Origin of the sequence: Gordonia sp. ALPHA1B1 (genome assembly GCF_005502615.1) — a bacterium.
Taxonomy (GTDB): domain Bacteria; phylum Actinomycetota; class Actinomycetes; order Mycobacteriales; family Mycobacteriaceae; genus Gordonia; species Gordonia hongkongensis.
The window spans coordinates 56,663-102,564 of record NZ_SCOC01000017.1 but is presented as its reverse complement, the minus strand read 5'-3'; the positions used below and the strand labels follow the sequence as shown (position 1 = coordinate 102,564).

The 45,902-nt window shown below is 68.6% G+C and carries 41 protein-coding genes and 1 pseudogene (1 of these 42 cut by a window edge); 24 read left to right on the top strand and 18 right to left on the bottom strand.

Annotation, left to right across the window (positions count from 1 at the left end; translation table 11 throughout):
* Positions 1–12: 12 nt before the first annotated feature.
* The gene (locus FFS52_RS13530; RefSeq protein WP_137809997.1) at positions 13–765 is read right to left on the bottom strand and encodes a maleate cis-trans isomerase; all 753 of its coding nucleotides are present in this window, start codon (positions 763–765) and stop codon (positions 13–15) included.
* Between the two features lie 54 nt (positions 766–819).
* Between FFS52_RS13530 and FFS52_RS13525 the strand changes: the two genes are divergently transcribed.
* From FFS52_RS13525 to FFS52_RS13510, 4 genes are all read left to right on the top strand, one after another.
* Positions 820–2,226: an amidase gene (locus tag FFS52_RS13525; RefSeq protein WP_137809996.1), complete on the top strand. Its 1,407-nt coding sequence runs from the start codon at positions 820–822 to the stop codon at positions 2,224–2,226.
* Entirely contained in the window at positions 2,223–2,759 is a 537-nt protein-coding gene (locus tag FFS52_RS13520; RefSeq protein WP_068969857.1) for a DUF3830 family protein, read from the top strand. The genes FFS52_RS13525 and FFS52_RS13520 overlap by 4 nt, the downstream gene beginning before the upstream one ends.
* 10 nt (positions 2,760–2,769) lie before the next feature.
* Entirely contained in the window at positions 2,770–3,558 is a 789-nt protein-coding gene (locus FFS52_RS13515) for a GntR family transcriptional regulator (RefSeq protein ID WP_065629553.1), read from the top strand.
* 75 nt (positions 3,559–3,633) lie between these two features.
* Entirely contained in the window at positions 3,634–5,019 is a 1,386-nt protein-coding gene (locus FFS52_RS13510) for an MFS transporter (protein WP_137809995.1), read from the top strand.
* On the opposite strand, the gene FFS52_RS13505 is transcribed toward FFS52_RS13510, so the two are convergent.
* From FFS52_RS13505 to FFS52_RS13455, 11 genes are all read right to left on the bottom strand, one after another.
* Entirely contained in the window at positions 4,988–6,223 is a 1,236-nt protein-coding gene (locus FFS52_RS13505) for a M20 family metallopeptidase (RefSeq protein WP_137809994.1), read from the bottom strand. The two genes, FFS52_RS13510 and FFS52_RS13505, sit on opposite strands and share 32 nt — an antisense overlap.
* A complete protein-coding gene (locus tag FFS52_RS13500; RefSeq protein ID WP_137809993.1) occupies positions 6,220–7,458 on the bottom strand; it encodes a PLP-dependent aminotransferase family protein in 1,239 nt (412 codons plus the stop codon). The genes FFS52_RS13505 and FFS52_RS13500 overlap by 4 nt, the downstream gene beginning before the upstream one ends.
* Before the next feature lie 148 nt (positions 7,459–7,606).
* Entirely contained in the window at positions 7,607–8,800 is a 1,194-nt protein-coding gene (locus FFS52_RS13495; RefSeq protein ID WP_137809992.1) for a M24 family metallopeptidase, read from the bottom strand.
* A gap of 48 nt (positions 8,801–8,848) precedes the next feature.
* Positions 8,849–10,357, bottom strand: coding sequence for an NAD-dependent succinate-semialdehyde dehydrogenase (locus FFS52_RS13490; RefSeq protein ID WP_137809991.1), 1,509 nt, complete (start codon positions 10,355–10,357; stop codon positions 8,849–8,851).
* A complete protein-coding gene (locus FFS52_RS13485) occupies positions 10,354–13,338 on the bottom strand; it encodes an FAD-binding and (Fe-S)-binding domain-containing protein (RefSeq protein WP_137809990.1) in 2,985 nt (994 codons plus the stop codon). The genes FFS52_RS13490 and FFS52_RS13485 overlap by 4 nt, the downstream gene beginning before the upstream one ends.
* A 20-nt stretch (positions 13,339–13,358) precedes the next feature.
* Positions 13,359–14,681: an aminotransferase class III-fold pyridoxal phosphate-dependent enzyme gene (locus FFS52_RS13480; protein ID WP_137809989.1), complete on the bottom strand. Its 1,323-nt coding sequence runs from the start codon at positions 14,679–14,681 to the stop codon at positions 13,359–13,361.
* A 45-nt stretch (positions 14,682–14,726) separates the two neighbouring features.
* Complete coding sequence (locus FFS52_RS13475) at positions 14,727–15,173, bottom strand: helix-turn-helix domain-containing protein (RefSeq protein WP_137809988.1); 447 nt, start codon at positions 15,171–15,173, stop codon at positions 14,727–14,729.
* Positions 15,170–15,775 (bottom strand): DJ-1/PfpI family protein, encoded by a 606-nt coding sequence (locus tag FFS52_RS13470; protein ID WP_137809987.1) that lies wholly within the window; start codon positions 15,773–15,775, stop codon positions 15,170–15,172. The genes FFS52_RS13475 and FFS52_RS13470 overlap by 4 nt, the downstream gene beginning before the upstream one ends.
* Before the next feature lie 74 nt (positions 15,776–15,849).
* Complete coding sequence (locus FFS52_RS13465; RefSeq protein WP_065629561.1) at positions 15,850–17,211, bottom strand: MFS transporter; 1,362 nt, start codon at positions 17,209–17,211, stop codon at positions 15,850–15,852.
* A 204-nt stretch (positions 17,212–17,415) separates the two neighbouring features.
* Entirely contained in the window at positions 17,416–18,405 is a 990-nt protein-coding gene (locus FFS52_RS13460) for a 3-hydroxybutyryl-CoA dehydrogenase (RefSeq protein WP_137809986.1), read from the bottom strand.
* On the bottom strand, positions 18,402–19,511 hold the full coding sequence (locus FFS52_RS13455) for an NAD/NADP-dependent octopine/nopaline dehydrogenase family protein (RefSeq protein ID WP_137809985.1): 1,110 nt from the start codon (positions 19,509–19,511) through the stop codon (positions 18,402–18,404). Before FFS52_RS13455 ends, FFS52_RS13460 begins: the two co-directional genes overlap by 4 nt.
* Before the next feature lie 134 nt (positions 19,512–19,645).
* Here FFS52_RS13455 and FFS52_RS13450 point away from each other — a divergent pair, with 134 nt between their 5' ends.
* From FFS52_RS13450 to FFS52_RS13425, 6 genes are read left to right on the top strand one after another with little or no spacing between them, the layout of a single operon-like run.
* On the top strand, positions 19,646–20,632 hold the full coding sequence (locus FFS52_RS13450; RefSeq protein ID WP_137809984.1) for an Lrp/AsnC family transcriptional regulator: 987 nt from the start codon (positions 19,646–19,648) through the stop codon (positions 20,630–20,632).
* Positions 20,629–21,306, top strand: coding sequence for a YoaK family protein (locus FFS52_RS13445; protein WP_137809983.1), 678 nt, complete (start codon positions 20,629–20,631; stop codon positions 21,304–21,306). Before FFS52_RS13450 ends, FFS52_RS13445 begins: the two co-directional genes overlap by 4 nt.
* Positions 21,303–22,304, top strand: a complete 1,002-nt coding sequence (locus FFS52_RS13440; RefSeq protein ID WP_137809982.1) for a D-2-hydroxyacid dehydrogenase — start codon at positions 21,303–21,305, stop codon at positions 22,302–22,304. The genes FFS52_RS13445 and FFS52_RS13440 overlap by 4 nt, the downstream gene beginning before the upstream one ends.
* 37 nt (positions 22,305–22,341) lie before the next feature.
* Positions 22,342–23,253: a hypothetical protein gene (locus tag FFS52_RS13435; RefSeq protein WP_137809981.1), complete on the top strand. Its 912-nt coding sequence runs from the start codon at positions 22,342–22,344 to the stop codon at positions 23,251–23,253.
* 38 nt (positions 23,254–23,291) lie between these two features.
* Positions 23,292–23,870 (top strand): orotate phosphoribosyltransferase, encoded by a 579-nt coding sequence (locus FFS52_RS13430; protein WP_137809980.1) that lies wholly within the window; start codon positions 23,292–23,294, stop codon positions 23,868–23,870.
* Entirely contained in the window at positions 23,863–24,564 is a 702-nt protein-coding gene (locus FFS52_RS13425; RefSeq protein ID WP_137809979.1) for an RNA methyltransferase, read from the top strand. Before FFS52_RS13430 ends, FFS52_RS13425 begins: the two co-directional genes overlap by 8 nt.
* Positions 24,565–24,607: 43 nt before the next feature.
* Here the strand turns inward: FFS52_RS13425 and FFS52_RS13420 are convergent, their stop codons facing one another.
* Entirely contained in the window at positions 24,608–25,342 is a 735-nt protein-coding gene (locus tag FFS52_RS13420) for a VTT domain-containing protein (RefSeq protein ID WP_137809978.1), read from the bottom strand.
* A gap of 227 nt (positions 25,343–25,569) precedes the next feature.
* Between FFS52_RS13420 and fbaA the strand changes: the two genes are divergently transcribed.
* Positions 25,570–26,607, top strand: a complete 1,038-nt coding sequence (fbaA, locus tag FFS52_RS13415; protein ID WP_137809977.1) for a class II fructose-bisphosphate aldolase — start codon at positions 25,570–25,572, stop codon at positions 26,605–26,607.
* A 90-nt stretch (positions 26,608–26,697) separates the two neighbouring features.
* Here the strand turns inward: fbaA and FFS52_RS13410 are convergent, their stop codons facing one another.
* Complete coding sequence (locus FFS52_RS13410) at positions 26,698–26,988, bottom strand: hypothetical protein (RefSeq protein ID WP_238994940.1); 291 nt, start codon at positions 26,986–26,988, stop codon at positions 26,698–26,700.
* Complete coding sequence (locus FFS52_RS13405) at positions 26,985–28,775, bottom strand: hypothetical protein (RefSeq protein WP_137809976.1); 1,791 nt, start codon at positions 28,773–28,775, stop codon at positions 26,985–26,987. The genes FFS52_RS13410 and FFS52_RS13405 overlap by 4 nt, the downstream gene beginning before the upstream one ends.
* Before the next feature lie 379 nt (positions 28,776–29,154).
* On the opposite strand from FFS52_RS13405, the gene FFS52_RS13400 reads away from it, so the two are divergent.
* The 5 genes and pseudogenes from FFS52_RS13400 (at position 29,155) to FFS52_RS13380 (ending at position 34,079) form a co-directional block, all read left to right on the top strand.
* Positions 29,155–29,607 carry a DUF3151 domain-containing protein gene (locus FFS52_RS13400; RefSeq protein ID WP_065629570.1) on the top strand — a complete coding sequence of 151 codons (453 nt, stop codon included), beginning with the start codon at positions 29,155–29,157 and terminating at the stop codon, positions 29,605–29,607.
* Between the two features lie 42 nt (positions 29,608–29,649).
* Positions 29,650–30,774: an FUSC family protein gene (locus FFS52_RS13395; protein ID WP_137809975.1), complete on the top strand. Its 1,125-nt coding sequence runs from the start codon at positions 29,650–29,652 to the stop codon at positions 30,772–30,774.
* 48 nt (positions 30,775–30,822) lie between these two features.
* Complete coding sequence (locus tag FFS52_RS13390; RefSeq protein WP_137809974.1) at positions 30,823–31,737, top strand: cation diffusion facilitator family transporter; 915 nt, start codon at positions 30,823–30,825, stop codon at positions 31,735–31,737.
* A gap of 49 nt (positions 31,738–31,786) precedes the next feature.
* Positions 31,787–32,611 (top strand): polysaccharide deacetylase family protein, encoded by an 825-nt coding sequence (locus FFS52_RS13385; RefSeq protein ID WP_137809973.1) that lies wholly within the window; start codon positions 31,787–31,789, stop codon positions 32,609–32,611.
* Between the two features lie 115 nt (positions 32,612–32,726).
* Positions 32,727–34,079: pseudogene (locus FFS52_RS13380) on the top strand (MFS transporter).
* Positions 34,080–34,087: 8 nt separating this feature from the next.
* On the opposite strand, the gene FFS52_RS13375 reads toward FFS52_RS13380, so the two are convergent.
* Positions 34,088–34,744 carry a hypothetical protein gene (locus FFS52_RS13375; protein ID WP_137809972.1) on the bottom strand — a complete coding sequence of 219 codons (657 nt, stop codon included), beginning with the start codon at positions 34,742–34,744 and terminating at the stop codon, positions 34,088–34,090.
* Between the two features lie 81 nt (positions 34,745–34,825).
* On the opposite strand from FFS52_RS13375, the gene FFS52_RS13370 reads away from it, so the two are divergent.
* Both FFS52_RS13370 and FFS52_RS13365 read left to right on the top strand, forming a co-directional pair.
* Positions 34,826–36,112 (top strand): adenylosuccinate synthase, encoded by a 1,287-nt coding sequence (locus FFS52_RS13370; RefSeq protein ID WP_065629574.1) that lies wholly within the window; start codon positions 34,826–34,828, stop codon positions 36,110–36,112.
* Between the two features lie 329 nt (positions 36,113–36,441).
* Positions 36,442–37,995 carry an adenylate/guanylate cyclase domain-containing protein gene (locus tag FFS52_RS13365; protein WP_137809971.1) on the top strand — a complete coding sequence of 518 codons (1,554 nt, stop codon included), beginning with the start codon at positions 36,442–36,444 and terminating at the stop codon, positions 37,993–37,995.
* Positions 37,996–38,004: 9 nt separating this feature from the next.
* On the opposite strand, the gene FFS52_RS13360 is transcribed toward FFS52_RS13365, so the two are convergent.
* Both FFS52_RS13360 and FFS52_RS13355 read right to left on the bottom strand, forming a co-directional pair.
* The gene (locus FFS52_RS13360) at positions 38,005–38,403 is read right to left on the bottom strand and encodes a hypothetical protein (protein WP_068971291.1); all 399 of its coding nucleotides are present in this window, start codon (positions 38,401–38,403) and stop codon (positions 38,005–38,007) included.
* A gap of 191 nt (positions 38,404–38,594) precedes the next feature.
* On the bottom strand, positions 38,595–40,187 hold the full coding sequence (locus FFS52_RS13355) for a Na+/H+ antiporter (protein ID WP_137809970.1): 1,593 nt from the start codon (positions 40,185–40,187) through the stop codon (positions 38,595–38,597).
* Between the two features lie 43 nt (positions 40,188–40,230).
* Between FFS52_RS13355 and FFS52_RS13350 the strand changes: the two genes are divergently transcribed.
* The 6 genes from FFS52_RS13350 to FFS52_RS13325 form a co-directional block, all read left to right on the top strand.
* Positions 40,231–40,587, top strand: a complete 357-nt coding sequence (locus FFS52_RS13350) for a UBP-type zinc finger domain-containing protein (protein WP_137809969.1) — start codon at positions 40,231–40,233, stop codon at positions 40,585–40,587.
* A gap of 79 nt (positions 40,588–40,666) precedes the next feature.
* On the top strand, positions 40,667–42,358 hold the full coding sequence (gene purT, locus FFS52_RS13345; protein WP_137809968.1) for a formate-dependent phosphoribosylglycinamide formyltransferase: 1,692 nt from the start codon (positions 40,667–40,669) through the stop codon (positions 42,356–42,358).
* 15 nt (positions 42,359–42,373) lie between these two features.
* On the top strand, positions 42,374–42,853 hold the full coding sequence (locus tag FFS52_RS13340) for a DUF456 domain-containing protein (RefSeq protein ID WP_137809967.1): 480 nt from the start codon (positions 42,374–42,376) through the stop codon (positions 42,851–42,853).
* Between the two features lie 142 nt (positions 42,854–42,995).
* Positions 42,996–44,108: a ferredoxin reductase gene (locus tag FFS52_RS13335; protein ID WP_137809966.1), complete on the top strand. Its 1,113-nt coding sequence runs from the start codon at positions 42,996–42,998 to the stop codon at positions 44,106–44,108.
* Between the two features lie 8 nt (positions 44,109–44,116).
* Positions 44,117–45,400 carry a fatty acid desaturase gene (locus FFS52_RS13330; RefSeq protein ID WP_137809965.1) on the top strand — a complete coding sequence of 428 codons (1,284 nt, stop codon included), beginning with the start codon at positions 44,117–44,119 and terminating at the stop codon, positions 45,398–45,400.
* A gap of 108 nt (positions 45,401–45,508) precedes the next feature.
* A protein-coding gene (locus FFS52_RS13325; RefSeq protein WP_137809964.1) for an LLM class flavin-dependent oxidoreductase crosses the window boundary here: on the top strand, positions 45,509–45,902 show its 5' end (the start). The gene runs 488 nt beyond the window's last position; the window shows 394 of its 882 coding nt (coding positions 1–394); it begins with the start codon at positions 45,509–45,511; its stop codon lies beyond the right edge, outside the window.

The window sequence follows — 45,902 nt, the reverse complement described above, 5'->3', positions numbered from 1 at the left end:
TGGGGACACCCCTCAACCAGGGGGTGGGCCGGGCGGAGAGGTGAACAAGCTCCCGAGCCGGGGAACGTCGACCGTGAGCCCGGTGAGTCGGAGTCCCTCCCACGCGGTGACCTGGTTGGCCGTCAGCACGGGTTTGCCGAGCTTGGCCTCGAGGTCGGTGATCCACATCGCGGTGTGTAACGCGGTGTCGGGTACCACGACCGCCTGAGCCGAATCGCAGTCGGCAGCCGCGATCATCTCGAACAAGCCGTCGCCGTCGAATGTCCCTGCCTCGGCCGCCGTCTCGATGTCGTTGGCGCACAAGGCCACGACCTCGATGCCGGCGTCGGCGAGGAACCCGATGAACCGAGACGCAAGGGGCTCCGGGTAGGTCGCGGCTATCGCCACCCGCGACAGACCGAGAGACCGGCACGCCTCGGCGAACGCCAGCGATGTCGACGATGCCGGACGGCCGGACTTTCCGGCCACATCGGCGGCCTGGCGTCGGGCACCGTCGAAACCGTAGACGAAGCTGCCCGAGGTGCACGCCCACATCAGCGCCGATGGGTGGTGGGCCTGCGCTCGCCGCACGCCGTCGAAGAGGCGGTCCTGCTCGCCGACCGCAGCCATGGCCTCGACGGTGTGGTCGTCGGAGTCCACCTCGGTGATCACGACCGGCAATCGGACCTCGGAGTGGGGCTCGGCAGCGCCGATCGCGGCCTCGATCAGTTCGAAATCGTCCTCGGCTGCGTGGCCGGGGTAGAGCATTGCGACGGTGGTTGTCACGCCCACACCTCCAAGGTAGATTGTCAACAATCTACCAATCTTCCGAGGGGGCGCATGACGGACGCCACGCGGTGGCTCAGCGCCACGGAACTGGCCGAGGCCTACCGTACCGGCGAGCTGACGCCGGATTCGGTGGCGGCGGAACTGCTCGACGCCATTGACGACGTCGACCCGTCCATCAATGCGTTCTGCCTCATCGACCGCGAACGCACGTGCGCCGAGGCCCGGGAGTCCACTGAGCGATTCGCCGCCGGGACACCCCGTGGCCCGCTCGACGGCGTTCCGGTCTCGATCAAGGACCTGTTGCTGACCGCCGGATGGCCGACGTTGCGCGGCTCGCTGATGATCGAGCCCGATCAGATGGTGTGGGACATCGACGCTCCCGCGGTGGCACGTCTGCGTGAGGCTGGTGCGGTCCTGCTCGGAAAGGTCACCACACCGGAATTCGGATGGAAAGGCGTCACCGACAGTCCGCGCACGGGCGTCACCCGCAATCCGTGGGACACCTCGCGTACGTCGGGCGGGTCGAGCGGAGGCAGTGCCGCGGCGCTCGCGGCCGGCTTGGGTCCGCTGTCGGTCGGCACCGATGGTGGCGGTTCCATCCGGATACCGGCCGCCTACTGCGGCGTCGTCGGGTTCAAGCCGACACTCGGCCGGGTGCCCATGTATCCGCCGAGCCCGTTCGCGCCGGTGGCCCACGTCGGTCCGATGACGCGGACGGTGTCGGATTGCGCTGCGCTGCTGGATGTCCTGAGCGGGTTCGATCCCCGTGACTGGTCCGCACTGCCGTCGCCGACAACCAGTGCGGTCACCGCGGTCGCCGACGTTCGCGACCTCGCCGATCTGCGTGTCGGCTACAGCGCCGATCTCGGCTTCGGCACCAACGACCCAGGCGTACAAGCCAACACCGACCGGGTGGCGTCGGTACTGGAACAGCTCGGGGCGACCGTGGAGAAGGTCGATCTCGGATGGGAGGACCCGGCCTGGGCCTACCACGTCATCTGGTTCGCGGGTGCCGACGTCGTTGTCCGCGGGCTCGGACCGCACGCGGCCGAACACGTGGACCCGCTGCTGATCGACGCGGTGGAACGGCATTCCGGTTTCACTGCAACCGATTTCGTCAGCGCAACCGCGCTACGGATGGAGATGGGTACCCAGATGAGCCTGCTCCATGAGGAATTCGACGTCCTGCTGACGCCGTCGATGCCGACGGTGGCGTTCGAGGCCGGTCGTATCGTCCCGGACGGGGTGGGGTCGCCCGACTGGACATCCTGGACTCCCTACAGCTACCCGTTCAATCTCACCGGTCAGCCGGCGATCACCGTGCCGAGTGGATTCGCCGATGGTCTGCCGACCGGCGCACAGTTCGTCGGCGCCCGGCATCACGACGCGACGGTGTTGCGCGTCGCGGCAGCGTACGAGGCGGCCGCCGGCTTCACGATGTTGGGAGACCGCGCGTGACCGACGAACAGCGAACCGGCCCCGCGGCCCGACATGACCGGTTCATCACCGTGACATTGGAGAAGCGCGGGGTCACGGCGGTCGCCCGGATGCTCGATGCCGAGGCGCCTCGCACCGCAGCTGCGGTCTGGGACGCATTGCCGCTGGGCGGTCAGGTGTTTCACGGAAAGTTCGCCCGCAACGAGATCTACACCCTACTGCCGGCCTTCTCCGCGGCCGAACCGGGCATGGAGAACACCACCATCACGCCCATCCCGGGCGACCTGTGTTACTTCACCTTCGACGGGGTGCTCGAGAACCCGGCGTATGGCTACGAGCTCGGCTCGGCCCCCGCCGAGCACCGGCTCCTCATCGACCTCGCAGTGTTCTACGGCCGCAACAATCTGCTGGTCAACGGTGACGTCGGATGGGTGCCGGGCAATGTGTTCGCCACGATCATCGAGGGTCTGGACGACTTCGCCGCAGCCTGCAATGACGTCTGGATGGGCGGCGCGCGCGGGGAAACACTGACTTACGCGCGCCATTCACGGTAAGAAAGAGGGAATGACGGTGACCATGAAGGTGGGGGCGAAGACGCCGGGTCCACAGGACCCGGGGACGAATCGAACCGTCGTCGACCAGGCGATACAGGATAAATCGCCACGTCGGCGGGTGCTGTCGCCGCTGGTTCAGGAATCGACACCGGCGATCATCGCGCGTAAGTTGCACGATGCGATCGCAAACGGGGACTTCGCGCCCGGCTCGCAGTTGACGGAGTCGGGGCTGGCGGCCGATCTGGGCGTCAGTCGTGGTCCGCTGCGCGAGGCCATGCAGCGCCTGACCGCGGAAGGACTGCTGGTCAGCCACCGTAACCGCGGCTTGTTCGTCGTCTCGATGGAAGAGGACGACATCCGGGACATGTACGTCGCGCGCACTGCGGTGGAACGCGCTGCTGTGCAACAGGTGATCGCGCACCGCGAGCAGGAGGCGGTGGAGGCACTGGGCGGCGCGGTCGACGCGATGCGCGTGTTCGTCGACGAGCCGAACGGCGCGGGGATGGCCGAGGCCGACATGGCCTTCCACCAGACCTTGGTGGAATATGCCGGAAGTCAACGACTTTCGCGGTTGCACGAGACGATCCTCGTGGAGACGCGAATGTGTCTGCGAGCCATGCGAGGGACGTACTCCTCGGGAAAGGACCGGATCGACGAACACCAGGCGTTGGTGGACGCCATTGCCGCGGGAGACGCCGCGGCGGCCGATGCTCTGATGATCGAGCACATGGCCGACGGGTTGCGTCGCCTGCTCGGGGACGGCGAGGACGCCGCGAACCTGCAGGTGGCGAGGGGCTGATCGCCCGCGGCCCCGGGTCCACCGATCGCAGCTACAAGATCGACCCTCAGCGGCCCCACGACTCAGGAAGCGCAGATGAGCGACACGACGACAGCAGACAGTTACGAGCAGCTGGCACCAGACCCGAACTCACCAGAGGGCAAGAGACTTCTCCGCAAGGCCATCGGCGCCTCGGCGATCGGCAACGCGACCGAGTGGTATGACTACGGCGTCTACGCCGCGGCCTCGGTCTACCTGACGCAGGCGTTTTTCCCGGGGGAGTTCGGAACCGTCGGCACCATGCTGGGTTTCGCGATCTCCTTCGTCTTGCGGCCCCTCGGCGGTATGGTCTGGGGACCGATCGGCGACCGCATCGGCCGCAAATCGGTTCTGGCGATGACGATCCTGCTCATCTCCGGCGCGACCGCACTGATCGGTCTGCTGCCCACGCATGCGTCGATCGGGTTCTGGGCACCCGTCCTGCTCATCCTGCTCCGTGTCATCCAGGGTTTCTCGACCGGCGGCGAATACGGCGGTGCCGCAACGTTCATGGCCGAGTACGCGCCCGACAACAAGCGCGGAAAGTACGGCTCGTTCCTCGAATTCGGCACCCTGGCCGGTTTCTGCGGCGGGACACTCTTCGTCCTCCTGCTGCAATTGGCGTTGACCGACAGCCAGATGGATCAGTGGGGTTGGCGCATCCCGTTCCTGCTCGCGCTGCCGATGGGCCTGATCGGGCTGTACCTGCGGTCGCAGATGGAAGACACACCGGTCTTCCAGGAACTCGAGCAGGACAACGAGATCAAGGGGTCCGCCTGGACCCGCTTCAAGGATCTGCTGATCAACTACCGGCGCCCGATCATCACCATGTTCGGCCTGGTGATCGCGCTCAACGTGGCCAACTACACCCTGCTGGCCTACCAACCGACCTACCTGCAGAACACCATCGATCTGTCCGAGACCTCGGCCAGCGTCGTCAACCTCATCGGCCAACTCGTGATGATGCTGCTGATCCCGTTCTTCGGGTGGTGGTCGGACTCGACCGGCCGCAAACCCATGTGGTGGGGTTCGCTGATCGGCCTGTTCGTCCTCGCGCTGCCGCTCTACTGGCTGATGGGGCAGGGATTCGCCTGGGCCATCGTGGCATTCGTCATCCTGGGAGTGCTGTACATCCCTCAGCTGGCGACCATCTCGGCCACCTTCCCGGCAATGTTCCCGACCCAGGTCCGATACGCCGGGTTCGCGATCTCCTACAACGTCGCGACCGCGGCATTCGGCGGAACCGCGCCGCTCGTCAACGATGCGGTTGTCGAGAAGACCGAGTGGAGTCTCTTCCCCGCGGTATACATGATGGGCGCCTGCGCCATCGGCATGGTTGCCCTTTGCTTCCTGAAGGAGACCGCCGGTGCCTCGCTGCGCGGTACCGAGATCCCCAGTCTCGAGAACGATTTCACGGCGCTGCAGAAGCAGAAGGCGAACTAGGGCCCAGCAGCCGCATCGCGGCGAGGGCGTAGGCTCTCGCCGCGATGACCAGGTCGGCGATGGCCACCGACTCGTCCGGTTGGTGGGCGTCGGTGTTGATGTTGCCCGGACCGAGGACGATCGACGGGACGCCGAGGTCGCGGCTGACGAAGCCGCCGTCGCAGGCGGCAGTCCAGCCGCCGACCGAGGTGTCCGCCCCGGCATCGGTGACCGCACCGACCGCTGTGGTGACGAGCGGGTGCGTGGCTTCCGTCTCGAAACCGGGCATCTCCATGGTCACCCGGACGTCGACGCTGATGCCGTCGGTGTCGATTCCTCTGTCGCTGATCGCTCTTCGCAGATCGTCGGCGATCCGATGTGGGTCCTCATCGGGCATCAGGCGCCGGTCGATGCCGAGCGAACAACCCGGTGCCACCACCGAGATGCCCTGTCCGCCTGAGATGGTGCCGACATTCCAGGTGCCGTGACCGAGCAGGTCGTCGGCCGTCTCGGCCAGCCGTTCACCGTCGGCGCGGATGATGTCGACGACGGCGGCCGCGGCGTCGATGGCGCTGCGACCATCGGTGGGACGCCCGGAATGAGCCGCGCGACCGGTCACCTCGATCTCGATGTACGACGCACCGCGGCAACCCCGAACCACCTGCATGTCGGTGGGTTCGGCGACCACGCAGCCGCGGAACTCGAGGTCGGCGGGGCGGCCCACGAAGTCCCGCACCCCGGTCCCGTGTTCCTCCTCGTCGACGGTGCACACCAGGCGGACCGGTCCGGAGAGTTCGACCCCGACCTCGGCGGCCCGGCGTAGCGCGGTCATCGCCGCGACGACGGCGGCGAGTCCGCCTTTCATGTCGGTGGCACCGCGGCCGTAGATGCGGCCGTCGCGGATGCGGACCGTGTACGGGTCCGCTGACCAGCCGGGACCGGCCGGGACCACGTCCGAATGTCCGAGGAACATCAGTCCCGGTCCGGTGCCGGCAGGCACGGTGGCGACGAGATTGGGCCGCCCCGGTGCCACTTCGTGGGTCACGACGTCGAAACCGAGCGCGCGGCAGGCACTCTTGAGCACTTCGACCGCGGCTTCCTCGGTACCGCCCGGGTTCTCGCTGGGCGCCTCGACCAGTGCCGAGGTGAGCGAGATGATCGCGGCCTCGTCGATGAAGCCGAGCACCGCGGTCTCGGCGGCGGTCAGGTCTGGTTCACGACTCACCCGGCCATCTTCTCAAGACTGGCCGTGAGACGTCGGACACCCTCGTCGATCCGTTCCGGGGTGCTCGACGCGAAGCAGAGACGCATCGAGTTGCGGAAGCGTCCACCGGGCGACAGCGCGGGGCCGGGAATGAACGCCACCCCGTCCGCGAGCGCGACCTCGAAGAGTTCTCGCGTGTCGATCTCGGCGAACTCGTCGCGCAACGTGACCCACAGGAAGAAGCCGCCCTCGGGGTCCGTGGTCACCACCCGATCGCCGAGATGACGTCTGATGGCGTCGAGCATGGCCTCTTTGCGCTCGCGGTACAGCAGGCGAATCCCGGCGAGATGGTCCTCGAGTCCGCCGCGGGCGATGTACTCGGCGACAATGTGCTGGTTGGGCACGTTGGTGCAGGTGTCCATCGCCTGCTTGCCGTTGATCAGCAGCTGGCGTAGGGAGGGATCGGCGTCGACCCAGCCGACACGCCAGCCCGGCGCGAGGATCTTGGAGAACGTACGGACTGAGAAGATCAGCGGGTCGCCGGGGCTGAGCGTCTGGAAGGTCGGGATGTCGGTGCCGGCGAACCGCAACAGCCCGTACGGGTCGTCGTCGATGATGACCGACCCCCAGGTGTGCGCCAGCCGCAGCAGTTCGCGGCGGCGCTCCTCGGACATGGTGACGCCGGAGGGATTCTGGAATGTCGGGATCGTGTAGATCGCCTTCGGCGTCTGACGGGTGCGTGCGACGAGTGCCTCGAGCTGATCGACCTGCATGCCGTCGTCGTCGACGGGAACCTCGAGCAACTGCGCGCCGTAGGACAGTGCGGTCGCACTGCCATTGGTGTACGTGGGGGACTCGACGATGACCAGATCCCCGGGATCGACGAACAGCTTGCAGGCGAGGTCGAGTCCCTGCATCCCGCCGGTGGTGATGACCAACCGGTCGAGGGACGACGGGTCGGGGGTCGTGGCGAGATAGTCGACGAGCAGTTGCAGCAGCCGGGGTTCGCCTTCCGTGGCCCCGTAGGTGAACGAGGTGTGATCGAGGATCTCACCGGCGATCTGACGGAACTCGTCGGCCGGCACGGCCTCGTCCGCGGGGGAGCCCATCGCGAACCGCACGATGTCGTGGGACTGCGCGGCGAACAGCGAGGTCGACGAGTCGATCATCGAACCGACGAGGTCCTTGGCGCGGCCCGCCAACGGCAGTGTCGGTGCCGAATGTCGGTTCTGGTAGGCGGTTTCGGTTGTGGTCACTTTCTTCACCTCGTCTCGGCAGCCCTTCGTGGCTCGTCGCTTGCGCTCCTCGCACCTCAGGGATCAGGTGGTGTGGTCGTCGTGCTGGTTTCGGACCTCAGGGATCAGATTGTGTGGTCGTCGTGCTGGTGTCGATCAGGTTGTGTGGCTACTTCTGGATCAGTTCGCGCGGGAAGTCGGTGAAGCACTCGACGCCGGTCGGGCTGACCCGGACCGACTCGGACAGCTCGAAACCGTAGTTGTCCATCCACATTCCGCAGACGATGTGGAAGGTCATGTTGGTCTCCAGTACCGACTCGTCCTCGCTGCGGATGCTGATCGTGCGCTCGCCCCAGTCGGGCGGGTAGCCGATGCCGATCGAATAGCCCAGGCGCGAGGGCTTCTCGAGTCCGTACTTCGCTAGTGTCCAGTTCCACGTCGAGGCGAGTTCGCGCGTGGCCACGCCCGGCTTGATGGCCTCCAGCACGTTGTTCAGGCCCTCGGCGGTTGCCTTGGCGACGTAGTCGAGGTCCTTGCTCGGGGTGCCGAGGGACACCGTCCGGGCAAGCGGACAGTGATATCGGTTGTGTGCCCCGGTCAATTCGATGACGACCGCCTCGTCCTCGACGAAAGTGCCCTGGTGCCACGTGAGGTGCGGGGTGTCGGCTGCCGCGCCGGTGGGCATCATCGGGACGATCGCCGGGTAGTCGCCGCCGTACTCCGGGGTGCCGGTGATCTGCGCCTGCGAGATGGCCGCGGCCGCATCGCATTGCCGCACCCCGATGTCGATGGTGTCGATCGCGGCGCGCATCGCCTTCGAGCACACCATGCCGGCCTGGCGCATCAGTTGCACCTCGGCGTCGGACTTGACCGAGCGCACCCAGTTGACGAGCTCGAAGCTGTCGACGAGCTTCCACTCCGGGATCGCGTTGAACAGCGCGCGATACGCCTTCGGCGAGAAGAAGTGCGAGTCCATCTCCAGGCCCACGGACCCGGTGTTCGACGCCGGGGCGATGAGGTGGCGCTGACGCAGCGACCACGCGACCCAGTCGAACGGATGGAGGTGCGGGCGGTGCACATAACTCTCCGGGTAACCGACGATCTGATCGGCGGGCAACCACGTCGTGCGATGTGCGCCATGCGCATCCATCTCGCGAGCGTAGAAGACCATCTCTCCGTCGATCGGCACGAACAGCATCTGCGGGGTGTAGAACGACCAGGCGTTGTAACCGATCAGATAGAAGATGTTGGCCGGATCGGTGACGATGATCGCCGACAGACCCTGACGGTCCATGAGCTCACGGACACGTCTCAGGCGCTGCTCGTACTCGCTGTCACTGAACAGCTGAGCACCCAGGTACATGGTCTCCTCGCTCCTGTCTGAACGCTGATGTGTTCCGGAAAACCGCTGTCAGCGACGATGAATCGGCGTCGCCGTGTACTTCATGTCGAGGAACTCCTCGATGCCCACGCGTCCACCCTCGCGGCCGAGCCCGGATTCCTTGACACCCCCGAAGGGAGCCGCCGGATTGGACACGGCGCCGGTGTTGACCCCGACCATACCGGTTTCCAGCGCGGCCGACAGCCTGGCGCAGCGGTCGACATCCTGACTGAAGAGGTAACCGACCAGGCCCCAGGGAGTGTCGTTGGCCAGCGCGAGCACTTCGTCGTCGGCGGCAGGATCGTCTGGCCTGTCAGCATTCCCGAACGGGATGATCGCGGCGACGGGCCCGAATATCTCGGTGCGCATGAGGTCTGCGTCGAGCCCGACGCCGGACAACACAGTCGGCGGGTAGAAGAATCCTGGGCCGCTGGTCTTCTCGCCGCCGCAGATCACCGTCGCGCCTTTGGCCACGGCGTCGGAGACGAGCGCCGAGACCTTCTCGACGGCCTTGCGTTCGACGAGGGGCCCGACCTGGACGCCCTCGGCCGCACCGTCACCGACGCGCAAACTGGACATTCTCGCGGCGAAGGCGTCGGTGAACTCGTCGATCACGCTGCGGTGCACGAAGACTCGATTAGCGGCCGTGCAGGCCTGACCGATGTTGCGCATCTTGGCGAACATCAGGCCGTCGACGGCCCGCGGGATGTCCGCGTCGGCGCAGACGATGAACGGCGCGTTGCCGCCCAGCTCCATCGACGTCCGCATGACCGCGCCCGCCGCCTGACGCAGGAGTAGTTTCCCGACCTCGGTCGACCCGGTGAAGCTGACCTTGCGGGCGAGTCCGCTCTCCATCCACTCGGTGACGACGGTCGACGGGTCGCTGGTCGTGACGATGTTCAGCACCCCCGCGGGCAGACCGGCCTCGACGAGGATGTCGGCCAGCAGCAGGGAGGTGAGCGGGGTGAGTTCGGCGGGCTTGAAGACCATGGTGCAACCGGCCGCGACGGCCGGCCCGATCTTGCGGGTCGCCATGGCCAGCGGGAAGTTCCACGGCGTGATGAGGATGCACGGGCCGACGGGCTGCCTGGTCACCACGACCCGGTGCGATCCGTCGCCGGTGGTGGTGGAGTCGCCACCGATGCGCACGGCTTCCTCGGCGAACCAGCGGAAGAACTCGGCGCCGTAGGCGACCTCGCCCTTGGCCTCAGCGAGGGGCTTGCCCATCTCCGCGGTCATCACCGCGGCGATCTCGTCCGCGCGCGTCATGATGAGTTGATGTGCGTGATAGAGGATCTCACTGCGGAACCGCGGTGAGGTCGTGGCCCACTCGGCCTGGTGCGCGGCCGCGGTCTCGAGCGCGCGCCGAGCGTCGACGGCGTCGGCGTCGGCCACCTGGGCGAGTACCTCTTCCGTGGCCGGGTTCACGACGTCGAAGCGCTTGCCCGACGCGGCCGGAGCCCACTCGCCGTCGACGAACAGGTCGGTGTGGACGCGGGACACTGCTTCGGGAGCGGTCTGGGGCGCGATGGTCGTCATGGTTGTACTCCTGGAGTATCGGTATCGGGTGATGCCCTGAGCAGTTCGGCGAGATGGATTCCGCGTACGCGCGCGGGGGCGAGGGCGTCGTCGACGGCGGCGAGGTGTTCGACGGCCATCGCGCAGCTGAACCCGTCGGTGACGACGGCCCGCTGCGGCGCGTTCCGCAGCGCCGGTGCGAGTCCGTTCTCGGCGACGGCCATGCTCACCTCGTAGTGACCCTTCTCGAAACCGAAGTTGCCTGCCACGCCGCAACAACCGTCCGCGGTGTGCACGGTGACCCCCAGGGCGTCCAGGGCGGTGATGCCGACCCGGGCGCCGAACACCGCGTACTCGTGGCAATGGGTCTGCAACGTCACCTCGTCGGGCAGTGGTGGTGGTCGCCAGCCGGCATCGAGCAGAGTGGGCACATGGGCGGCGAAACTTCGCACGCGTGCAGCCACGCGACGGGCGGCGTCGGTCGGCACGAGTTCGGGCAGGTCCTTCGCGAGCGCCGCGGCGCAACTGGGTTCGACAACGACGATCGGCCGGTCCGTACCGTCGTCGAGGTCGGCGACGGTACGGCGCAGCACCTTTCGGGCGCGGTCAAGCTGTCCCGTCGAGATCCACGTGAGACCGCAGCAGTTGTCGGCCGCACAGCCGACGGAAGCTGATGCACGGTCGACGGGATCCGACGCACGGTCGACGGGGTCGGCGGCTCGGAGGATCTCGGCGACCGCGGTGGCCACCTGCGGCCGGAAGGCGCGGGTGAAGGAGTCGACGAACAGCACGACCGTGGACGACGCGTCGACCGGGGAGAGTGGCCGGAGATGGGTGCGTCGCGCACGTCGTGTCGCAAAGGCGGGCATCGTGCGCCGGGGGTCGAGTCCGCCGGCGCGCGCGGCGAGACCGCTCAGCCTGGATCGCAGTGCTCGGTTGAGCACCGGTGCCGCGAGCCCCGCCGCCGACAGCCACGCGGGCATCCAGCCGAGGGAGTAGTGCGACAGCGGGCGGAGCCGGCGTCGATAGTGGTGGTCGAGGAACTCCGACTTGTAGGTGGCCATGTCGACGCCGGTCGGGCAATCGGTGGAACACGCCTTGCACGACAGGCACAGTTCGAGCGCCTCGGCGACATCGGTGGACCGCCATCCCTCGTCGACGCTCGGCGCGGTGCGGACCATGTCTTGCAGCACACGGGCGCGCCCGCGGGTGGAGTCCTTCTCGTCGCGGGTGGCCTTGTAGCTCGGACACATCACCCCGCCCGAGTCCGCCCGGCACCGTCCGACGCCGATGCATCCCTGTACCGCGTGGACGAACGGGTCGACGAGCGGGAGTTCGTGCCCCAGATCGAAGGCGGTGGGCCAGTGGCGACGCGGCACGTCGGCGAGGGCGAGGTCGGCGGTGATCGGGGGCGGATCGACGATGCTGCCCGGGTTGAGGGTTCCGTGCGGGTCCCAGATCGCCTTGAAGCGGGTGAAGGCCGACATCATCGCCGGGCTGTACATGAGCGGCAGCAGCGCCGACCGGGCTCGCCCGTCGCCGTGCTCACCGGACAGTGAACCGCCGTGTCGCACCACGAGTTCGGCGGCCTCGGTGCAGAAGCGTGCCATCACCTCGCGGCCCTCGGGAGAGCGCAGGTCGAACGTGATGCGGACGTGCATGCACCCGGCGCCGAAGTGCCCGTACATGACCCCGGTGAGGCCGTGCCGGTCGAGCAGGTCGGCGAAGTCGTCGAGGTAGTCGGCGAGGCGCTCGGGTGCGACGGCCGCGTCCTCCCATCCGGGCCACGACTCGTAGCCCGCGCCGATGCTCTCGTCGTCGGGGTCGGCCAGTCGGGACGACAGACCCGCACCGTCCTCGCGGACCCGCCACAGCGCCCGGCGGCGGACGGGGTCGTCGACCACCGTGGCGTCGGTCATCCGTCCCTGCGCGCGCAGGTGGTCGAGCAACCGCTTGGCGGTCGCCGGCACATCCGACTCGGATTGCGCGGCAGCGCTGTCCTCGTCGACGTCGATGAACAACCACGCGGATCCGTCGGGCAGGCCGGCGACGGCGTCGTGGCCACGCCGCGCCGCCATCGTGGCGACGATCTTGCGGTCGATGCCCTCGATGGCCGACGGTGCGAACGGAAGGATCGCCGGTACGTCCCGGGCGGCGTCGGCGGGGGAGTGGTAGCCGACGCACAGCAGGAGCTGAGACGTCGGGACCGGTACCAGCGTGACGCGTGCTGACACGACGATCGCGCAGGTCCCCTCGCTGCCGACGAGTGCGCGAGCCACGTCGAAACCGTTCTCCGGCAGCAGCTTCGCGAGATGGTAACCGGAGACCTGCCGCGGGATGGTCTCGAGCTGGGTGCGCAGGATAGCCAGGTTCGCGGTGGTCAGCTCCCGCAGCGACGCGGTGATCTCGGCCGCCCGCTCCGTTGCCGCGGCATCGGCGGCCTCGGTGGCGCGGAGCCCGTCACGAGTTGCGGTGAGCATCAGGCCGTCGGCGGTGACGAGGTGCAGTTCGACGATGTGGTCGCTGGTACGGCCGTACCGAACCGAGTGATTGCCGCAGGCGTCGTTGCCGATCGCGCCGCCGAGGGTCGCGCGCGAGGCCGAGGACGGGTCCGGCGCAAAGGTGAGCCTGCCGCCGGTGGCGGCTCGTGCGTCGGCGGCCAGTGTGGTCAGGACGATCCCGGCGCCCGCGACCGCGGTCGCGGAATCGGAGTCGACGGATAGGACGTGGTCGAGATGCCGGGACAGGTCGAGCACGACGCCGGGCCCGATCGCGTTGCCGCCCATGGCGGTCCCGCCGCCGCGGGGAACCACCGGGACGCGGTGGTCATGACACCACCCGACCACCGTCGCGACGTCGCGGGCGGTACGCGGGAAGGTGACCGCCAGGGGCGGGACACGGTAATTCGAGGCGTCGTAGGAGTATTCGGCCAGGCGACGTGTCGAGGCGTCCGCATCGACACCGAGAGCGGTGAGTTCGGCTGCGATGTCCACCCGTGGCATGTGAGACCGGGCTGTCAGGTCTAGCCCAGGGCCGCGGCGAGCGCGGCACCGAAGCGGGCGACGCCGAGGTCGATCTCCTCGGCGGTGACGACCAGGGCGGGGATCAGGCGCACGACGTTGGCCGACGGCCCGCACGTGAGCGAGAGCAACCCCTGGGTGGTGGTGGCCTGCTGAACGGCGAGCGCGGCCGCCGCGTCGGGCGTCGTGTTCCCGGCGGCATCGGTCGTGATGAACTCGATGCCGGCCATCAGCCCCAGCCCGCGGACGTCGCCGACGCCCGGGAACGGTGCACACACCTGCCGCAGGCCGGCGAGCAACTGCTCACCGCGGACGCGCGCGTTCTCGACGAGGCCCTCTGACTCGATCACATCGAGGGTCGCGATCGCGGCGGCGGCCGCGACGGCGTTGCCGCCGTACGTGCCGCCCTGCGACCCCGGCCACGCCTTGCTCATCAGTTCCGCCGGCGCCGCGATCGCCGAGATCGGGAATCCCGACGCCAGGCCCTTGGCGGTGATCAGGATGTCGGGGGTCAGGCCCGCCGCGTGCTGGTGACCCCAGAACCTACCGGTGCGACCGAATCCCGCCTGTACCTCGTCGAGGACGAGGAGGATCCCGTGGCGGTCGGCGCGCTCGCGCAGGCCCTGCAGGAAGCGCGGCGGGGTGGGCAGGTAGCCGCCGTCGCCCAGCACCGGCTCGATGAGGAAGGCCGCGGTGTCGTTGGGGGCGACGCGCGACTGCAGCAGGTAGTCGAGTTCACGGAGTGCGAAGTCGACCGCGGTGTCGGTGTCCCAGCCATAGCGGTAGGCGTAGGGGAACGGAGCCATGTGCACGCCACTCATCAGGGGCGAGAAGCCGGCGGAGAAGCGGGTGCCGGCCGTCGTCAGGCTGGCCGCGGCGACGGTCCGGCCGTGGAAGCCGCCCTGGAACACGATGATGTTGGGCTTCGCGGTGGCCATCCGGGCGAGACGGACGGCGGCCTCCACGGCTTCGGAACCGGAGTTCGCGTAGAAGACGGAGTCGAGGCCCATGGGCAGTACCGCCCCGAGTCGGGTGGTGAGCTCGAGGAGCGGGGTGTGCATCACGGTGGTGTACTGCGCGTGGATGATCTTGGCGCACTGCGCCTGCGCGGCCGCGACGACGTGCGGGTGGCAGTGGCCGGTACTGGTCACGCCGATACCGGTGGTGAAGTCGAGGTAGTCGCGACCGTCGGTGCCCCGGATCCACGAACCGGCCGCAGTGTCGACGACGACGGGAGTCGCCTGTTTCAGGGCGGGGCTCAACGACGCGGTCTGGTCGGTGCGGACCTGGGAACTGTGGATCTGGGACTCGACGCCGGCAGTCATGGCTACACGGTGACGCTCGATCGTACGATTGTCAACAATTAGACATCAGCGCTGGTCGTCGAGTTCGTCAAGGGCGGCGCTGAGATCGCGGAGTGCGGTCAAGGCGTGCTCCCACCGGGCCGGGTCGAGCGCGGTCGCCAATCGGATGGCCGCCGCGCGATGTCCCGGGTTGATCGCGCGGACGGCCGCGAGGCCGTCCGCTGTGGGGGCGACGAGCTTGGCGCGACGGTGGGCCGGATTGTCGCGGTACTCGGCCAGTCCGTCGGCGACGAGGAGGTCGGCGGTGCGTTGCACGCTCTGCCGCGTGATCCCCATCGCCCGTGCGATGCCCGCGACCGGCAGCGGTTCGTCGAGCACCGCGCCGAGCACCTGCCACCGCGTGGCGGTCAGCCCGGCGGGTTCGGCGAGACGCTCGGCGAGGCCGAGGAACTGGCCGTTCAGCCGGAACGCTGTCAGCGCGGAGGCCGACAGCAGGTCCTGCGGGTCTCTCACTGCTCGCCGGCCAGCGCGTAGAAGCCGCTGGGGTCCTGGTGGCCGTAGAGCTGGTACCAGGCGTCGAGCACCGGCGGCGTGTAGACGCCGAGCAGCGCGAAGACCTCCCGTGCGAAGTCGACCGGGGCGATCGCCGCCGCGGTGATGACGCCGCGGTCGGTGACGGCGGGGGCGTCGACGTAGTGGGCGGCCCCGGCATAACCGGTGGGCGACAACTGCTCCGGCGCGTTGCTGGTGTGGCGTCGGTCGTCGAGCAGTCCGGCGCGCGCGAGACCCATTGTCGCGCCGCAGATCCCGGCTACCGGGGTGCCGGCTTCGGACCAGCGCCGCGCGGCGTCGACGAAGGCGTCGTTGGTCTCCCAGATCTGGGCGCCGGGCAGGACGAGCATCGCGCTGTCCTCGGGCGTGATCGCGTCGAGCGTCGTGTCGGGCACCATCGTGACCCCGCCGATGGTGCGGACCGGCTCGGTCGTCGCGCCGACGGCCACGATCCGGAACGTTCCCGGCTCGGCCTGGTACTCGGGATTGTTGATGCCGGACGCGACGTACCCGAACTCCCAATCGGCGAGCGTCGGGTACAGGGCGAGATGGACGGTCTTCATGGTGCCTCCTTCGGACGACTATGACAGCATCCTGTCATTAATGACAGGATGCTGTCAATAGTTGGCCCGCGAGGTCAGCTGCGCAGACGTTGTCGCAACGTGGGTCGCCCGGCGAGCGCGGGAGCCGTCTCGCGGATGACCATCAGGCAGCAGAGGCTGATCGCCATCAGGGCCGCCGCATAGAAGCCGACGGGGATCACGCTGCCGGTGGCGCTGACGATCCGGTTCGCGATCATCGGCGCCAGGCCGCCGCCCAGCACCGCGCCGACCTGGAAACCGATCCCGATGCCGCTGTAGCGCTGCGTGATCGGGAACAGCTCGGCGAAGGTGGTGAGCATCGGACCATAGACGAACCCGGTCAGTGCGAAGCCGATGGAGATGACCGTGATGCAGGCGGCCAACGACCCGGATGCGGTGACGGAGAACAGGATCGGAGCGAACAGCAGCGACGTGATCATCCCGAAGCCGATCACCGTCTTGCGGCCCAGCCGGTCGGACAGGTAGCTGCCCAGCACGACCGTCGCGGCGTGGCAGGCGAGCGCCAGCGTGCTGCCGAAGACCACCGGGGACCGGTCGAAGCCGCGTCCCGGATCGGTCTCGGTCAGGAAGGAGAGCATGAACGTGAACAGCAGGAAGGCGTAACAGTTCTGTCCGACGTTGATACCGGCGGCCAGCGCGACGCGACGCCAGTTCTGGCGGAGCACGGCGAAGGCCGGCGGCGACTTCTCCTCGGCCTGCTTGGACTCGACGAAGTCCGGTGTCTCACTGACGCGGGACCGGGTCCACACCCCGATCGCCAGCACGACACCGCCGATGAGGAACGGGATCCGCCAGCCCCAGGCCAGGACCTGTTCCATCGGCATCAGCAGGACGAGGGCGAACGACAGGTTGGCCAGGATGCCGCCGACCGGCGAACCGAGGGTGACGAAGCAGCCGTACAGACCGCGCCGGTGCGTCGGCGCGTGTTCGGCGGCGAGCAGGGCGGCGCCGCCGATCTCACCGCCGCGCGAGATGCCGTGCACCATGCGCAGGAAGACCAGGATGATCGGTGCCACGATCCCGATGGCCTGGTAGTCGGGGAGGACGCCCATGGCCAGGGTCGATCCGCCCATGAGCAGGAAGGCGGCGGTCAGCGCCTTGCGTCGGCCGAATTTGTCCCCGAAGTGTCCGAAGATCAGGGCGCCGATCGGCGCCATCACGAAACCGACCGCGAAGGTCGCGAAGCCCAGGAAGGTGCCGAACCAGGGATCGTCGACGTTAAAGAAGATCTTGTTGAAGACCAGTGCCGTCGCGGTGCCGTAGATCGCGAAGTCGTAGAACTCCATGATCGTGCCGACACCGGACGCGACGGCGACGCGGGTGGTCCGTTCCCGGCGCGGCCGGCCGGTGCCGGTGGCCGAGGGGTCGGGTGGTGCAGAATTGTCGAGAGTTACCACGGATCACTCCTCATCGGTGGGCGAACGGACCCTCGAGGCCGTCGTTCGTTGGCTGTACTCGTGGATGGATCGATTGTGTCGAACCCGCGAGGCGGGGGGAATCGGGAAAAGCTTTACCGCGCCGAGCTATTGGCCGCGTTCGGGCACGCTTCACCGCGCCACCGGAACCGGGTCCGGTGGCGGGTGAGGTCGTCGCCCGATCCGTCAGTCGGCCGTGCTGAACTCCTCGTGGCGGGCGAGACGCCCGACCGCGTCGAGTACGCGGGCGAAGTCGGCGATCCGCTGGGCGCGGTAGTCGGCCACGGTGGCCGGGTCGAACTCGTAAAAGCCTGCGCCGTCGGATATCCCACGACGCCCGGAGGTCATGTTGGACTCGACCAGCGGGGCGGGCGCGAACCGCTCGCCGAGTTCACCACGCAGGTAATTCGACGCGTGGTACAAGGTGTCGCAACCACCCCAGTCGATGAACTCGAGCAGGCCGAGAACCGCGAAGCGCGAGCCGAATCCGATGCGCACCGCGGTGTCGATGTCCTCGGCGCTGGCCACCCCCTCGTCGACCATCCGGGCCGCCTCGTTCATCACGAGCGCCTGCAGCCGGGGCACGATGTACCCGGGCGACGGGGCGCACACCACGGGTACCTTGCCAACCGCGACGAGCAGGTCGCGGGTGGCGTCGACGACCCCGCGGCCGGTGGCGGTGCCCGGCGCGACCTCGACGAGCGGCATGAGGTCAGCCGGATTCAGCCAGTGCGCGTTGAGGAATCGCTCCGGGGCCGACAACGCCCCGGCGAGCTCGTCGACGAGGAAGCTCGAGGTGGTCGACGCGATGGGGACGGTGTCGCCGACCATCGCCTCGATCCACGTGAGCGCGTCGCGCTTGATCTCGGCGACCTCGGGTACCGCCTCGAACACCAGATCGGCGCCGGCCATCGGACCCAGGGCGTCGACCTCGCCGACGACGGTGACCAGCGCCGCGACGTCGTCGAGGTCCTCGACCGCCAGCAGGCCGAGCGTGACCTTGTGCGCCAGTGCCTGACGGACCGCGGTGCGAACCCCGTCGAGGTAGGCCGCGGCGTCGGCACCGCGGTCGCGGAGGTCGACGACCGTGACCGACACGTTCCCGAAGGCCAGCGCGGCGGCGATGCCCTGACCCATCCGGCCGGCGCCGACGACGGCGACGTGGCGACCCGTCACTGCGCCGGTCCGTCGTGGAGCAGTGCCTGCATGCCGGACCGGTCGAGGTCGGCCAGTCCCAGGTTCTCCAGGGTCCGGCCGCCGGTTGCGGCCGGACGTCCGGTGACCGCGCCGGCGAGGGCGAGCAAGCCGTCGGCCACCGGCGTCGGTACCGACGCCCACCGCCCCACCGAGCTCAGCAGCGCCAGCCCGATCTCGACGTCCTCGGTCATGTAGCGGTGGGTGTGCAGGTCGATGTTCTCGCGCCAGTCGCCGCTGTCGGTGAGCTTCTCGTGGGCGGCGTTGCCGTACATCCACTCGTCGCCGTCGGCGGTGTAGTGGTCGGCGAGCGGGAAGTGCGGTGCGCCGTAGCCGAGCGCCTCCCGGACCGCGATGCGCTCGGCGTCGAGCGCGGAGGTGACCCGCCGGATGGCGTCCTGGGTGCCCTCGTTGTGGATATCCCACGACGGGAAGTGTTCCAGCGGACCGGCATTCATCAAGATCAGTGGCGGGTGGATGATCGGGCCGGCGTTCATGAGCGCGCCGCTGAGGGCGTCCTCGCTGCGTTCGACGGCGGGATAGACCTCACCGAGGACCGCCAGCGCCCGATCGGTGTGCCGGGCCGGGAACACTCCGGTGGGCAGACGGGTGGCGTACCCGCTGACGACGACCCGGGTGTCGCCGTGCTTGCGTGCGAGGTAGGGCAGGGTCCCGGTCTCGGCGAACGCGACGTCCGCGGGATTGCCGGCCGCTCGCACCGCCCGCGCGAGGACGAACGACCCGAAGCTGCCCGGCGGCAGGTAGACGACCTGGCCATCCCGCAGGTGCGGCGCGAGTTGCCGCGCGAGCGACTCGTGGGCGAAGGCCGGAACCGGCGCGACGATGACCTCGGCGTTGGACACCGCCTCGGCGAGGTCGGCGACGATCGAGATCCCGCCGCCCGCTCCGCCGTCGACGCCGATCTGCCGCCGGCCGCGGTGGTCGTCGATCTCGAGCGTGCCGCGCTCGACCAGCGACGAGAACGCTGCGCCGTCCCGTCGCCACCAGGTGACATGGTGGTCCTTCTCGCTGAGCTCGGCCGCGGCCGCATAAGAGCCGTGACCTCCGCCGATGACGCAGACCTTCACGAATCGTCCTCCTCGATCTCGGGCCGCTCGAGCGGCCACTGGGGTGTTGGGAGGAAACGTAGGAGCGCTGCCGCGGACTGTCCCGGCGTCTGCCGAAACCGAAAAAAGTTCACCTCGTGATGCAGGATTGTTGCGTGCCGGACGACCTCGATTATCAGATCGTTCACGCTCTGCAGGTCGCGCCGAGGGCGCCGTGGGGCGTCGTCGGCGACGTCGTGGGCGTGAGCGCGGCGACCGCGGCCCGACGCTGGGAGCGGCTCGTCGACGGCGGTCTCGCCTGGATCGTGACCTATCCCGGGGCCGCGTACCTGAACACCCGCTGCAGCGCGTTCGTCGAGGTCCAGACCTCGTCACGGCGTGCGGCGCTCGTCGAGCGGTTGTCGGCGGACCGGCACGTGGCCACCATCCAGCGCACCGCGGGCGACGGCGACCTGCTGCTGACCGTGATGGTCCCGGATCTCGGCTTCCTCGGCGACTGGGTGCAGCGACTCGCCGACCTCGAGGGGGTCGCCCGGACCCGGACGAGGGTGGTGATGCGTGTCTTCGGCGAAAGCGAACGCTGGCGGGTGCACACACTGTCCGACGCCGAGGAGTCGGTGCTCGCCGAGCACCGACCCGAGCACCGCCCGCTGGCGCACGAACCCGATGAGATGGATCTGCGACTCATCGCCGCCCTGGCGCAGGACGGCCGGCGTTCGGCGGTCGACCTGGCCGCCGCGAGTGGTCTGAGCGCGCCGACCGTCCGGCGTCGGCTGACCGCACTCGTCGCCGAACGCGTCCTGTCGATCCGATGCGAGGTGTCGCACGTGATCAGCGAATGGCCCGTCACGGCGAACGTCTGGGCGCGGGCGTCGTCGAGGTCGATCTCGGCGCTCGTCGACGCGCTCGACGAACTACCCCAGGTACGGGTCTGCTGTGAGGTCACCGGTACCGCGAACATCCTGATGGCTGTCTGGCTGCACACCGTCGGCGAACTGTCCGAGTTCGAGCAGCAGCTCGAGAGCCGGGTGCCGGGACTCGTCGTCGCCGACCGCTCGGTCACGCTGGAGACCCCGAAGCGACTGGGTTCGCTGCTCGACCGGTCGGGGTGCCGGACCGGTTCGATCCCGGTGGTCCTGTGACCACGTCGACGTCGCTGCGCTTCGCCCTGCTGATCACCGCGGCGTGCGGTTTCCTCGACAGCTACACGTATCTGTCCCGGGGCGGGGTGTTCGCCAACGCCCAGACCGGGAACGTCATCCTGCTCGCGTTGAATCTGGCGGAGCAGCACTGGTATCAGGCCTCCGGTCATCTCTGGCCGATCCTCGCGTTCCTCGTCGGCGTCGTGCTGGCGGTGCACGTGAAGGCCGGCCGCTTCGACCATCTCCTCGTCTACCCGATCCGCGTGACGATGGCGCTGCAGGTGACCATCCTCGTCGTGATCGGCTTCGTCCCCACCTCCGTCCCGCACTCGTTCGTCACCATCCCCATCTCGTTCATCACCGCCATGCAGATCGAGTTGTTCCGCAACATCGGCGATCTCAACTACATCGCGGTGGCCACGACCGGGAATCTGATGCGCCTCGTGGAGGCCGGGTACGGCGTCACCGTCGACCGGGCCCCGGACGCGCGCAAGGCCCTGACGGTCTACGGCCGCGTGGTCGGGGTGTTCGCCGGCGGCGCACTCGTCGGGGCGGTCTGCACCCAGGTGATGGGTGGCCGCGCCGCCTGGGTGCCGGCGGGTTTCCTTGCGGTGACGCTGCTGCTCTTCGTCATCGACGAACGCACCGACCCGTCACCTACGGTGGGGTCATGACCCCACACGCGCCCGTGGTCGCCCTGCTGATCTCGCCCGACGATCCCCCGCCGGGCAACCTCGCCGAGCTCGAGAAGCTCGCGACGGTACGGCTCTGCACGGCCGACGATCTCGGCGCGGCCCTGCCGGGTGCGGACGTTCTCGTGTTGTGGGACTTCTTCTCCCGTGGCCTCGCCGACCACTGGGGCGCGGCCACGGCATCGTTGCGCTGGGTTCATGTGTGTGCGGCGGGCGTCGACTCGTTGCTCTTCGACCGGCTACGGGCCTCCGACGTCGTGGTGACCAACGCCCACGGCGTCTTCGACCGGCCGATCGCGGAGTTCGTCCTCGCCGCAGTCCTCGCGCGGCACAAGGGTTTACACGAATCGATGGCGCTGCAGCGCGATCATGAATGGCGACACCGCGAGACCGTGGCGACCCACCGCACCTCCGCTCTGGTGATCGGGACCGGCGGGATCGGCCGCGCGATCGCGAAACTGCTTCGCGCGGTGGGTGTCCGGGTGGTCGGGGCCGGCCGGACCGCTCGCGACTCGGATCCGGACTTCGGGCATGTCGTGGCCACCGACGATCTCGCCGCACAGGTCGGCGGATTCGACACCGTAGTCGCAATCGCGCCGCTGACCGAGCAGACCGCCGGGATGATCGACGCGACGGTGCTGGCGGCGATGAAACCCGGCGCCCACCTCGTCAACGTCGGCCGCGGCGAACTCGTCGACGAGGCGGCCCTCGTCGAGTCGCTCCGCTCGGGCCACCTCGGCGCGGCCACGCTCGACGTCTTCGTGACCGAGCCGCTGCCCGCCGACAGCCCGCTGTGGGATCTGCCCGGGGTCGCGATCTCGGCTCACATGAGCGGAGATGCCGTCGGATGGCGCGAGGCGCTGGCCGAGCAGGTCCTCGACAACCTGCGGCGCTATGTCGCGGCGGGTACCGCGGACCCGGCCGAGATGCTGGTCAACGTCGTCGACAAGGAACGCGGGTACATCCGGGTAGGCGGATGACCTCACCGCGGGACCGCCGATAGTAGGCTGTAGCGCGATGACCACCGTCTATTTCCTGATCGCCGCCGTGGCCCTACTGGGTGCGGGTGTCCTGTTGTGGCTCGACCGCCAGCGGTCGAGCATCGCACGGCACCAGCGTGCGGTCTGGGGCGATGAGCACGAGTTCAAGTTCCGCGAGTCGGACACCAAGCTGCGCAAGGTCTTTCGGCGCGCCACGATGAACGTCGGCGACCACATCCCGGTCCAGGACGTCGCCTACGGCCACTACGCCGGGGTGGAGGCCGTGGTCTTCGACCTGGCCGAGACCGCGACCGTGATCGCCGTCCGACGCTCCTCACCCTCGCACGTCGTCGTCGACCTCCGGCACGAGGACGTCCTCGCGCCCGCCGAGGAAGACGTGGAACTGCTGGGCGCGATGGGCCCGCGCGTCATGTTCTCCAACAACCTCGACGTCGCCCGCCGGGTCTGCGACCGCCGCATGGTGGCCCTCGCCAACAAGGCGCCCGCGTTCGTCGAGGTCCTGTGGAACGAGGGCAACTGGGCGCTCGGCTCGATGCCGGTGACCAACGACCCGGCCAAGCTGAACACCGGCCTGGAGGTCGTCCGCCGGTTCGCCGATCTGCTCCGGGTGCTGCCGCCGATGCGAGAGCCGGAGGATTCACCCGATCCGCGCGACCCGCACGGACCCACGCGGGCCGAGCTCGCCGACGAGAAGACCGAGTCCCTCCGCGACAAGCGCCGTCGGCAGGCCGCCGGCACCTCGACGGCACCGGCGTCCCAGACCGGCGCGTCCGCAGATCCCGAGAGCCCGGCTGCGGCCCGCAAGCCCCCGGCCCCTTCAACCGGGGGCCGCCGGATGTCGCCGATGCCCGTCCGCGGGTCCGCCGGGACCTCCGACGACGCACCCCGCCGCGACACCGGCGAGCGGCCCAACCGGCACCGCAACTGATCGCCTGACGCTCCATGTTCGACCGAGAGGGAAGCCGCATGTCCTCGTCCGCCCCGGTTCCCGCCGAGACCCCGCAGGTCGATCCGACCGCGAAGGCGCGGCTCGCCGAGCTCGTCCGCGACCTCGCCGTGGTCCACGGCAAGGTGACGCTGTCGTCGGGCAAGGAGGCCGACTACTACGTCGACCTGCGCCGCGCGACGCTGCACCACGAGGCGTCCCGCCTCATCGGCCGGCTGATGCGGGAACTGACCGCGGACTGGGACTACGTCGCCGTGGGCGGTCTCACCCTCGGGGCGGACCCGGTGGCGACGTCGATCATGCACGCCGACGGGCGGCCGATCGACGCTTTCGTCGTCCGCAAGGCCGCCAAGGCACACGGCATGCAACGCCAGATCGAGGGCCCCGACGTCGTCGGTCGCGACGTGCTCGTCGTCGAGGACACCAGCACGACCGGCGCCTCACCGTCCACGGCTGTCGAAGCCGTGCGCGGTATCGGCGGCAACGTCGTCGGGGTGGCCACTGTCGTCGACCGCGCAACCGGCGCGGACGCGGTCATCACCGGTCTCGGCGTGCCGTACCGCTCGCTCCTCGGTCTCGGCGACCTCGGGCTTGCCTGAGGCCGGCCCGGCGGGTTCCGCCGACGAGTCCGGCGCGGTACCCGGTCCCACCGAATGGCAGACCGGGCCGGCCGTGGGAGTCGGGCCCTGGGCCGTCGAACATCCCGGTGAACCCATACCCGCCGACCCGCGCCTCGACGCCGAGTTGCTCGCCCACGGCGACACCCGCAACGTCGTCGACGCCTACCGGTACTGGTCGCGCGAGGCGATCGTCGCCGACATCGATGCCCGGCGGCATCCGCTGCACGTCGCCATCGAGAACTTCGCCCACGACGCCAACATCGGCACCGTGGTGCGCACCGCCAACGCCTTCGCGGTGGCCGCCGTCCACATCGTCGGACGACGTCGGTGGAATCGTCGCGGAGCGATGGTGACCGACCGCTATCAACACCTGATGCACCACGAGACGGTGGCAGATCTCATCGACTGGGCTCGTGACGAGGAACTGACCGTGGTGGCGGTCGACAACACGCCGGGAGCCCTGCCGCTCGAGACGGCGGATCTACCGCGCGACTGCGTGCTGGTCTTCGGGCAGGAGGGTCCGGGGGTCAGCGACGACGCGCAGCGCGCGGCCGACCTCACCGTGTCGATCGCGCAATTCGGTTCGACGCGCAGTATCAACGCGGGCGTCGCGGCCGGGATCGCCATGCACGCGTGGGTCCGTCAGCACGCGGACCTCGACGCCGCGTGGTGACGGGCGCGGGTGGCTTCGACTCGGCGCCGCGTGGTGACGGGACTCAGTTGGCGGGAGGGGCGGAGTTGTTGGCCTCGTCGGAGGCGGGGAGGGGCTCCTCCTCGACGACCTTCTTCCGCGAGCGCAGGATGCGCTTGACGATCTCGGAGATGATCGGCAGCACCGAGATGAAGACGATGAACAGGAAGATGTAGTCGATGTTGTCGCGGATGAACTCGATCTGGCCCAGGAAGTAGCCGAGCAGGGTGACACCCGCACCCCAGGCGATCGCACCGACGATGTTGTACGTGAGGAAGATCGGGTACCGCATCTTCGCGGCGCCGGCGACGAGCGGCGCATAGGTGCGCACGATCGGGACGAAACGCGCGAGGATGATCGTCACCGGGCCGTGCTTCTCGAAGAACTCGTGCGCTTCCTCGATGTAGACCTGCTTCAGGATCTTCGCGTCCGGCCGGAACAGCGAGTACCCCGCCTTCTTGCCGATCCAGTAGCCGACCTGGTCGCCCAGGAACGCCGCGATGGGGATCAGGACGAGCAGCACCCACAGCGGGGCGAAGGGCTCGATCTCCGCCGACTTCGCCGCGACGATGAGGCCCGCGGTGAAGAGCAGCGAGTCGCCGGGGAGCAGCGGGAACAGCAGACCCGACTCGATGAACACGACCAGCAGCAGACCGGCCAGCATCCACGTGCCGAACGAATTCAGCAGGTTCACCGGATCCAGGAATCCCGGTAGCAGCGCCAGGTTGGTGGTCGTGGTGGCAAGTGCGGAGTCGATCACGGGGAGCCAGAGTACCTGCGCGTCCGTCGAGGACAGAATCTCACGGGTCCGCCACCGCCGTTTTCCAGCAGGTCCGGGCACGAATGGTGCCCGCGCCGGGCGATGTGGCACCTGCCATACTGGGAGAAGTCCGGCCGCGGGAAGTCCGGCTGCTCGCCACCGAAACATCAGTCGACGGCGAGAGAACCCGAACACCAGAGCACATCAACACCCTGGAGGATTCGTCGATGCCCATTGCAACCCCGGAGCAGTACGCCGAGATGTTCGACAAGGCGAAGAAGGGCGGTTACGCATTCCCCGCGATCAACTGCACCTCGTCGTCGACGATCAACGCCGCGATCAAGGGTTTCGCCGATGCCGGCAGTGACGGGATCATCCAGTTCTCGACCGGTGGCGCCGAGTTCGGGTCCGGCCAGGGTGTCAAAGACATGGTGACCGGAGCGGTCGCCCTCGCCGAGTTCGCGCACGTCGTCGCGGCCAAGTACGACGTCCTGATCGGTCTGCACACCGATCACTGCCCCAAGGACAAGCTCGACACCTACGTCCGGCCGCTGCTGCAGATCTCGCAGGAGCGCGTCGACGCCGGTCGCAACCCGCTTTTCCAGTCGCACATGTGGGACGGCAGCGCCGTACCGCTCGACGAGAACCTGGAGATCGCCAAGGAACTGCTGGCCAAGGCGGGCGCGGCCAACATCATCCTGGAGATCGAGATCGGCGTGGTCGGCGGTGAGGAAGACGGCGTCGAGAACGAGATCAACGACAAGTTGTTCACCACCCCCGAGGACTTCGAGAAGACCATCGAGGCGCTCGGTGCCAGCGACTCCGGCAACCGTTACCTGCTCGCGGCGACCTTCGGCAACGTGCACGGCGTCTACAAGCCGGGCAACATCAAGCTGCGTCCCGACGTCCTCAACACCGGCCAGGAGGTCGCGGCCAAGAAGCTCGGCCTCGGCGATGCCGCCAAGCCCTTCGACTTCGTGTTCCACGGCGGTTCGGGCTCGCTGAAGAGCGAGATCGACGAGGCCCTGAGCTACGGCGTCGTGAAGATGAACGTCGACACCGACACGCAGTACGCCTACAGCCGCCCGGTCGCCGGCCACATGTTCAGCAACTACGACGGTGTGCTGAAGGTCGACGGCGACGTCGGCAACAAGAAGGTCTACGACCCGCGCAGCTGGTCCAAGAAGGCCGAGACCAACATGAGCGAGCGCGTCGTCGAGGCGTGCAACGACCTCAAGTCCAACGGCAAGTCCCTGACTGCCTGACAGACGCACAGCACTCTGCCCGCGCCCTGAAAGGGGTGCGGGCAGAACTGTTTTCAGGCTTGGAAGGCCCGGTCCCCGCGGCGGCCGGGTTCAGGTGATGGCGAGTCCGACGACGACCGCAGCCGCGAGTGCGACCATCACGAGCGCCGCGATCACGACGGCCGGGTCGACACGCGACCGCGATCGCCGCGGCGGTTCGACCGGATAGGGCCGGATCCGGGTGCTCGGTACCCGGTTCTCCTCGAGACGGTTGTCCGCGGCGGGACGCGGCCGCGGCGCCGATGCGGCGGGTGCCACCGGACGGGACGGCGGGGTGTAGAAACCCGGCGTGGAGCGGCCACCCGGTCCGGGCGGCGGGCCCGGCCGGTGTCCGCTCGTCACGTGGGGTTGCACACCTTCCAGTCGTCGCCGTCGCGCTGCAGGTTCAGCGTGACGGTTTCGGGCTGGTCCGGGGCGTTGGTGTGCACCGCGACGACTTCGACGACGGCCTGATCTCCGCCCTCGACGACCCGGACCGCGTTGATTCCCTGCGTCTGTACGAGCTCGTTGCGAGACCGCTGGGCCTCGTAGGTCCGCTCGTACGCGGCGTCGTCGAAGTCGGTGTAGAACGCATTGAGTTCACCGCAGGTGACCGATCGCAGGGTCTCGAGGTCGCCCTCGTAGAGCGCGGTGGTGTAGTCCATGGCCACGGTCGCGGCTTCGTCCGCGGGCGCCGGTGCCTGCAGGCTGCTGTAGGCGAAGATACCGCCGACGACGGCCACGATGGCCACCACGATCGCTGCCGCGGCGATCAGCAGACCCTTGCCGCGCTTCTTGCGCGGTGCCTTGGGGTCACTGCCCGGGATGACCTGGGGCTCGCGGTCGGTGGTCGTCCATCCGGCGGTCGACGCGGCCACGGCCGGCTCCGGGGTCGTCCGCGCGTCGTCGTCGGCCGGCGCGTCGGGCTCGGTCCGGGCTTTGGCGGCGGCGGATGCCGCTACTGCCGCCGGGATGACGGCCGTCGCCGCGTCCGAACCGGAGTCGTCCTCGTCCTCGGTGTCGGTGTCGGCGTTGTCCGGCTCGGTGGCGTCGGTGTTCTCGCCGGTCGGGACGGCGATCGCCTCGGTGGGGGAGTCGGCGTCGGAGTCAACGTCGGCGGCAGCGTCGGTCTCGGTCGGCGAGTCGACCTCCGTCACGGCCGAGTCGTCTGCTGTCGAGGCGTCTGCTGTCGCCGCGTCCGCGGGGGTCTCATCCTGGACAGGCTGTTCCGCGACCGGCTCCCCCGGTGCTGGTTCGGTCTCGACGCCCTCGGCCTCTGCGCCCTCTGCCTCGACGCCCTCGGCTTCGGCCGGCTCGTTCTCGGCGTCCGAGTCGGCTACGGGGTCCTGGTGCGCCTCTGCCTCGTCTGCTGCCGCCTCGTCCGTCGCTGCCTCGTCTGGCGCCACGTCGGTATCCACGGACTCGGACTCGGCCTCGTCGTCGGAGTCACGAGTCGTTCCGGCTGCCACGGCCGCAGCGCCCGCCGCGGCCACACCGGCGCTGACCGCGGTGCCCGTCGACGGGTCCGTGTCGTCGTCGGCGAGCACCGGTTCGGCGTCCGCACCGGTGTCCTGGTCCGACTCGGGTTCGGGTGCGGAGCCGGACTCGGTGGACGCGGTCTCGGCGTCGGAGCCCTCGGTCGTGGAGTCGGCGCTCTCTTCTCCGGCGGACGCTGCCTCGGGCTCCGGGGCCGTCGGGTCGATGTCGTCGAGGTCCTCGAGCTCGGCGGCGTCCGGGAGATCAGAGCGACGGATGACGGTGGTCGCGGAGTCGCTCGGGCCGAGCCGGGCCGGTGCCGGCGGGGCGGCCTCGGCGTCGCCGGGCTCGGTTCCGTCGGTCTCCGCGGCGTCGGGCGCCTCGCTGAGCGGGTCGATGTCGTCCAGGTCTTCGAGGTCCTCGGCGGACGGGAGGTTGTCGCGGTTGATGATCTGGGTGGCGCCGTCGATCCCACGCCCACCTCTCGGGGTGGGTGCCGCGGGTTGCTTCGCATCCTTGTCCGGCGCGTCCTTGTCCGTCGCGTCCTTGTCGGTCGCTGCCTTGCGCGTGGTGGTCTCCTCGGACGTGGACGCGTCTGTCGTGGACTCCGCTGGGGTCGCCTCGGTCGGGGCGGCCGTGTCGTCGGCGGTCTCGTTCTCGGTGGGATCGTCCACGGGTGGCTCGTGACCCTCTCTGCTGGTGCTGGGTGGAGCGGCGTCGGTGCCGGTCGGAACAGTATCGGGGGTCGGCCGCGTGTCCGTCTGACGAGCCCGGCGCTCGTCCCGCACCTGCTTGAGCGTCGACAGAGCCTTGGTGACAGCGGCTCTCGGCCTGTCGGATCGCGCCATCGACTGAATCACCCCGCATCTCGCCTGTGCACGACTACGGCCCGGCCGCCCGGCGTCGCCGTTCAGCGGCGGGCAGCAGGACCGATTGCGCCATTCACCCTAGCGAACGGCCCGGCGGTCCAGCACTAGGGCATTTGATCGAATGGGCGCCGGCCGCCGCGAGCGAACGGCGTCGGAGTCCGCAGGCGGTGCTTGAATAGAGGACATGACGTCTTTCGGAGATCTACTCGGCCCGCAACCCGTTCTGCTCACCGGGGACGACGACGCCGAATCGGACCTGCTCAACGGCGCCGCGCCGGCCGCGGTCGCAGCCGCACACCCGACCGCCTCGATCGCCTGGGCCTACCTGGCCGAGGCGGCTCTCGAGTCGTCGAAGACGGCCTCCGCCGGCGACGACATCGACACCGCCGCGGTCATCGCGGCCTATGCCTACGCCCGGACCGGTTACCACCGCGGCCTCGACCAGCTCCGACGCCACGGTTGGAAGGGTTTCGGGCCGGTGCCGTGGAGTCACGAACCCAACCGCGGCTTCCTCCGCTGCGTCGGGGCACTGGCCCGGGCCGCCGAATTGATCGGCGAGGAGGACGAGCACCTGCGCTGCCTCGACCTGCTCAACGACAGCGACCCGCGCGCGGCCGCCGAACTCGGCCTCGTGTGATCGCACCGAGTCGATCGGTCACCTGCGGATGACGTCCGCCTGATGGCTCCGAGTGCCGCGAACCCGTCGTACCCGCGCCGGGTGTTCAACGCGATGCCCGCGCCTCTGAAGAGCCGCCTGCGCCGGCTGCGCGTGTCGCTGGTCCCGATCGTCCAGTGCGCGCTGGCGGCGGGGGCGTCGTGGTGGATCGCGGTGGAGATCTTCGATCATCCCGATCCGTTCTTCGCGCCGATCGCCGCGGTGATCTCGCTCGGCCTCTCTCTGGGACAGCGCTGGCGCCGGGCCGCCGAACTCGTGGGCGGCGTCGCGATCGGCATCCTCGTCGGCGACCTCTTCATCAGTCTCGTCGGCGAAGGCGCCTGGCAGATCATGGTCGTCGTCGCACTGGCGATGACGGTGGCGGTCTTCCTCGACGACGGACCGCTCGTCCCCATGCAGGCCGCCTCGTCGGCCGCGCTGGTCGCGACGCTCCTCCCGCCCGGTGGGGTGGCGGGTTTCCATCGCGCGATCGACGCCCTCATCGGCGGGCTGGTGGGCATTCTCGTGGGTGCGTTGCTGCCGGTGAACCCGGCCAGCCGGGCGCGACGCGACGCGGCGGGCGTCCTGGCGACCGTTCGTGACGCGGCACGCCAGCTGGCCACCGGACTCCGCGAACGCGACGAGGAGCTCATCGCGGCCGCCCTGGAATCCGGTCGCGGGACGCAGGCCGAGATCAACAAGATGCGATCGGACATGACCGGCGGCCGCGAGGTCACCCGCATCTCGCCCCTGTACTGGGGATCGAGGATGCGGCTGGACCGGATCTCGGCAACGGCCGACCCCATCGACAACGCGGTCCGCAACTTCCGGATCATCGCCCGGCGTTCCCTCGGCCTCACCCAGCGGGGTGTCGCGGTGCAGCCGGAGCTGATCGAGATCATCGACGATCTCGCCGGGGCGTTCGAGGTGTTACGCGCGATGATGATGGCCGACCCCGGCGACGAACCCGATCAGGCCGATGCCGCGCGGGTGATCCGCAGCATCGTGCGCAAGGCGCGTGCCGATCTGGTGACCAACAGCGAACTGTCGGAGGCCGCGCTGCTCGCCGAGATCCGTTCGCTGCTCGTCGACCTGCTGATGACCGCGGGTCTGCGCCGGTCCTCCGCGTTGGCGACGCTGCGGAGCTGACCAGCCTGTTGCCACATATGCGAACTTCTGCATATATTGACCGGCATCATGGGGCACTCACATTCGCACTCGCACGCGCCCGCCGCCGGGACCGCGGGGCAGCGTCGGCTCTGGCCGATGGTGCTGGCGGTCGGGCTGATCGGCAGCTACTTCGTCGTCGAGCTCGTCACCGGCATCCTGGTGAACTCGCTGGCGCTGATCGCCGACGCCGGACACATGCTGACCGATGTCGTCGCGCTCGTGATGGGCCTGATCGCGCTGTTGCTCGGCCGGCACGGGCGGATCACCGACACCCGTAGTTTCGGCTGGCATCGCGCCGAGGTGTTCACCGCGGTCGCCAACGCCGTGCTGCTGATGGGGGTCGCCGCCTTCGTGCTCTACGAGGCGGTCGAGCGGATCGGCAGCGATCCCCAGGTCCCGGGGCTCACCCTGATCGTCGTCGCGCTGGTGGGCCTCCTCGTGAACCTCGGGGTGATGCTGCTGTTGCGGGCCGACGCAAAGGAATCGATCGCGGTCCGCGGCGCCTACCTGGAGGTGCTGGCCGATGCCGTCGGCAGCGTCGGCGTACTGGTGGCCGGCATCGTCGCCATGACGACCGGGTGGGGTTACGCCGACATCGTCGTCGCGGTGCTGATCGCGCTGTGGGTGGTCCCGCGGGCAGTGCGGCTCGCGCTCGACGCGCTGCGGATCCTCAACCAGCAGGCGCCGGCCCACGTCGACGTCGAGGCCCTGCGGGCCGATCTGGCCGACATCCCCGTCGTCGACGACGTGCACGACCTCCATGTCTGGACGCTGACGACCGGGATGGACGTCGCCACCGTGCATCTCGGCAGCAGCCGGCCCAACGGTGAGGTGTTGCCGGCCGCGCAGGACGTCCTGGCCCGCCACGGTCTCGAACACGCGACGGTGCAGATCGACCCCGACGACCACCAGCGACGTTGTCGTGACGAGATGACCTGGTGACCGTGCGTCGTGGCGCCGTGAATGTCGGTTATGCCCTACGTTTCGGCGAATGGAACGACGCGATTTTCTCGCGGTGCTCGCCGCCGGCACCGTGGGGGCTCTGACCTCGAGCGCCCTCGTGGGCTGCGCGACGCCGGTCCCGGCGGCCGAAATCGACCCGGCCGATGGGCCGTCCACGCCGCCGCGGACGACCAGCACGACGCCCGTCCCGTCGTCGGGACTGTTGCCGCCGGCGGTCGGAACCCGCCGACCGCTGCCCGACGGGGCCATCACCGCACTGCCCGGTCCCGGCCGGTGTCTCGCGCTCACGGTCGACGACGGCGCGAGCTCGGAGGTGATCGGCGCCTATGTGAAGTTCGCCCGGGACACCGGTGCCCGGTTCACCTTCTTCGTCACCGGCTCATTCGACGGCTGGACCGACCACCGCAGCACCCTGCGGCCGCTCGTCGAGTCCGGCCAGATCCAGCTGGGCAACCACACGTGGAGTCATCCTGCGCTCACCGAGCTGTCCTCGCGCGGGGTGGCCGACGAACTGCGGCGGACCAAACGGTTCCTCCGCAACCAGTTCGGTGTCGACGGGACGCCGTACTATCGCCCGCCGTTCGGGTACCACGACGCTGGCGTCGACGCGGTGGCCGCCGACCTCGGTTACACGGTGCCGACCCTCTGGTACGGCTCGTTGTCCGACTCCGGCCTGATCACCGAGAAGTACCTCATCCGTTGCGCGCGCAAGTTCTTCCGTCCGCAGAGCATCGTCATCGGCCACGCCAATCACGAACCGGTGACCAAGGTGTATCCGGAACTCGTCGAGATCATCCGAAATCGCAAGCTGCGCATGGTGACACTCGACGACTACTTCGCCGCGGGCCGCTGAGGTCCGACCGCCCCTCCCGTGGCGACGGCGAGGTGCGGACGCCGACCGCAACTTTTCGTTCACGCTGATTCGTAGTCGTCGGATCGGGGGGCCGCGTCGTTACCGTGTGTCGGTCATGGCTACCTCCACACTTCCACCCGTGCTCGCCGGTGAGACCGACGTCGAACGTCGCAAACGGCTCCGGACCGTCGTCGCCGCAAGCCTTCTCGGCACCACCGTCGAGTGGTACGACTTCTTCCTCTACGCGACCGCGGCGAGCCTCGTGTTCAACCAGTTGTTCTTCCCCGACCAGAGCTCGTTCGTCGGCACCCTGCTGTCCTTCGCGACGTTCGCGGTGGGCTTCGTCGTGCGCCCGATCGGCGGAGTCGTCTTCGGGCACATCGGCGATCGCATCGGCCGCAAGCGCACGCTCGCGATCACCATGGTGATGATGGGCGTCGCGACCGCCCTGATGGGTGTGCTGCCCACCGCGGAGACGGTCGGTGTGCTCGCCCCGATCCTCCTGCTCCTCCTGCGCATCGTGCAGGGTTTCGCGCTGGGCGGGGAGTGGGCAGGTGCGGTGCTGCTGTCGGTCGAGCACAGCCCGGACGGCAAGCGCGGTCTGTTCGGGAGCATCCCGCAGATCGGCCTGGCCCTCGGACTCGCCTTGGGCACCGGAGTGTTCGCGCTGCTGCAGGTGGCCCTCGACGAGCAGGCGTTCCTGACCTACGGCTGGCGCATCGCGTTCCTGGTGAGCATCGTCCTGGTGGTCATCGGGTTCGTCGTGCGGTTGAAGGTCGACGAGACGCCGGCGTTCGCCGAAGTGGCCGAGCTCGCCAAGAAGTCCACGGCACCACTGCGCGACGTCGTGGTCCCGCCGAACACGCGGAACACCGTCCTCGGCCTCCTCGCCCGGTGGGGTGAGGGGTCGGCCTTCAACACCTGGGGCGTCTTCGCGATCGCCTACGCGACCAGCGAACTCGACATGGAGAAGGTCCCGGTCCTGGTGGCCGTGACCATCGCCTCGCTCGTGATGGCGGCCCTGCTGCCGTTCTCCGGACTGCTCACCGACCGGTACGGCGCCAAGACGATCTACCTGATCGGGATCACCGCCTACGGCGTGGCCGTCTATCCGGTCTTCGCACTGTTCGGGACCTCGAACCTGCTGTGGTTCACCGTGGGACTGGTGATCGTCTTCGGGGTGATCCACGCACTCTTCTAGGGCGCGCAGGGCACCCTGTTCGCGAGTCTGTACCCGACCCCGGTGCGGTACACCGGACTGTCGGTCGTCTACCAGTTCTCCGGCATCTACGCCTCGGGCCTGACGCCGCTGATCCTGACCGCGCTGATCGGGGCGGCCGGCGGGTCACCGTGGCTCGCCGCCGGCTACCTCGTGCTGACCGCGATCATCAGCGTCGTGGCCACGACGCTCATCCGGCGCGACGATCTCCACCTCACGACGGGCCCCCAGGCGCGGCCGGTCGCCTGAGTCCCGGATCAGGGGCGCACCAGCAGGAGATCGGTGACGTGGCGGTAGAACGTCGAGCGCTTGAGCACGCGCGGGTTCACGACGCCCTCGCGCTCGACGACGACGTTGGTCCCGCCCGTCTGACACGCGCGCCCGGTGAACCACTTGCCCGGCAACAACATCCGCTCCACCTGCGCGCGGAGGCCGGGTGCGGTCAGGGTCGGTTCGATGAGGATCGAACGCACCTCGCCGTCGAAGAGGCGCTCGTTGTCGACGTAGGTCTCACCGTGCAGCTTCGCGCCCTCGGCGCCCAGGTGACGCGCGCTGCCGACGATGACGGTCGCGGCGTCGTCGCGGATGAGCGGCACCGCGACCGCCGAGCCGTGTTCGGCGAGCTCGCGGGCCGCCGGCCCGTGCGGCAACCGGTAGCGACGCGTCGCGGGCGTGGCCTCGGCGGAGACGTATGCGATCTCGACGTCGAGTCGTTCGGTGACCATCAATGCGGCCAGCACCTGGGACAGGAAGATGTCGTTCTCGTGCGCCACGGTCGGTGCGAAGCGCTCCGCGACGCGCGGCTCGACGACGAGTCGGGTGACGCCAGGATCAGTGAGGGCGTCGGCGACCGCGGCGCGGACGGCCTTCTTGTCGTCGGCGCGGCTGGTCTGGCTCAGAAGGGCAAACGGCACGCGGATAGCGTATCGAGCGCGCCGACCCAGTAGTGTTGGTCAGGTTTGGTCCCAAGCGCGCCACACAAAGGAGTACCGGACATGGCCGCGATCGTGCTTATCGGAGCCCAGTGGGGTGACGAGGGCAAAGGCAAAGCGACCGACCTCCTCGGAGGCCGGATCAACTGGGTTGTCCGCTACCAGGGTGGCAACAACGCCGGGCACACCGTCGTACTCCCCACCGGGGAATCCTTCGCGCTGCACCTCATCCCGTCCGGCATCCTGACGCCCGGCGTGCAGAACGTCATCGGCAACGGCGTGGTCGTCGACCCCGGCGTGCTGCTCACCGAGCTCGGCGGCCTCGAGGACCGCGACGTCGACACCTCCGGCCTGCTGATCTCAGCCGACGCGCATCTGCTCATGCCGTACCACGTCGCGATCGACAAGGTCACCGAGCGCTTCCTGGGCAACAAGAAGATCGGGACCACGGGTCGCGGCATCGGCCCCTGCTACCAGGACAAGATCGCCCGCGTCGGCGTGCGCGTCGCCGACGTCCTCGACGAGAAGATCCTCACCCAGAAGGTCGAGGCGGCGCTCGAGCTGAAGAACCAGATCCTGGTCAAGATCTACAACCGCAAGGCCCTCGACCCGGCGCAGGTCGTCGACGAGGTCCTCGGGCAGGCCGAAGGATTCAAGCACCGCATCGCCGACACCCGGCTGCTGCTCAACCAGGCCCTGGAGAACGGCGAGACGGTGCTGCTCGAGGGCTCCCAGGGCACCCTGCTCGATGTCGACCACGGCACCTATCCGTATGTGACGTCGTCGAATCCGACCGCCGGCGGCGCCGCGGTCGGCGCCGGCATCGGACCCAACAAGATCACCACCGTCCTGGGCATCCTGAAGGCCTACACCACCCGCGTGGGCTCGGGACCGTTCCCCACCGAACTCTTCGACGAGTGGGGCGCCTACCTCGCCAAGACCGGCGGCGAGGTGGGTGTCACCACCGGTCGCGCCCGCCGCTGCGGCTGGTTCGACGCCGTGATCGCCCGCTACGCGACCCGCGTCAACGGCATCACCGACTACTTCCTCACCAAGCTCGACGTCCTCTCCAGCCTCGACACCGTGCCGATCTGCGTGGCCTACGAGGTCGACGGTGAGCGCGTCGAGGAGATGCCGATGACCCAGACCGGCTTCCACCACGCGAAGCCGATCTACGAGGAGATGCCCGGCTGGTGGGAGGACATCTCCCAGTGCAAGACCTTCGACGAACTGCCCCAGAACGCGCAGAACTACATCCTGCGGCTCGAGGAGCTCTCGGGTGCGCACATCTCGTGCGTGGGCGTGGGTCCGGGACGGGACCAGACGATCGTGCGGCGCGAGATCGTCTGACCCTTCGCTCCTGGGGTTTCGGCGGCTTGGCGGCCGTCGAGGTCTACGAAAGAACACCCGTGAGCGTCTGATTTCATGCTCCCTGAGGTGCGAGCGAAGCGAGCCACGAAGGGCTCGCAACGTGTCTCACCAGGCCCTTCGTGGCTCGTCGCTTGCGCTCCTCGCACCTCAGGGGCCAGTGGGGCGGCGGGCAGTTGCTTGCGCTCCTCACACCTCAGGGAGCAATGGGGTCGCTTTCTTCGGATTAGAGAGCAGGGTTGGGGTGGGGTGATGCTCCGCTCGGCGAGCTCGTCGCGGAATCGCGGTCGGCTCGTGATTAGCTAGTGCCCATGCGTGCCAAGCGGGGGAGTCGCGACTACGGGTCCATCCTGCTCGGCTCCGTCGGCGAGAGCTCGGTCAAACAGCGGGTCCGCATCCAGACGCTGCTGACCGCGTCGATCGTGGTGGCCAACCTGTTCGGGGCGATCGTCGCGGTCGCGCTCACCGCGGTCGGCATCCCGCAGCCGACCATCTTCACCGCTGAACTGTGGTGGGTCAACTTCATCGTGGTGCCCGTCTACATCACCGCAGCCTTCGTCGTGGGAATCGGATGGGGCACCTACGTCGGCGTCCGTGATCTGCGCTGGGCGATCCGCGACGTCGCGCCGACCAAGCGCGATGCCCGTCGGACGATGCGGCTGCCGTGGCGGTTGTCACTGGTGCAGGGATTACTGTGGGGCATCGCCACCGTGATGCTCACCATCATGTACGGGATCGTCGACCCGCAGCTGATCCCGAAGACGCTGTTCGTGGTGAGCCTCAGTGGCGTCGTGGTGGTGGCGATCTCGTATCTGTTCATCGACTTCACGCTGCGTCCCGTTGCGGCGGAACTGATCTCGGCCGGACACCGTCGACGCAAACGCACCGGTGTGAAGGCGCGCTCGGTCGTCTCGTGGATGGTGGGTTCGGCGATCCCGATCATCGGCATCCTGCTGGTGCTGGCCTTCGGGCTCGCGCGGGACGAGACCTCCAAGCTCGACCTGTTCGTCGGGGCCACGGTCCTCGGGGTCACCGCACTCTTCACCGGCCTGCTGCTGACGCTGCTGTCGAGCATGAGCGTCACCGGCCCCATCCGCAGCGTGCGCGCCGGGATGAACCGCGTGAGCGACGGTGACCTCGACAACGCCGACCTCGTCGTCTACGACGGCACCGAACTCGGCGACCTGCAGGTCGGTTTCAACTCGATGGTCGCCGGACTCCGTGAGCGAGAACGGATACGGGACCTGTTCGGGCGGCACGTGGGCCACGAAGTCGCTGAGGCGGCCATGTCGTCGAACCCGGAACTCGGTGGGACCGAACGCCTCGCCGCCACGCTGTTCGTCGACGTCATCGGATCGACGACACTTGCCGCACAGCGCCGTCCGACCGAGGTGGTCGAGATCCTCAACAAGTTCTTCGCGGTCATCGTGCGGGCGGTCGAGGAACACGACGGCCTGGTGAACAAATTCGAGGGCGACGCGGTGCTCGCCATCTTCGGTGCACCCATCGACCTCGACGACGCCGCCGGCAGCGCTCTTGCCGCCGCTCGCGACATCGCCCGTGGCCTGGCCGAGGAGGTGCCCGACCTGTCGGCCGGGGTCGGGGTCAGCCGCGGGGCCGTGGTCGCCGGGAACGTCGGTGCCATCGAGAGATTCGAGTACACCGTCATCGGTGACCCGGTCAACGAGAGTGCCCGCCTGTCGGAACTGGCCAAACGGGATCCGCGGCGGCCGTTGGCCTCCGGACGGGCGGTCAAGGCCGCGCAGCGGGACGAGGCCGAGCGGTGGGAGGAGCAGGAGACCACCTCGCTGCGCGGCCGGACCGAGGAGACGACCGTGTTCGCCGCATTTGTCGACGACGAGTGAGGGTCTCGCTCAGCCGATCGCGTCTTCGGAGCTGATCAACCGCCCGTCCGGGCCGACGATGCTCAGGCCCAGTCCGTCGAAGACAGAGTACTTGTACCCGTTGTTGTAGGCGACGTAGTAGTGACGGCCGCTGCCGTTCTCCTGCACGTGCACCTCGGACACCGGGATGCACAGGGTGTTCCCACTCGAACGCGCGACACCCCGGTACTCGAGGGTGCCGTCGGCGCGCCACTGACAGATCGACGCCGCCGACCGGTCGGTGACGACGGAGGTGACGGTCCGTTGTCCGGCATCGCAGGACGGTGCCGAGGGCGCGGCAACCGCGGTCGAGGTGCCGACGGCGAGCGCGCCGGCGGTGAGAACGAGGGAAGCGCCGGCAGTGGCCAGGCGGGTGATGGTCGTGTTCATGAGAGCGAAGGTAGGACAGGGCTTGTCGAGTGGGAATGGGCAGAACTCCCCGGGTTCGTTCGGATGGGGGACCCTTCGAGACGCCCTTCGCAAGCTCCGGGCTCCTCAGGGAGCGAGGGGGGTCGCCCGCAAGCTCCGGGCTCCTCAGGGAGCGAGGGGGGTCGCCCGCAAGCTCCGGGCTCCTCAGGGAGCTAGGCGTCCCGGTCGCCCTGTCCCTCGGCGAAGTCGAGCCGGCGCAACGCGATTCGCAGGACCTCGTCGTCGATGCGTCCGGCGTCGCGTTCGGCGATGAAGACCGCGCGCTGGATCTGCAGGATCTCCGTCCGGAGTCGTGCCCCGGCGGACGTCGGACTCTCGCCGAGATCCTCGGGACCCCGGCCGAGTTCCTCCCAGGCCACATTGCGCTGCGTGGTGATCCACTTGCGCAGCATCGCCACCTGGAGCCGGCGCGGATCGTCGTCGGACAGTTCCGCGGCGTACTCGTCGAGGCGCCGTTCGGATTCCCGGGACGCACGGTCCTGCGCGGCCGCATACGCCAGCCGGTCCTGGGCGCGCTCGTCGCCGCTCACCCCGAGGAAGCGGATGACCCAGGGCAGGGTGGTGCCCTGGATCAGCAACGTCCCCACCACGACCACGAAGGTCAGGAACAGGATCTCGGCGCGGGCGGGGAACGGTTCGTTCGTCTCGGTGTAGACGGGGATGGCGAACGCGGCGGCCAGTGACACCACGCCACGCATACCGGCCCAGGAGACGACGAACACCGACGCCGGACTCGGCGGCGGCTCGCGGTCGCGGATCCGTCGCGAGAGCAGTCGGGGCAGATAGGTCGCCGGGTAGACCCAGACGATGCGCACGAGGATCGTCGCTGCCAGGACCGCCGCGGCGTCGATGGCGATCTGCGTCCACGACTTGTTCTCGACACCCTCGATGAGCATGGGCAGCTGGAGCCCGATGAGCAAGAAGACGAACGACTCGAGGATGGTGTCGATCGACTTGCGCACCGCCTCGTCCTGCAGGCGCGTCGCATAGCCCAGGCGCACCGATCGGTGGCCGAGGTAGAGACCGGCGGTGACCACCGCGATGACACCCGAACCGTGCAGTTCCTCGGCCGCGTAGTACGTGGCGAACGGGACGATGATGCCGATGGCGGTCTCCATCGGCGGGTCGGTGAGCCAGACACGCACCCAGGACACGACCACCCCGACGAGGAGGCCCACGATCAGGCCGCCGAGGGCGGCCACCGCGAACGTCAGGACCCCTTCGCCGACCGTCGCGGTGGCCCCCACCGCCGCGGCGAGCGCGATCCGGAACGCGGTCAGGGCGGTCGCGTCGTTGAGCAGGCTCTCGCCGCCGAGCAGCGTCATCATCCGGCGCGGCAGACCGAGCCGGCGGCCGATCGCCTGCGCCGACACCGCATCGGGCGGTGCGACGACGGCCCCGAGGACCAGCGCCGCCGCGAGCGGGAGGTTGGGGACGACGAGGTATGCGACGTACCCGACGACGAGCGTCGTCACCAGCGGCAGGCCGACCGCGAGGAATCCGATTGCACGCCAGTTGGCGCGGAACGCCTGATATGAACTCTCCTGCGCGGCCGAGTACAGCAGCGGCGGCAGGATGAGGAAGAGCACGAGCTCGGGTTCCAGGGCCACCGACGGCAACTCGGGAATCCATGCGATCCCGAGACCGACGGTGACCAGCACCAGCGGCGACGACCAGCCATAGCGACGACACAACGCGGCGACCGCCACGGCGATGACCGCGACCAGCAGTAGCGATGCGCCCATTCGAGCGACTCTAATCGCGCCGGCCCGATGGATAATGTCGGGCATGAAGATCTTTCGGCGGAAGTCATCGGCCGCGGCCGCGTCCGGGCCGGCGGGGTCCGGTTCCGACGCCTCGAGCACGGCGCGCTGCGTCGAACTGGAGTCGTTCGACGCCGCGCCGGCCGCCGACCCGGCGCCGGCATCGGGCGACGACCGCAGTTGCCAGGACTGTGTCGCGATCGGCGAGACCCACTGGGCACATCTGCGGAAGTGCCTGACGTGCGGGCACATCGGTTGTTGCGATTCGAGCCCGCGACGACACGCGACCGGTCACTTCCACGAGACCGGACACCCGGTCATGCGTTCGGCCGAACCGGACGAGGTGTGGCGCTGGTGCTTCGTGCACGAGGTGACGGGCTGATCACCCGACGGTCCTTGGTGTGTCCGACGAGGTGGAGGAGTACGCCGGGATCTGTGCTGGCGGCAAGTAGGATTTGAGGATGACGTCGAACAGCGAGAGTGCGACCAGCGCAGCCCAGCCGGCGCCGACGACCGGGCCGCCGGACGTCATCGGCACGCCGCTGAGTCCGACCGCGACCAAGGTGATGGTCCTCGGAGCCGGTGAACTCGGCAAAGAGGTCGTGATCGCGTTCCAGCGCCTCGGCGTCGAGGTCGTCGCCGTCGATCGCTACGCCGACGCGCCCGGCCACCAGGTCGCCCACCATGCCGAGGTCATCGACATGACCGATCCCGCCGCCCTGCACGCGGTCATCGACAAGCATCGTCCCGCGTACGTGGTGCCCGAGATCGAGGCGATCGCCACCGAGGCCCTCGTCGACGTCGCCGAACGCGGTATCGCCGAGGTCATCCCGACCGCGAGCGCTGTCGTCGCCACCATGAACCGCGAGGGAATCCGACGTCTCGCCGACGAGGAACTCGGGCTGCCGACGTCGCCGTATCTCTTCGCCGACACCCTCGAGGAGGTCACCGTCGCGGCCCGCCAGGTCGGGTTCCCGTGTGTGATCAAGCCCGTCATGTCGTCGTCGGGCAAGGGACAGTCGGTCGTGCGGGGCCCCGAGGAGCTGGCCTCGGCCTGGGAGACCGCGAACACCGGTGGTCGGGTGCAGGGCAGTCGCGTCATCGTCGAGGGCTTCGTCGAATTCGATTACGAGATCACCCTTCTCACGGTTCGTGCGATCGATCCGGCCACCGGCCGGCTCACGTCCCACTTCTGTGCGCCCATCGGTCACCGGCAGATCAACGGCGACTACGTGGAGAGCTGGCAGCCCCATGAGATGAGCACCGACGCGCACGCCTCGGCGACCTCGATCGCGGCGCGCATCGCCACCGCGCTCGGTGACGGAAAGCTGGCCGGGCGCGGCGTTTTCGGCGTCGAACTCTTCGTCAAGGGCGACGACGTCTACTTCTCCGAGGTCAGCCCGCGACCCCATGACACCGGCCTCGTCACGATGGCGACCCAGCGACTGTCCGAGTTCGAGATGCATGCACGCGCGATCCTCGGTCTCCCGGTCGACGTCACGCTCGCGTCCCCGGGTGCCTCGGCCGTCATCTACGGGCAACTCGACGAGCCGGCGATCGGTTTCGAGAACGTCGCCGCCGCACTTGCCGTACCCGAGACCGACATCCGGCTGTTCGGCAAGCCCGAGAGCTTCCACCGCCGGCGCATGGGCGTGGTCACCGCGACAGCCGACGACGTGCCGGTCGCGCGTGAGCGTGCCGTCCGCGCCGCGTCGCTCGTCACACCCGTGCCGGGCCGTCCAGCCGTTCGCAAGGCCGCCACCCTTCCGCCGACCCCGTCCCCGGCGCCTCCGCGACGCCCCGGGCCACCGCCCGGCCCGGTCGGCCCGGTCGGCCCGCCGCGCGGACCCGTGGGTCCGCCTCCCGGTGTACCGAAACCGCCGGGTGCGCCGCTGGGACCGCCGCCCGGTCGTCCGGGACCGCCGCCCGGGCCCCGGCCACCCGCACCGCGGCCGGCCGGGGGGCCACGCCCGGTACCGCCCGCACCGATTCCCCCGTCGGGGATCCCGCCGCGTCCGGCGGGCCCGCCGCCACGGCCGGCCCCGCAGGAACAGGACCCGCACGATCAGGCCCCGGCGATGACCTCGATGGTCAAGACCGACGACCGGCCCGCCGACGCGCGCCCCGGTGCGACGTCGAAGCCCGGCGAGTGATCGGACGAGGTCCGGGTGCCGTTTTGGGGTGAGCTGCTGGTCGCAGCGGTGATCTTGGTGGGCCTGGTGGGCATCGTCGTGCCGATCCTGCCCGGCACCTTGCTCATCGTCGGCGCACTGTTCGTCTGGGCCCTCGTCGTGGGTGGTTGGGCCTGGTCGGTATTCGCTCTGGCCCTCGTCGTCATCGGCATCGGCGAGGTGCTCAAGTATCTGATCGCGGGCCGGTCGCTGCGCGCGGACGCGATCCCGAACCGCACGATCGTGGTCGGCGGCCTGGTCGGCATCGTCGGCTTCTTCGTCGTCCCCGTCATCGGCCTGCTGCTCGGCTTCATCGTGGGTGCGCTGGCATCGGAACTCGTCCGCACGCGCAGCTTCGACGGCGCGTGGCGGGGCGCGTTCTCGGCGCTGAAGGCGGCGGTGAAGACGATCGGCATCGAACTCCTCTTCGCGCTGATCGCGACGGGCATCTGGACCGGCGGCGTCTTCACCTGGTGACCGAACGGGTCGCGGCACCGGTCGTGACCTGCCAGTATCAAATCTTGTGATCGCGGTCACCGATTGATGTGTACAGTCGTGCACCGAAGGGTAATACCGGTCAGTAACTCCAGCCGTGGGGATTTCTAGGGGAGGAGTCTGAGTGAACCTGTTGAAGTGGAGCAAGCGGCCGGCGGCCGGGGTCGAGGCCCGGAAACCGGAGGTCAACATCATCCGGGGTCTGGTGGCCCGAGCGACCACCCCGTTGCTGCCCGACGACTATCTGCACCTGATCAATCCGCTGTGGAGCGCGCGCGAGCTCCGCGGCAAGGTGCTCGACGTGACCAAGGAGACCGACGACACCGCCACCGTCACCATTCGGACGGGCTGGGGGTTCCCCGAGTCGTACAAACCGGGCCAGTATGTCGGGATCGGTCTGCAGATCGAGGGCAAGTGGCACTGGCGGTCGTACTCGTTGACGTCGTTCGGCGCCAACGAGGACAAGACCATCGCGATCACGGTCAAGGCGAACCCCGACGGATTCCTGTCGTCGCATCTCGTCGACGGCGTCAGCCCCGGGACGATCATCCGGCTGCAGTCGCCCAAGGGCGACTTCCATCTGCCCGAGCCGGTTCCGGGCAAGATCCTGTTCGTGACCGCGGGCAGCGGGATCACTCCCGTCATGGCGATGCTGCGTCAGCTGAGTTCGCACGGTCAGACACCCGACATCGTGCACATCCACTCCGCGCCCACCCGCGACGACGTGATCTTCCTCGACGAGATGGAGAAGCTCGCCGACGAGGCCGATGATTACGATCTGAATCTCCAGCTGACCAAGGAGATGGGCAAGTTCGACGTCTCGCGGATGGACGAGTGGGCACCGGACTGGCGCGAACGCGAGTGCTGGGCCTGCGGACCGGTGGCGCTGCTCGACGCGATGGAGGCCCACTACGAGGACGGCGGCCTGCGCGAACGGCTGCACGTGGAACGCTTCGCCATCGCCCGCACCGACCACGGTGGCGAAGGCGGGACCGTGAAGTTCGCGATCTCGGACAAAGAAGCCGAGATCGACGGCGCCACAACGCTGCTCGAGGCGGGCGAGAACCTGGGAATCCAGATGGCGTTCGGCTGCCGGATGGGTATCTGTCAGACCTGCGTCGTGCCGCTCGCCGGGGGATACGTGCGTGACCTGCGCACCGGCGAGGAACGTCGCGAAGGAGAACGAATCCAGACATGCATCAGCGCTGTGTCTGGTGAATGCACCCTCGATCTGTAGGAGGCTTCATGGCCATCACCGACATCGATCAATACGCACATCTCACCGAGAGCGACATCGAGACCCTCGGCGCCGAACTCGACGCCATCCGCCGGGACATCGAGGAATCGCGCGGTGAAGCCGACGCCAAGTACATCCGGCGGGCCATCACCCTGCAGCGCAGCCTCGCTGCCGGAGGCCGGCTCGCCCTGATGTTCAGCGACAAGAAGGTCGCCTGGGCGGCCGGAACCGCGATGCTCTCGCTGGCCAAGATCATCGAGAACATGGAACTGGGCCACAACGTGATGCACGGCCAGTGGGACTGGATGAACGATCCGGAGGTCCACTCGGCGTCGTGGGAGTGGGACACCACCTGCCCCAGCGTGCAGTGGAAGCACTCGCACAACTTCGTCCATCACAAGTACACGAACGTCGTCGGGATGGACGACGACGTGGGCTACGGAATCCTGCGCGTCACCCGGGACCAGCCCTGGGAGTGGTGGAACGTCGGTAACCCGATCTACAACCTGACGCTCGGTACGTTCTTCGAATACGGTGTCGCGCTGCATCACCTGGAGACGGAGAAGCTGCGCAACAAGGAGAAGACCTACCGTCAGGCGGCCAAGGATCTCCGGGTGATCGGCACCAAGGTCGGCAAACAGGCGGCCAAGGACTATCTGATCTTCCCGGCTCTGGCGGGTCCGAACTGGAAGACGACGCTCACCGCGAACTTCACGTCGAACATCATCCGGAACTACTGGGCGTACATGGTGATCTTCTGCGGTCACTTCCCCGACGGAGCCGAGAAGTTCACGGTCGACGAGTTCGAGAACGAGGACCAGCCGCGCTGGTATCTGCGTCAGATGCTGGGATCGGCCAACTTCAAGGCCGGACCGCTGATGCGATTCATGAGCGGGAACCTCAGTCATCAGATCGAACACCACCTGTTCCCCGACCTGCCGAGCAGCAGGTACGAGGAAATCGGTGTGCGTGTCCGCGAGCTGTGTGACAAATACGACCTGCCGTACACGACGGGGACCCTCCTGGGTCAATATGCCCAGTCGTTCCGGACCATCGCCAAGCTGGCACTGCCGAACTCGTTGTTGAAGGCGACGTCGGATGATGCGCCTGAGACGGCGTCGGAGCTGCGCTTCGCGATCCGGGAGGGGATGAGCGACCACTTCGGCGTCGACCCCGAGACCGGGAAGCGACGGGGTCTGCGGACGGCGTTGCGTGAATTGAAGAACTCGCCGGTGCGGTCGGCGCACGTGGGGCGGGCCGCGTCCGGGAGTCCGGGACGGAACCAGCACTGACACAACAGATGTCGCGCATCGTTGCGTATTCCGCGACGATGCGCGACATCTGCGAATCGCGCCCGGGCGTGGTGTGCCCGTGTCAGAATGTCGCACGTGCGCATCGGGATGACCATGCCTGTGATGGAGCCGGATCTCGACGCCGAGATGCTCCACTCGTGGGCCACCACCATCGACGACGGTCCGTTCAGCTCACTGTGCTGGGGTGAACGCATCGCGTTCGACAATCCGGAATGCCTGACCCTCCTCGGCGCGCTGGCGGCGTGGACGCGACGGGTGCCGCTCGTGATGACGGTCGTCGTGCCGCAGCTGCACGACCCGGTGATGCTCGCCAAGTCGCTGGCGACCGGCGACATGCTGTCGGGAGGACGCCTCACCGTGGCACTCGGAGTCGGCGGGCGGCACGAGGATTACCGGGCCGTCGGCGCGGACCCGTCGACGCAGACCATGCGCCAACTGGCCGAACGCGCCGCGACGATGAAACGGGTGTGGGCCGGGGAGA

Bases quoted from the DNA above. Each gene is read 5' to 3' on its own strand.
- FFS52_RS13360 (WP_068971291.1), bottom strand. From the start codon at position 38,403: ATGAACACGACCATCACCCGCCTGGCCACTGCCGGCGCTTCCCTCGTT.
- FFS52_RS13485 (WP_137809990.1), bottom strand. From the start codon at position 13,338: ATGCCACGGGTGGACATCGCAGCCGAACTCACCGCTCTCGGTGTCGAT.
- FFS52_RS13395 (WP_137809975.1), top strand. From the start codon at position 29,650: ATGGCTCCGAGTGCCGCGAACCCGTCGTACCCGCGCCGGGTGTTCAAC.
- FFS52_RS13390 (WP_137809974.1), top strand. From the start codon at position 30,823: ATGGGGCACTCACATTCGCACTCGCACGCGCCCGCCGCCGGGACCGCG.
- FFS52_RS13495 (WP_137809992.1), bottom strand. From the start codon at position 8,800: ATGTACCTGGGTGCTCAGCTGTTCAGTGACAGCGAGTACGAGCAGCGC.
- purT (WP_137809968.1), top strand. From the start codon at position 40,667: ATGACGTCGAACAGCGAGAGTGCGACCAGCGCAGCCCAGCCGGCGCCG.
- FFS52_RS13430 (WP_137809980.1), top strand. From the start codon at position 23,292: ATGTCCTCGTCCGCCCCGGTTCCCGCCGAGACCCCGCAGGTCGATCCG.
- FFS52_RS13515 (WP_065629553.1), top strand. From the start codon at position 2,770: ATGACGGTGACCATGAAGGTGGGGGCGAAGACGCCGGGTCCACAGGAC.
- FFS52_RS13330 (WP_137809965.1), top strand. From the start codon at position 44,117: ATGGCCATCACCGACATCGATCAATACGCACATCTCACCGAGAGCGAC.
- FFS52_RS13355 (WP_137809970.1), bottom strand. From the start codon at position 40,187: ATGGGCGCATCGCTACTGCTGGTCGCGGTCATCGCCGTGGCGGTCGCC.
- FFS52_RS13400 (WP_065629570.1), top strand. From the start codon at position 29,155: ATGACGTCTTTCGGAGATCTACTCGGCCCGCAACCCGTTCTGCTCACC.
- fbaA (WP_137809977.1), top strand. From the start codon at position 25,570: ATGCCCATTGCAACCCCGGAGCAGTACGCCGAGATGTTCGACAAGGCG.
- FFS52_RS13525 (WP_137809996.1), top strand. From the start codon at position 820: ATGACGGACGCCACGCGGTGGCTCAGCGCCACGGAACTGGCCGAGGCC.
- FFS52_RS13440 (WP_137809982.1), top strand. From the start codon at position 21,303: ATGACCCCACACGCGCCCGTGGTCGCCCTGCTGATCTCGCCCGACGAT.
- FFS52_RS13435 (WP_137809981.1), top strand. From the start codon at position 22,342: ATGACCACCGTCTATTTCCTGATCGCCGCCGTGGCCCTACTGGGTGCG.
- FFS52_RS13470 (WP_137809987.1), bottom strand. From the start codon at position 15,775: ATGAAGACCGTCCATCTCGCCCTGTACCCGACGCTCGCCGATTGGGAG.
- FFS52_RS13480 (WP_137809989.1), bottom strand. From the start codon at position 14,681: ATGACTGCCGGCGTCGAGTCCCAGATCCACAGTTCCCAGGTCCGCACC.
- FFS52_RS13510 (WP_137809995.1), top strand. From the start codon at position 3,634: ATGAGCGACACGACGACAGCAGACAGTTACGAGCAGCTGGCACCAGAC.
- FFS52_RS13350 (WP_137809969.1), top strand. From the start codon at position 40,231: ATGAAGATCTTTCGGCGGAAGTCATCGGCCGCGGCCGCGTCCGGGCCG.
- FFS52_RS13370 (WP_065629574.1), top strand. From the start codon at position 34,826: ATGGCCGCGATCGTGCTTATCGGAGCCCAGTGGGGTGACGAGGGCAAA.
- FFS52_RS13385 (WP_137809973.1), top strand. From the start codon at position 31,787: ATGGAACGACGCGATTTTCTCGCGGTGCTCGCCGCCGGCACCGTGGGG.
- FFS52_RS13365 (WP_137809971.1), top strand. From the start codon at position 36,442: ATGCGTGCCAAGCGGGGGAGTCGCGACTACGGGTCCATCCTGCTCGGC.
- FFS52_RS13490 (WP_137809991.1), bottom strand. From the start codon at position 10,357: ATGACGACCATCGCGCCCCAGACCGCTCCCGAAGCAGTGTCCCGCGTC.